Origin of the sequence: Robbsia andropogonis, from assembly GCF_000970345.1 — a bacterium.
Classification (GTDB): domain Bacteria; phylum Pseudomonadota; class Gammaproteobacteria; order Burkholderiales; family Burkholderiaceae; genus Robbsia; species Robbsia andropogonis.
Genome location: NZ_LAQU01000001.1, coordinates 402,428 through 458,709, shown reverse-complemented (window position 1 = coordinate 458,709; position 56,282 = coordinate 402,428). Strand labels below are relative to the sequence as shown.

Here is a 56,282-nt window from a genome sequence, read left to right as displayed (position 1 = left end):
CGCGTTGGCATGGCGTGCGGCGTTGGTCGTGAATTTGCTCATCTCCGGTGTGACGGCCATGGCTGCCCCGAAGTTCGCAAGCTTGTATGCGCATCGAGACCTCGACGGGTTGCGCAAGAGCGCCGCGCAAGCTATTGGTCTGGTGTTGTGCATGGCGGTCCCATTGACCGCCTGCATGTTGATCTTCCCGGAACGTCTGCTCGCATTATTCGGCGCCGGCTTCGGTGACGGTGCAACCTCGTTGCGCATTCTCGCCCTGGGGCAACTCGCCGCCGCATGCTTTACCGCGATGCCGGAGCTTCTCGGTATGACGGTGCATGAACGGGTGTTGTATCGGATCAATATCTGCTCGGTTATTGTTTTGATTGTCGGACTTGCCGCGTTGGCGCCATGGAGCGGCAGCGCGGGTGCCGCGGCCGCAACAACGTTGTCGATTGGCGTGAATGGTGCGATGGCGGCATGGGCTGCTCATCGCTTGCTGGGCGTGTCGCCGCTGGTGGCTTTGTGGCGCAAGCTTTTACGTCAATCCGCATGATCATGCAGGCTATCTGGACAGGCCGCCTGCAGGGGGATGCACGACGTCCGGGTTGCGACCACGCATACGCCCCGTCATGCGGGTCCAGTCTTTCCAGCTTCTTCCTGTAAAGCCGTTTGCAGAGAAGTCCAGGAGAGGCCGAGTTCTTCTTCGGCGCGTTGTACATCCAGGCGAATGTCCTGCTGCCACAATCTGGCCAATGAGGGTGGCAGCGCTGGTGGCAAGTGATGGATGCCCGCCTTGCGCCCGGCGATCTCGGCGAGCTTCAATGCCGGCGCCAACAGTTTTGTCTCGAACTTCATCCGCCGTGCGCCAATCCGTCGTATCGGTGTTGCACCCAGTGCTCGTCCATAAGTGACGAAGTACTCGTTCCAACGCGGCGCGTTCGCCATTGCCAGGTTGTACGCACGGCCCGGGGCCCGGGGGGAGCGCAGCGCCAGCAAGGCGGCTTGCACGACATCATCCACATGCACGAGATTGCTGTTGCCGTCTCCGGCCGCGCCAAGGTCGCCAATGCGCCGCGCGCGTAATAGATCGGCGATACGCTTCGACCACTGCGGGCTGCCGCGACCATAGATGCAGCCCGGACGCAGAAACGTGACCGAAGGCAGTACACCGAGCAGCCGTTCCGCCTCCACCTTGGCCAGCCCATAGGCACTGCTGGCGGCCAGGGGGGCATCTTCGTCGATTCGGCCTTCCGCGTTGCCATACACCGCCATCGAGCTGAAATAGACAACGGGTATCGGCTGGGCTCGCGTGGGAAGGTGCGTGTCGAGCGCCGTGCGCAACGCGCGTGCGTTGGCGACGATCGCGTCCGGCGCGCCAGCGAGGCAGTTGATCACCCCATCCACTTTGGCAATGGCGGCACCTAGCGACACGGCGTCGGTGCCGTCCACCTGTTCGACGCCATCACCGGCGCGGCGTGATGCCGCGACGGGCTCTGCCCAATCGGTTGCCGCGAGTGCCGTGACAACCTGCTTGCCAACGAAGCCTGTGGCGCCTAGAACGAGGATACGAGTCTTCATTGCGCGGGTTCGAAGTGCGTGTGGTCCAGGGAGGATGAAGTGCTCGTCGATATCGGCGTCGCCTCCACGGTGGAGGTGTCGGCAAGATGGTCCGCGAGACGCAACGCCAGCGCGACAATGCTCAACGTGGGGTTGGCCTGTCCGGAGGTCGGGAAAACGGCGGCCCCGGCAATATAGACATTGTCCACTTCATGCAGACGGCAGTTCGTATCGACAACACTGCTGATGGGGTCCGTGCCCATTCGCGCCGTGCCGATATGATGGCCGCCGTATGCGCCATAGCGCGTCATTTCCGCTTCTACCTGTTCCGAATCGTAAGAAAACGTCCCTACGCCACTGCGCGTGATTTCACTGGCCAGCGCATCGAGTGCGCGGCTGATGGTTGCCACATCTTGCGCGGTGTAGCGCCAGTCGATATGTATGCGACGCATGCCGATGGCATCGCGCTCGTCGCTCAATGTAATGCGGCTGTCCGGATTCGGTTCCTGCTCACCATGGAAATCCAGGCTGAAGCGGAGATTATCGGGCCGAACGATCACCGAAGGGAACTTACGTTCCGCGAATGTCCGGTGCGTCAACCAGTTCGCGAGGAAACGGGCGGTGGCTGGTGCACCCGTAATCACATTTTTAAGATGTGCGAACATGGAGCCATCGCGCCCTTCCGGTGCCTCGCCGTATAAACGCTTCGCGTATTCGTAAGGCACGATCGGGCGTGCAAGATACAACGCTGACAGGATGCCGTTGCCGTGTCCCGCATCGGGAATCCGCGGGTGATGCAATCGTGCGACAAAATTGCCGGCGCGCAATGCGTGCTGCGCATGTTCCCGCAGTGCCAACCGTCGTCGACAGTAGATGCCTTCTGCCGACATGTCGTAGTCGTGCCATACCGATGATGCGGACGATAGGTCGATTGTGCCGATCGTGCCAGCGAGATGACTCATGTAATAGCGGCCGACCACGTCGTAGGCGTTCCCCAGCCCGCGGCCGCTTGGTCCTGGGCTGCTCAGAAGCAGGCGCGGTACCTCCAGTCCGCCGGCGGCAAGTACATACTTGCGGGCGGAGACAGTGAAACTCGTTCCGCTTACCGTGCGGATTTCAGCATTTCCAACATGGCGTGACGTATCGTCCTGCATCGGCAGTTGATACAGATTGGCGTGTTGCAGCACGCGCACGTTGCTTTTGGCCAGACGGGTGCGATAACGCGTGCCGAAATTGGTCGGGCAACTGAAACGTTCTATCGTATTGGTCTGAAAAACGTCACTGACGAAACCGCCAATCATCGGTTGAAGCGGTTTGTCAAAAGCCGTCTCTGCGGTGTAGGCAAAGTCGCCTGCTTCGCAAATCGCATTTGCCATTGGGTAATACGGTAGAAGATCTGCCAGCGTTATTGGCCAGCCACTGTGTGCGATATATTCCCGCGCCTCGAAATCGATCGGATCCAGCGGCATGCAACGCCCGCCCCAGAGTGTCGTCGATCCACCGAACGTGCGAACGCGATAACTGTCGGCGGGTGGGTGCAGTCGGGTATCCGCGACGCTGCCCTCATAAAGCGCCTGATTCACCGGCTCTTGCGTGTCGCCACCGCTTTCCAACAAGGTGATGTCGAGCCCGGTGTCTTTCAACGCGAGCGCAAGCGCAATGCCGGCGGCACCTGCGCCGACGATGCATATATCGGTTTGAAGCAACGTGCCGCTGGGCATCTCACGAGCATCGAGAATCATCGTATGTGACCGGCAGCCACGCTGCTAGGAAAGGAAAGAAAGAGGTCGCTGCGATGTTAGCTGATCTGTAAGCGAACGGCGCGGCATTGCAACATCTGTTCGATTTTGACATGTGGACGCGCACTTTTAACGCTTTCTCATATCGCTATCTTTAAAAAAACATTATGATCAAACGACTGTACTGATGAAATGTAATCGTCAGTCAAGCGCATCCTGGCCTGTCGCCAGGAGTCAAAATAACAACACGTTCGACACGTGACGAGACACGCATTCGCCGATGCTTCGGGCGGATGCATGTGGCGCGCATCTTGCCGAGACGTCGGGGCTACTAAAAGAAAATGAGCAGCGTGTCTTGCTTGTCCACGGACTCGGACCCGAACGCCGAAATGACCGCCGAGCCAACGGTCACGCTTTTTGGGCTGGATATCACCGCCGTTTCGTTCGTCACCGCGTTGGATGTGCTTGCCGATGCTGCCATGCAGCGCGATGGCCGCGCACGAGTAGCCGTCACGCCCAACGTCGATCATTTGGTTCGGCTTGATGCACAGCCTGCATTCCAAAGCCTTTATCGCACCGCGGACTATGTATTCGCGGACGGGATGCCCGTCGTGTGGGCGAGCCGCGTCTTTGGCACGCCGTTGCCCGAGCGCGTGACAGGGGCAGATCTGGCGCCGGCATTATGTGAGCGCGCGCGTGAAGCGGGACTGCGTGTCATGGTGATTGGTGGTTTACCCGGTCATGAAGCCACTTTGATCGAAGGGATTGCCGCTCATTATCCAGGCTTGGATTTCGAAGTCATCACACCGTCCATGTCCTTCGATCCGCTTGGTGCGGAAGGTGAAGCGGCGGCGGCCCGTGTGCGCGAAGTCGCTCCGGATATCGTGTTCGTCTGTTTGGGCATGCCAAAGCAAGAGCGTTGGGCGTTTCATTTTGCGAATTCACTCCCGGGTGGTCTGATCCTGTGCGCCGGCGCCGCAATGGAATTTGCCGCAGGCCTGCGGCAGCGCGCGCCAAAGTGGATGCAAAGATCCGGGCTGGAGTGGAGTTGGCGGTTGATGCAAGATCCAGCGCGACTCTGGCGGCGGTATTTGCTCGAGGACACGCGTTTCCTTGCAATCTGCTGGCGTTACTGGCGTGACTCGCGTCCTGCATAAGCTGGTGGCGCGCACTGAACGTGAGCGACTTGCGCGGTGCATATGGCGGAAAGCTATTGTGATCCGCCTTCCGCTTTTTTATCCATGTGGGTAGCGCTAGGACAGAAAGAAAAAAGCCGGGCGCAGGCATCGGGCTTTGAAGCCGAGAATGCAAACTCGACGTTATTATTTCAGCGTATTTTAAATTGCGTTGCGTCCCAGGATAATTGACGGAATCGTCTTTAAGAGGATCTGCAGGTCGAGCCATAACGACCAGTTCTTGATGTAGTAGTGGTCATACTCGACACGGCGTTGCATCTTGTCCGGCGTGTCGGTCAGGCCGCGCAATCCATTGATCTGTGCCCACCCGGTAATGCCTGGCTTGACACTATGCCGGAGCATATATCCTGGAATCATGCGGCGATACACTTCGTTATGTTCCGCGGCGTGCGGACGTGGTCCAACCAGACTCATGCCACCAGCCAATACGTCAAAGAACTGCGGAAGTTCATCAAGCGACGTGCGGCGTAGAAAACCGCCCACCGGTGTAATGCGGCGGTCGCCGGCAAAGGCTTGTTGCAAACCAATCTCCGACTTTTCCTCCTGCGCTGGCATGGCCACGTACATTGAGCGAAACTTATGCACGTAGATGGTTTCACCGCGTTCGCCGTAACGGACCTGACGGAATAATATCGGCCCTGGTGAATCGAGGCGAACGGCGATGGCACAGGCCAGCATGACCGGCGACAACAATATCAACATCAGGCCGGCGCCAGCAATATCGACAACCCGTTTTGCCATCCGCGACAGGCCCAGGATGGGTACGTCGTGTACGGCAAGCAACGGTATGCCCGCGAGATCAGCGCTGTTGATCGCACGGTTTTCCATCACACGCAACTCCGGCACGAGATAGATAGAGGCCGTCGAATCGTATAGCTGGTCCAAAAGATCATTGCGGATGTCACTCGTGCGTACCGGACTCATGCCAATGAATACGATCTCGAAATCGTTGGCATGGATGCGGGTGCCAGCCTCTTCATACTTGCCGAGATACGGTGGCAATGGTTCGCCGGGATCGGCATCGACCGGTTCGTCGTTGTAATAGCCAATGACCTTGATGCCTAAGATAGGGGAACGAGCCAAGCGCAGGTTGAGCGTGCGCGCCTCGCTGCCAAGACCAAAGAACACGGCTTGCCGCTGGCTTCCGGGGGCATTATTAATACTATGGGCCGCGGCGCGCAACACGGCGAGGCCGGCGAGTTGAAGGGGCAGTGCGAGAGCGGTCCACTGGGCCAGCAGGATACGCATATCGCCATTGCCGCGGTGTGTGATGAACAGTAGAACAACCAGGATCATCACCAGCCTGCACCAGTGCAGTGCGCCTCGCCCCAGCATCCATCGCATATTTCGGGCGCTTGCGACTAAATGAAAGCGCGCGAAAATGACAAACGCTGCTACGGCCAGTGAACCCGTCAATGCACGCGCGTACGGCGTATCGTCAACCTCGCCGCCCAAAGACTCGATTGCGATAAACGCACCTGTATTAATCGCGGCGCTGACAAAGCCGACCAGCGCCATAAACAGGCGGTGATGGTGGATCGACTGTGGGTGCATGAAAGGTTCCGCTGGTAAGTTAGGACAACAAACTCTACGGCAATCATAAAATCGCGAAATCTACGACATGGGCCAGGTTCCGCTCAAGGCAATAAGAGAACCCGCCACGGTTGTCACAAGGACGCAGGCAGCAGTGGACGAGTCGTTGGCAAATCGCGCTGTGCAACAATGACGCCGCGCACATCGACCGGCCCCATATCGCACACTATTTTAAGAATCGGGCGCGATATATGGCGGGCGCAGGCACATAATGCCGTTCCCCAACGGCCTGACGGCGACGCTGTTCATTCGGTGACGTGAGCGGCTTAGCGCCGCATCAATCATGCATTGAAACAACTGCCATCCCTTAATTCAAACGTATGTTACCACCACAGTATTTGGTAAAGCGTGTTTGTTCTAAATTTAACGATCATCATGCAACACTTGAAACTTATTTCTTTTTTGGCCAAATTGAAATGTTTTGTAATGTGCTGTCTTGGAACTTTTTCTTAATAAAGTTCACAACGCGCGTTCTAAATTACGCTTGTCGACAACATGAAGGGAGGCAGCAAGAATACTGATGGTGATGTCCATGCATCACGTCTCGATGACGCGTCTTTATTGCCAGGATGCTGGCAAAAATGATCGATAGCGACCCGCAAGCCGCCGGGCGAGACCGAGGGCAGTGCGGCGATACACGGATTGACAAAACGATTTCTATCAAGCCTTGCGGCTTTAATTTTGTACGATATGGTACATTACGCCCACGCAACGGCACCGACGGATGTGTCGGATGTGTCGGATGTGGTGTTGCCCGTATTGTGATGAAGAAACCGGTATCGATCCGGCCCGGCATTGCCTTCCCGTCGTAAACCACGCTTAAGATCACCGTATTAAAAACGTCGTCAATCGCGTCGGCTGCGGGCCGCTTGCACGAAGCGCGTGCATCTATCGGCATCGTGGTGCTGATCTCGTTCAGAAATTGATAGCGAAAGCCGGCTTTCCGTCCGAGTGCCACATATTGCTATTGTTGAGACGAAAATGGAAAAAGATCGTTGTGCATGTTAGTGACGCATTCATTCGCATTGCTACTTAATAGCGATTATTTAATTTGCAGCACTGTCCGGTCGATGATCTGTCGGGCGACGATCCTGCATTTATGTTCATACGGGCGCTATCGATATACTGCGCTATGTCCGCGGTGCATGTCAGTCACCTAAGCGCTGCGATGATATCAACGCCTGGGGATGACCGAATGGAACGCTTCAGCTGAAACGGTGATTGGCGCCGTGCATATCTGGTAATAGCGCGAGGAGCTGATCACGGTTTCGCGCTACCATGCCATGCGTGCCCGCCTTTTCGGGTGCGTGAGCTTGTTGTTTTTATCCGATACATTTCATGACTGCAGTCTCGAACCGGCAGCGCGCCACGCGCCGCACAAACTCGCCTCGACCGATTCTTGCACTATCCGCACTGTCGGCAATCATGGTGTTGGTCATCTCGACGGCGCATGCACAAGCTTCGGTCTCGTTGTATGGCGTGATCGACACCAGCATCGAAGTCACGAACCCGGGGTCGTCCTGGACGCCACGAATGGATTCGGGTGCCTACCGTGGATCACGTTTTGGTATTCGCGGTGTGGAAGATATCGGTGGTGGCAACCGCATCCTGTTCACCTTGGAAAACGGCTTCGGTTCGACGGACGGCACATTCGCCACCGCGGGAACGATGTTCAATCGCCAGGCCTGGATTGGTGCAAGCGGTGGCTGGGGGCAGGTCCGCATGGGCCGTCAATACTCGCCGATTTATATCCCGTTCAAAGGACAGTTGGATGCGTTCGGTGCGGGTACGATCGCGTCCGGCTTGAACAACTTGTCGAAAATCACGCCGTATTCGAATAATGCGTTTACTTATATCTCGCCAGATGTGTATGGCTTTACCGGAACGATCATGCTCGCTTTGCGAGATGCCGATTCAGCTAATGGTCTGGGCGGCAATTACGAAACGGTCACGTACAAGCGTGGTGCATTGAAGCTGCTGTATGCACATCAGCAGACCACTGGAATAAGCGGCTTGCGGTCTAACCTGGGCGGCGTGTCCTACGTTATCGGCAATACCACCGCGTTTCTGTCATTCTTCAATGGCGATGGTGGCACACCGCGCTATCACCACGAAGGCGTGTCCGTGTCGGCGCGCTACGCGTTTTCACATCACTGGCGCGCGTCGCTCGGCTATGCCTATATGCGAGATCAATCCGGACAAGGCAATAACGCGGATCAATTCAGTCTGGCCAGCGAATATGATCTTTCCAAGCATGTGACGTGCTACGCAAGCGCCGGCTGGCTGCGTAATCGCGGCAACGCAACCTTGACACTCCGTGGCGTCAATGTGACGGGCTTAACGCCCGCCTATGCAGGTGCGGCGGTGCGTGGCGTGCAAATCGGGATGATTGATCGGTTTTAAATTGCCGTCCAGATGATCCAGTTGGACACGGACGGATCGCAAGCCCAGGCGACGAGCAGTGTCCGAATGAGGATCTTTCCGTCATGTCTGGTGCAGTCGCGCGACCCGTGAGGGCACTTCACGTAGCCCTGTGGTGCCACTTCCCGGTGTACTGTCGGCTTCGTGATATTCGGCATCCTCGTTGACGGACCAGACATCATAGAGCGGCTCTTCCGCGATGATATTTTTTACCGCGAGCATTGCTGTCATCATCGCGTGATCCTGGTTGTTGTACTTATGCATGCCATTGCGTCCGACAAGATGCAAATTGGGGTAGTGTGCATCGATATCGGACCGGATCGCATCGACGATGTCGCGATATCGGTCGTCGTAGACCGGATAGGCTTTTGGTTGCCGGACGACGCGCGCGCCCTTTACCTGATCGCGGCTGACGAGGCCGATCTTTTCGACCTCCGTAATAGCAAAATTCACCAGTGTCTCATCGCTGCTTTTCCAAAGCGCGTCGTCGTCGAAGCAGAAATACTCCAGCCCCAGACATCCTGCTTGCTCGGCATTCGGCACCATGTCCGGCGACCAGGAAGCAAAGTTCTGGATGCGGCCGACCTTGACGGACGGGTCGTGTATATAAATCCAGTTGTCCGCGAACGATGCCGGACGATCGACCATCAGCGCGACAGTAATGAAGTCGCGGTATTGCAGGTCGCGTGCGCGCGGTGCCGAACGCGGGACAGGGCGCATCATGCCCAACGTTTCTCGCATGGGTGCTGTACAGACAACGTGGCGGGCGGTAAAGCAGGTAACCGAACCATCGGAGGACGTCGATTCGATGGTCCAGCGTGCTGTCGCCTTATCGTAGTTAATGGCACTTGCCGCGCGGTCCATCAACAACGTCCCACCTTGCTTTTGGAATTTTTTGGCCGCGGCCTCCCACAGCATGCCCGGACCGCGTCGCGGATAATGGAATGATTCGATCAAGCTCTTGACGGTTTTGCCAGGCGCACTAGACGCCGGCCGAATTCCGACAGATTGCTTGATTGCCCGGATGATCGCGGTTGACAGGCTCAGGCCTTTGATCCGTTGCGCGGCCCAATCGGCGGAGATGTCGTCGCAGGACATCCCCCATACCTTTTCCGTGTATGTCTTGAAAAAAATCGAGAACAGCCGTTCGCCGAACTGGTTCGCCACCCATTGGTGAAAGGTTGTGGGATGTTTATGCGGCTGGATGCGAGCACGTAGATAGGACAAGACGCAGTGAACGCTTTCAACGATCCCGAGATTTTTCAGAGCCTCCACGCCGTCGAGCGGATAGCGGAAATATTTGCCCTGGTAATAAATACGGGAACTGCGTGGGCGCTCGATGAAATCGTCCGGCAGCAGTTCGCGCCATAACGCAACAACCTCGGCTGACTTCGAGAAAAAGCGATGGCCGCCGATATCGAAGTAATGACCTTCGAATGTTTCGGTACGGCTGATACCGCCAACATAGCGCTGATCTTTTTCAATCAGCGCCACCGACAATTCGGATTGCTTCGTGAGCAGGTAGCCGGCCGTCAACCCCGCCGGACCAGCGCCAATGATCAATACATCAACCGATTGCATTTTCTCCCCCACGCAGCTGGCGTTTATTTCGAGACATGCCGCGCGCATCGGCCGCGAGCGGTGAAGTTAATGTGCTGCGGATACGTTTGCAATCATAGAGCCAGTATCGTTTTGCGGGGGATGCCTCCCATTGTGCGTCGGTTCCGAGCGTCGTATCGTTTTCCGGTGACACGACAAAGTTCACCGCGTCGTGCCCCACGCCCACATCCGCGCAAACGCGGCGAATCCCTTCCGGATCCAGCGGCGTGTAGAGGGCCATGCGACGAAACAACAAGGTATTTTCGCCTGGTATCGTATGGGTATTGGCAGGCAAGGCAATCGTACCCGCGCGTCGCATTATTTCTTTTGCAGCCTGTGCGTCGCCGTCCGGACCACCGATGACGCTCGCCCGCCGTAGTGCCTCGAACGTCGTATCACGTTGGAACACCATTCCGCTTGCCTGCGCTGGCGAGAAATAGCTGGCGGTGCGCATCAGGAGCCAGGGGTAGACCAATTCGTGCCACGGGCCATCCCAATACACGAGACTGCCCGGCGCGATCTTGCCGGCAAAGGGTGCGCGTGCCGGATCGTCGAGGCGCGCCTCCATGATCTTTATCGTCGTAGCGCGCTGGTCGAAATTGGCGGCACCATATACCAGCAGGCCGAACAAGGCCACGTAGAAGGCCACCAGCGCTTTTTTGTCGCCAAGTAAGCAGCACGCGCACATTGCACCAACCGTCACCGCCATGAAACGGGAATGGATAATGATGTCAAGCAACGGGAACGCCATTGCTAGCAATGGTTCGTGCGCATCCGCCTGACTCATTCCGAATGCCATTTGGGCGATGGCCCAAGTGGCAAACGCTGGCAACGTCAGTGCAATGAGCCAGCCCTTATAGCGTGCGTCAATAACGTCGAGGCAGGCAAGTAGCTGGCTTGCCGTAGCGTGTGTCCGCAGTAACGGACGCGCGTTACAGAGTGCTGCGATTACCAGCGCGGCCACGCCTCCCCCCACTTCCAACGTCATCCAGCAAAGGGCGAGCCACCAAATCAGTGCGGGACGGGCGCACCAGTATTGCAAGAGCAGCGCTGGCAGCGCGAGCCATTGCATGACCGTCAACAACCAGAGGACGCGCCAGAACTGCAACGCGATCCACAGCGCGTCATGTCCGCCGATGTCCGCGAGCGTGGCACACACCATCCCGGAAATGCCGATCAATGCCAGCCCCCCCCATAAACGGCGTTGCGCCTGCGCTTCGTCGGCATGGAGAATCAGCGGGAGCGCGATAACCCAGCATGCCTTGCTCCATGCAAACAGCGACCACAATGAAGGGAACAGGTAGTCGATCTCGGTGCGTAATACCCCGCGCCAGATGCTGTCGAGCGGATGAATCGCAAACCAGGAAGGCGTACCGTATTGCAAAGCGCTGAAAAGCAGCAGCAAGACGGCAAAGATTCGCCACCAGGGCAGGCGCGACGTCGCGACCATCACAACGGCCGCAAAGCCCACAGCGCCGTTGAGCGGGTGCAAGGTCATGGCGGCAAGCGTAAGTGCGATCGCAATCCAGTGCTTGCGGTCGATCGCGAATGCAAGCGCCCATAGGCACAGGCCTTCAGCCGGCAGGCGTGCCGTCAGCCAAGGCTCGGCATAGAAAAACGCGAAATTGTTGCCATAGTCCGACGGCATGGCAACCACGAAGAGTACGGCGATCCAGTGCCATGGCGCGGGCAACACACGCCGTGCCACCTGCCCGACACCGGTCCACCATAGCAAGTGGGCCAGTACGAGCCCGGTCAGGTTGCCAGCTCGAATGCCGATCAGCGCGATCAGTTTCTCGTAAAGCTTGCCGTACAGCGTCCATTGATCCTGTGAGCCGAATGCAAAAAATAGATCATGGCGGAAGTTTTCGGGATGGGCATTATGCAGCGCCTGCACCGTGTACAAGATGGCGTCATGCCGAATCCCCTGGTACGGGCGCACCAACATGAAAAGCGTCGCAAATAACAGGCTCATCGATACCGCACCCAGAACGGGGTGGTTGAAGAACCGCTCGGACAGGCGTGCCATGGGTGGCGTTACGGTCTCTGCCTCGACAGGGGAAGGCGGCGCGCAAGAAACTGCGAGCAGCGGCACAAGCGGAGGGCGAGATTGTGTATCCACCATGGGGACGACTTGCGAGGCTCGCATGCCGGGTCGTTCGAGAACGTCGATGATAGTGCGGAAAGGACCGACGTCATATCTCAAATTGCCGTCGGGAAACCGTGCAATTCCACGGATTGGGAGTAATGGGAGGTGCCGGAGAACGGAATTGCAGGCCTGTTCTTCAAACAATAGTTAAAGATTGCAGTTGTAATATTTGGTCAGAATCGGTGACAATGCCGGTCGGCACGCTGAATTTTGGGATAGCCATAGGGCAAATCGATAATGATTCTCATTTATGCCTCCATTTCGATTCGGTGTTCCGCAGCGTGGCGGTCGCGTCATTTCAACAGACGAGTTCAATAAAATAACGAGGATGTCATGAAGCATTCAAGCGTGCTGCCAGCGCGTCTTTCCACGTTGTCCGCGGCGTTGCTGCTGGCATTTGCCGGAACGTCCGCGTATGCGCAATCGGCACAGCAAGGAGCGGAAAGCACCAATGCAAATGCCGGCACGAACAAAAAAAGCGTGAATGACGGCAGCGGGCAGGCAGGCGTTACCTTATCTGCCACGGCGGCATCAGGGGTGACGGCGGAACAGGCGCTTGCGCCCGTGTCGGTCTCGGGCTCCACGGAGAGCGTGCTGCAGACAAAGACGTTGCCATCCTATAAATTCACGGCGCCGCTACGGGATACGCCGCGTTCGGTCACCGTTATCACCGATGAGCTGCTCAAGGAAACAGGGGCGACGTCGTTCAGCGATGCATTGCGCACGGTGCCAGGGATCACGTTCCTCGGCGGCGATGCGGCGGCAAACCCGTCCGCGGACAGGCCGGTGATTCGCGGTTTCGAGTCGCGCAACAGCATTTTCGTCGATGGCATGCGCGATGACGGGGTGCAGAATCGCGAGACTTTTGACGTTGAAAATATCAGCGTGATCAAGGGGCCGGACTCGGTGTACGCCGGTCGTGGCGCAGTGGGCGGCAGTGTCGACATCACGACTAAGGTTGCAAAAGCCGACAACTTCGACAACGGCTCCGTTGGCGTCGGTACCGACGGCTACAAGCGGATGACGATCGACACCAACCATATGGTTGGTGACAACGCGGCATTCCGCTTGAACCTGATGGGACATGATGCAAACCAGGCCGGGCGAACGGATATTTACAGCAAACGGTGGGGCGTGGCGCCATCGGTTGTTTTCGGACTGCACAGTCCGACGACGGTGACGGTCAGTTACTACCATCTCAGTACGTACGACATGCCGGACTTCAGCGTGCCGTTCCGTAGTACGGGCGGTACGCCGATTAATGCGAGCCGGGGCCAGTTCTTTGGCTTGAATTCGAGAGATTACCGCCGCGGCACGACCGATACCGGTGAGATCCGCGTTGATCATACGTTCGACGACAACTGGAAACTGCGCAATACGACGGTCATCGGGCGCTCTACACTCGACTACATCGCCACTAACCCGCAACTGTCGTCGGCTACTGGAAACACGCTGTGGCTGGAGGCAAAGAGTGGCAAATACGCGCTGAACAATATCGCAAACCAGACCGAGCTCACCGGCACCTTCTCGCTGTTCGGTGTGCGCAATACTATTACCGGCGGCGTGGAATTCACGCATCAGAACAGCGTGTATGAAGGCTATCTGGTCAGCGACAGCGCTGGCGCAAATCTGCGCAACGCCACTAGCTGTACGGTGGCTGGAGATTGCGTCAGTTATCTGGGCGGTTGGGACCCGAATCGTGCCTGGACCGGTTCCATTCAGTTGAACGCCGATAGCTTCCCGGGCAAAGCGCTGCATACCCAGACGAACATCGCCTCGGCCTATCTTTTTGACACTGCTAAGTTGACCGACCGCTGGCAGGTCAACCTGGGGGCACGCTTTGACCGCTATAACGCGAATGTTACGCAGCAGAACGTCGCATCGCTGAACAGCACGTCCAACCTGTTCAGCTATCAGGGCGCGCTGGTTTTCAAGCCCGTGGAGACGATGAGCCTGTACACGTCCTATGGCACCTCGTCCAACCCACCGGGTTCGAACGCGGGTCTGGGGGGCGGTAACGACCAGTTGCTGACCACAAACCAGAACCTGTCGCCGGAACGCAGCCGCAACATTGAAGTAGGTGCGAAGTGGGACGTCTTGCGGCAACGCTTGTCACTGACCGGCGCGTTATTCCAGATGGACAAGACCAATGCGCGGGTCAGCGATGGTCTGGGCAATCTGATCAACGCCGGGCACCAACGTGTACGCGGTACCGAATTGGGCGTGGTGGGGAATGTTACTGAAAAATGGCTCGTGCAAGCAGGGTATTCGTACTTGAATGCGGTGACGGTGGATGCTGGCAAGGCGCAGTCCAGTGCGTCGGGGTTGCCGATGGTGATGGTGCCGCGGCACAACTTCACACTGTGGACGACTTACCAGGCAACGACGAAGTTAACGGTCGGCGGCGGTGCCACGTTCTCGTCGTTGACGTATGCCAGCGTGGCGCGCACCGGTTCCGCCCCTGCGGTTGAAAAATGGATACCGGGTTACGCGAAGTTCGATGCGATGTTGTCGTACAAGATCAACAAGTACACGGACGTGCAACTGAACGTCTTGAATATCTTCGATCGCAAGTACTTCAGCAGTGCCTACCCGATCTACGCGACCTGGGCCCCGGGCCGCAGCGCGATGGTGACGATGCACTTCTATCACTGATCGACGGGCACCAAACGAACGCCGTCAAGAGAGGGTGTTCTCCGCAAATCACCTTGCCGGACGCGTCCGGCATCGGCATTTTTTCCCTCTCAAAAAAGCATCGCGGACGAACTGCGGCGAATCGTTGTTTCCGCCCCACCAGAAGGGCAGGGTGATCCCTCTGGAAGCATATCCCACAGCCGAAAAACGGCACTCTGAATGATAGAATGCGCATGCTTTTCGCCGGGCCGCTCCCCACCTCTGTGACGACCAGCACTCCTTTTCGCTCTATCTTCCTCGGCATCTTTCATGGGCAGCGCACTGCTTTCCACCGTGGTCACGTCGACTAGCATTGTCGTCATCTGCCTGCTTTTCAGCGTTGCACTGTTGGTCGCATGGTGGCAGTTCGATATGCAACGCCATGCGGCGGCTTGGGCGCTGTCCTTTCTCGCGGCGTCGATTGGTCACGGTTTGCGCATCTCGACCATGCTTTTTCCGAACGATGCGGCGCCGCTGTCCATGTTGGCCTTCCATGCCTCGGTCGCCAGTTTTGCCCTTCTTGCCTTGGGATTTCGACAGCGGGCGGAACGCAGTCTCCGGGCGGTATGGGTCGCCTGGCTGGTGGCAACGCTGGTGTTGTCTGTTTCGTGGTCTGTTCGTGACGACGAATGGCGAACCTGGTCGCGTATCACTACGTCCTGCGCTGATTTCGTCATGCTCTCCATCATGGTTGTGACGCTGCGCCGCGCACGCGGTGCCGGGGCGTTTGCACGTTGGGCGTTAGGTGCCTATGCGCTGTACATGCTGACCGTCGGACTGGCGGCGTGGCTTGCGAGGGCAGGTGGGCCATGGTCGGATCGGATGTTCGTCGTTGTCATGTCAGTAGGTACGCCGGCAGGGATGATCGGAACCGGCGTGTTGACGATGCTGATCGTGGCCGCTGATCTCGCGCGGACGCTTCGTAACCAGGCCCGCACGGATCCGTTGACAGGCTTGTACAATCGCCGCGCCATCGACGAGGAAGCGGAGGCGCTGTTGTCTCGTGAATTCGCCGGACAACAGCAACATGCGGTGTCGATCGTCATTGCCGACCTGGATCATTTCAAAAGCATCAATGACCGCTTTGGTCATGCCGTGGGGGATAAGGTGCTTCGCCGATTTTCAACGCATTTGCGCAAGCACCTGGGCACCGCCGATCTTGCGGGTCGCATGGGGGGCGAGGAATTCGTCTTCCTGATGCCCGGCCTCACGGCGTCGGAAGCGGTGCAGCGGGTGGAACGTATCCGGCAAGGCGTGCCCGCCGCAATTGGTAGTATCGTCGGCAATGAACGGGTGACCGCCAGTTTCGGCATGGCGCGCGTACGCATCCACGAGCCTTTCGCGGATGCGCTGGCACGCGCTGACGAAGCGCTTTACGCGGCAAAGGCGGCAGGGCGGAACCGGCTGGTGAGCGAAGTGTCATCGGCGTCGGCGTTATCATCGGCATAAGAGTGCACCTCATGTCTCGTCGAGGGCACCCGGATTTTCACGCCCTGGGAGCATGTCATGGCAACAGCAATTCGAGTGGGCGTCGTCAGCTACGGCGCCGCGAGCAAGGTATTCCATATTCCCCTGATCCGCACGACACCCGGCTTGGTGTTGGCGGCAGTATCGAGCAGTGACGCGTCAAAGGTACGTGCGGATTATCCGTCGAGTGAGGTGCGTGTCTTCGAGGATCATCAACATCTGATTGCCAGCGACGACGTGGATCTCGTCGTGTTGCCGACACCCAATACGACGCATTACCCCTTGGCGCTTGCCGCGCTGCGAGCCGGCAAGCATGTGGTTGTCGACAAGCCGTTCACCACGAGTTTGCAGGAAGCGCAGGACCTGGCGCGGACCGCGCGTGAAATGGGACGGCTGTTGACGGTGTTTCATAACCGGCGTTGGGACGCGGACTTTCTCGCGGTACGGGCATTGCTCGATGCCGGCACCTTGGGGCGTGTCATCGATTTTCAATCGACGATGCATTATTTCCGGCCCACCGTGCGTGACCGGTGGCGCGAGCAGGCGGGCGCCGGCGGCGGATTATGGAACGACCTGGGCCCGCATATGGTCGACCAGGCATTGCTGCTGTTTGGCGCGCCCCTGGGCATTTATCTCGATAGTGCGGCGTTCCGCGAGGGCGCGCAGACCGATGACTACTTTCGTGCGACGTTGCGTTATGCGGATAAACGTGTCCTCTTGCAGGCCAATGCGAGTGCCGGATTGGCGGTCCCGCGCTTCCTCGTTCAGGGAAGCGCGGGCAGCTACTGCAAATTCGGTATCGACGGGCAAGAGGATGCGTTGAAGGCGGGACAATTGCCGGATGCCAAGACATCGTATTGGGGTGTTGATCGAGACGACGGTACCGTGCACGTGCACGCCGATGGCAGCAAGCGACCCTATCCAACACCGCCGGGCAACTACCCTGCTTTCTATATCGCGGTGCGCGATGCCCTGGTGCTGCATCGGCAAGTGGGAGACGGGGCGGCCGCCGCGTTAGTGGCATTAGCGCGTGCTGTTGACGGATCATCCGCCGCCAGCGGCGTGGCGAATGGATCCGCCGTGCCGGGCGCTCCCGTACCGTTTGCCGGTGTCGTGTCGTTGGACGAAGCGCTGCGGGTAATGGCGGTGCTGGATCTCGGACGTGAAAGCGTCTCACGACGTGCGGAGATGCTGTACGAGGCGCCGCACGCCTGAGGCTGGGGTCATTACATCGGCGGTGGCACGCCGTTTTTTTCAACCAGGATGCGTTGCGCGCTGTAGTGACCGTCACTGGCGGCCGTGGCGGTCACGACCACTTTTTTGCCGGGCTGCAGATCCTCGCGTGTCGCATTGATGAAACCGACAACCGGGACGTTTGCCGGGACCGTGATCGTATTTGTCCCGCCTTTGTAAGACAGTTCAAGCGTATTGCCATTCTTTGATTTCACGACCGAATCGACGTTCGCGTTGGTCATCGTGCTTTGCGGTCCGAGATCGTAAGGTCGATGGCCTTCGCCCGTGCCGCGCGCGGACTCGTCGAAGACATGCACTTCCGTCGCCGTCATCTTGCCGTCCACGCCTGTCATGGCCGCGGTCCCGATAAAGGAACCAGGTTTGATATCGGCCAGTGACATCTTCTTTACCGCGCCGATGCGAACGTCGGGCGGCACGTCGACCGTGACGGTGTCGCCGCTGTTGCGGTGCACGGTGATGCCATTGGGGGAAACGGCGGTGATGTCTCCACGCAGCCGCGCCGTCTTTGCGGGTGTCTGCGCGTAGGCGCTGAAGGTGGTCGTCAGGATGACCGCGCCGGTCAGGGCAGCATTAAGACCGCGCGTGAGCAGCGGCGCACGCGCAAATAACGCGCGCATATCGTGAGGGATTGGCAAGGACTGAGGCATGAAGGCTCCGATAGCGGATGATGCAAGTGACAGGCCCGCCCGGAATCGTATAGCCGGTGTCAGGCCTGCAGGCTTTCGTTCGAATAAGCGATGGCGCTGGCGTAAAGCGATGTGATGGTCGTATCCGGCAACAGCACACGAAGCGGATTGTCTTCGATGTCGCTGCCTGGAATCCCTTCCAGCGCCTCGGCCAGACGTAGCAGATCGCCAAGCTGGCCCTTGTCGTGCAGGATGGCTTCCTGCACTGGCCGGGCCAATGACAATTGTGCCATCAGTTGGGCGCAGGTCTGTCCGGTCACGATATGCATCAGCGAGAACAGACCTACCTGATAGGCATTGTCGGAAAACACGTCGTCGAACGGATCCAGTTCTTGCGCGGCCAATTCCATGAAGCGAGCGCGTGCGCTGACGGTCTGCACCAGCGGATTATCTTGCGGTGACATGTTGCTGGCTTCGCCATACAACAGAAGCTGCGCCCACCGTGCCAACCGCCGTGTTCCCACGCGCATGATTGCTTGCCGCACCGTGCCTGGGGTATGCCCGCGCGTGGCGGCGGAGCTGGCCAGTGTCATCAATTGCTTCAATAACAGCGGGCTCCGTTTGACTGCCGCCTCGAGTTCCGCCGCGCTTGGCTCGCCGGCAAGCGTGTTCAGCAGCCGCAACAACGCGGATTGCGAGGCCGATGCACATCGCTGTTTCAGCACTTGGGGGCGCGCGAAGAAATAGCCCTGGAACAGGTCTACGCCCAGTGCCAGCATTTCCTCGAATGACTCGCGGGTCTCCACTTTTTCGGCGAGTATCTTGCATCTTGCTCGCTTGGCTGCGGCGACCAGCCCCGGGAGCGCGGCCGGGCGGGTATGCAGCATGTCGATTTTCAACACATCGACAAACTGCAGTCCGTCCGCCGGCAGTTGCGATAGATCGGTGATGTCGTCGAGTGCGATCTGGAAGCCGGCGTGTCGCAACGTGCGCACGCGCTGTACTATTTCGGCATCGAAATGGACTGTTTCAAGTATCTCGAGGGTAAATCGTTGCGGGTCCAGCATTTGCAAGGCATCGTTTGTCAGCGATTCGCGACCGACATTGATGAAGCCGCGATGCTTTCCCATTACTTCATTGACGCCGAACTCACTGACGACATTGAGAATCACGCGTTGCGTCGCCACGGCGTCATCGACGATGACAGCATGATTGCCTTCTCCGCCACGGAACAGCAATTCGTATCCAGCGATGGCACCATCCCGACCAACGATCGGCTGGCGGCCGAGTAACGCCGAGGTTCTGGTGTCTTGCGGGAGGGTTACGGTGTCAGGGGACATGGTGAAACAAATAGGGAATCTTTTTTTACGATATGCGCCATTGCCACACCTGTTTCATCAGACGTATGGTCTAGTGAAGACCGTTAATCCCGATGTTCGGTTACAGCGTTACCCTTCTCGGGGGAATTGGCATGCCACCGCCATATAGTCCGTGGTCTCCACGGAAGTGGGCTGTGTTCAGGAAAGACCGTACATTACTCTTTCCGATGAATTTTTTCGTTGATCTTTCTGTTTGAACCTTGAAACAGGCAGTGATACTGCAGTCGCAGCGTAATCCATCTCCACATATTCGTACTTACCACTGCGTACGGAATATCCCGCTTCGAACTTGATGGTCAAGGTGGTCATTTTTCAAAAATAATTGCGTTGCATCGGTGACGTTTCGCATATCTCAGAAAAATCCATGCCTGTTTATAAGGGAAATGCGGGGAAATCCTAATCTATTTTCTTTTCAGATTGCTCGGAAAGATTTTTGGTGTGGCGACGTCACGTCGACAGGTTCCACACGGGAAATACTCTCACGAATCACGCGCCATGGCGTGTGATTTCGTTGCAAGTTTGTGAACACTGTTACTTACGCGCGTCAACGGTGCGAGGTAATAGAGCGTTAGAGTAAAGGCCAACAACATGAAGAGGAGGCGCACCACCATGCAGACAGCCCGCATCCGTAGACCTTTTGTTATCGCCGCCACGGCAGTCCTGATGACGTCTTCCCTGGCCGCTTGCATCGTCGCGCCGCCTCGGCCACCTGAACCCGCACCTCGGGTCGAGGTGGTCCCGGTCGCGCCGGCGCCGGCTTATCACTGGGTACGCGGACATTACCGTTGGGCCCGCGGTGAGTGGGTATGGGTCCCTGGTCACTGGCAGCCGAATTAAACCGCCGTCGGGTTATGTCGTATTGCGCTGGCCGCCATGGCCAGCGTTGCCTGAATAGCGACGTCAAGCGGAAGCGTTGGTGAGAGTTTCCTCTGGTATGCATATATTGTCATGGCAACGTGACGTGCGTCGTTTTCCATCGAGGCCCGTTCGAGATCGCGCGATGTCCGCCAGCACGGCCAGCCTGTAATAAATTGTGGCAAGGAATAACCGAATGCGGGCATGCCATTTGCGACGCGGTACGCAGCGTAACATCGTATGGAGGAACGCGTTGATGCGTAGACGCCCGCTGGAAATTCTCTCAGGTGCTTCACCCGCCTGTCGCAGACTGCGCAATGATCCAGTCTTGAAAAAACTGCACCGCTGTCGCTTCGCCGCGCTCTCCACGCGTTTTCGGACGGGTGAGCCAATAGCCGCCGGCATCGATTTCGGTATCGAATGGGCGAACCAGCGCGCCGGACTGCAACTCCCGCGCGAACATCGACGGCGGCGCCAGCGCCACGCCGGCCCCCTGCATCGCCGCTTCTACCATCAACCTTGAAGAGTCGAACATCGGTCCCGTGATGGTCCAGGTGCGAAGGCCGGCGGCCTCCAGCCATTGTGCCCATTCGTCGGTGCGATAGGAGCGCAACAGCGTCTGGTAGCGAAGGTTGTCCGGTCGAACCAGTCTCGACGCCAGTTCCGGCGTACACAATACGGTCAATGGCGCGTTGCACAGCAACACGTTATCGAACCCTGACCAGAGCCCGTCGCCGAACCGGATCGCGCAATCCAGGCCTTCCGCGGCCACGTCGACCTGGTTGTTGTGCGTCATCACGCGTAATTCGATGAATGGGTGCATGTCTCGGAATTGCTTCAGCCTCGGCATCAACCAACCCACCGCGAACGTACCCACTACCCCGACTGTGAGAACGTCATGTAGCGCGCCACCGCGTGCGTGCATGCCGTCGAACTGCTTCAGCACATTCTCGATGCGCATGAAGGCGTCGCTCAACACCAGCAATAAGGCGCGCCCTTCATCCGTTACCCCCAAGCCGCGCGGCAAACGCTTGAACAGCGAGACGCCCAGGCGCCCCTCCAAAGCCCGCACGTGCTGGCTCACCGCAGCTTGCGTAACGCTCAGCTCGGCCGCGGCGCGGGTGAAGCTCTCATGCCTCGCGGAGGACTCGAAGGCGCGCAAGGCATTCAATGGCAAGCGAGGGCGAATGGTCATCGAGATAAAAGTTTTTGTTGTGATTCGTCGTAGTTATCGTTGCTTGGCGTTGGCCCGTTGATTGATGATAATCGCTGGATGTGACAGATCGAATAGTACATGAATGGTGCTTTTATTTGCTTGTGCAAAGCAACGCGCCGGGTGCGATATTACGTCCAATGATGGTGGAGGCAAGGAGCATGACGAACAAAGGTTCACATGGGAGGCGGTTTTTAGTACGATATTTTCTTGTGTGTGGTGTGGTGTTCCATGGTGCGGTGTCGCCATGGCAGCAGGCAATGGCCGCGGTCGATGCGGCGGGAGATCCTGCTTACGCATCGGAGATGCCGGTGACGCCTTCGGTCATGGCCGATCGCCATCGTGCAGCTGACGCGACCGGTCGCACCGGCCCATCACCCGCATTGCGATCAACCGTGGATGAGGCGATTGCCTCGATTCGTCAGCAGTATCAGGTAGCCGGGGTAGTGGTGGGGGTGAGTATTGATGGTACGCATCAATTCTTCGACTATGGCGTGGCATCGCGGGATACGAAGCGTCCCGTAAGCCAGCGCACCTTGTTCGAGGTTGGTTCGGTCAGCAAGACGTTTGCCGCGGCCGTGGCTGAGCGTGCCCAGGCGCAGGGTGGTTTTCAGTGGAACGACCCGGTCAGTAAGGTGGTGCCAGCATTGCGTGGCAGCGCTTTCGATCGCATCAGAATGTGGCAATTGGGAACGCACACGACGGGATTGCCGTTGCAGGTGCCTGACGAAGTGACAAACGACGCACAGTTGATCGACTATCTGCAGCACTGGACGCCACCGCGGGGCCAGTCGGTTGGCGAAGTGTCGGACCTGCATCGGCTGTATTCAAATGTTGGCACTGGCTTGCTTGGGCGGTCGGCGGCCGACAGCATGGGGCGTGACTATGCGACGATTGTCGAGCACGACATGCTCCCAGCGTTGGGCATGCGCGGTACCTACCTGACGGTCCCCTCGGATCGAATGGCGGACTATGCGCAAGGCTATACAGGCGATGATCGACCAATCCGCGTGCAGCGGGGTGTGCTGGGAGACGAGGCTTATGGCGTGAAGTCGAGCGCGGAAGATCTCCTGCACTATCTCGATCTGCAGATTGCCGCGACGCAGGCCGTACGCGACACGAAACGCGGGCCGCACGTATCTGATACGATCACCGATCGACCCGCGACGAATGGGGCGTTACCCGAGACCATCGGCCGACGTGCCGCTTGGCTGGCGGCACTCGCGGGTACCCAACGGCCATGGGTGCGTGCGGGCGTCATTACACAGGACCTGATGTGGGAGCAGTATCCCTATCCCGTGACGGTGGCGACGCTGCAGGAAGGCTGCGGCGCGCCACTGGCCTCGGCGCTTCCGGCGAGGGTCTTGCCGCAGGCTACATCCGTTACTGTCAGTACGCGCGAGGCGTCGGCGGTCTGGATCAACAAGACGGGTTCCACGAATGGCTTTGGCGCCTATCTTGTTTTTATCCCGCAGCGCCGAATCGGTCTTGTGATGTTGTTCAACAAGAATGTGCCGATTGCGGCGCGCGTCGCCGCGGCGGCGAAAATCGTTTCAGCGATCGACTCGAACGGCGTTAAGTAATAATCGATGATGGCCGATGTCACCGCATCGGCGTCATTGTCATCGCAAGGGTTGTCGGCTTGTAAATGAAACAGATCGGATTCATCGCGCTTTTCGCGATCACCGCATTGGCCGAGCTTGTCGGTTGCTATCTTCCCTGGCTGGTTCTTAAACAGGGGCGCAGCACGGCATTGCTGGTGCCGGCCGCCGTCTCGCTGGTGGCCTTTGCCTGGCTGTTGACGCTCCATCCGAGCGCCTCTGGTCGCATCTATGCTGCGTATGGCGGGATGTATATCGCCATGGCATTGGTGTGGCTGCGGTACGTCGATGGCGTCGCGCTGACGCGTTTCGACCTGCTTGGCGCCGTGCTCAGCCTGGCTGGCATGGCGGTCATCGCGTTCCAGCCGGTCGCGCGATAACGGCCACTGTCCCGGCAGGCGACAGGTGCAACGACCTTGTCCCCGATTTATCGGCGCATCTTGCCTCGCCGCTGCCCGCATGGCCGGGGTGGCTGCGCTGACACGAAACAAGCGCCTTTTTCATACCGGTCGACCTACTCACTCGTTACGGGCCTGGACACTCACCTCGTCCAGCGCGGCGAGCACATCGTGGCAAGCCCCCATCGTGTGATAGTCGGTCTTGCCCGGCGGGCTTTTTTCGTCGCTGTATTTTGTGTTGTCACGTCGCAAGATGCGATACCACGCACCATAGGTGTGATCGATGAAATGCTCCCAGCAATACGCCCAGAGGCGGTCATAATCATCCCAATAACGCTGCTCGCCTGTGCGGCGTGCCAGACGTGCCGCTGCCGCGAATGCCTCGGCCTGGACCCAGAAGTATTTATCGTTGTCGCAGATCGTCCCATCAGGTGCCATGCCGAACAGGATGCCACCGTGTTGCGTATCCCAGCCGGGGACCATGGCAGCGTCATACAGTTCACGTGCCCGTGGCAGCATCCACATGGTTTGCGGTGTCAACTCGGGTATCGCATTAACGCGACGTTCCAGTTGTAACAATATCTTCGTCCATTCGACCTGATGCCCTAACTGGAAACCCCACGGACGGAAAAGGTTCGCCGGATCGTTCTTGTTGTATTCCCAGTCGACATGCCAGTCACTATCGAAATGTTCCCAGATCAGATCATTCGTTAACGCGGCTTGGCGAATGCAAATATTTTCCGCAAGTAACAGGGCGCGGATCAGATAGTGCCGTTCCTTCGTGGCATCGTAGGCGGCCATCAGCGCTTCGGTCATATGCATGTTCGCGTTCTGGCCGCGATAGGGCTGCAGATGCCAATCACCGTCGGCCTCGTCGGCATAGAGCTGGTGCGTGGAATCCCAGAAATGGGTATTGACCAGTGCGTACGTTTCAGCAATCAACGGCGTGGCTTCTTGAATGCCGGCGAGTGAAGCATGGGCGTATGCAAGCAAAACAAACGCATGCCCATATGCATGACGGGTCGCATCGACCTCCGTTTTCATCGGCTGCGCGCCGCTTGTTCCCGGGCGCCACTTCATCGTCCAATCATACCCGCCACGCACGGGGTCCCGGTGTACATCGCGGACGAAGCGCATTGCATGTAGTGCACGGGCCTGATCCGCTTTGTCGCCAAATGCGCGATATGCGGTCGCGTAATTGAAGACGAACCGGCAACTGCTCACGAGATGCCGTGTCTCCGCGTCGAAAACGGTCCGGTCGTCTCGAAACGCATGGTGGAAACCGCCGGAAGCGTCGTATCCGTGCGGTGCATAGAACCCTAACGTATCTCTGATGTGGGCACGTAGAAAGGGCGGGGCGCGAAAATCCGGCATGGTATGTCGTCTCCTGATTGGGCGGTGAGCCCATTGTTTTCCGAAACATTATTGCATGACCCGAAATTGGAGGGTGCTGACAACCAACATTGCCAGTTTCCAGGTGCACCATGCACAGTATTAATAGCACACCATCCGCCGTCCGGTGTTTGCAGTAACAACCCTGCAACATTGCAATGGCTGGGACTTCAATCGCCAAACATGCAATGCGTGGCGACGCAATATTATTGCGAGCAACTTTTTGCTATCGCGATTTCAATATATATATAAGGAATACGAAATGCATACTGATATGACGCCATGCCGTAAAGTTGATACGCCTTTTTCGAGAATGCTTCGTGATCCAGCGCATGGGTGCGGGGCGGCACGGACTGTCTTGGGTCCCGTGTGGCCGATGATGGTTTGCATTGTCTTTGGTCTGACGGCATGCGGTGAGAAGCAGGCAACCGGTCCCGCATCTTCCGCCAGTCCGGCATCGAATGCCAGTGCCGCCGACGGGAAAGGGTCGGCTGACCATAAGGCCTCTGCTCCCGCGAGCGGAGCAGACCCGCTCGGGATGCAGGCGATGGGCGATCGTGGCACCGAGGTACTCGACAAGGCGGCAAAAGGGGTCGCATCGCTGACGGACGGGGGGGCTGCCATGCTTGGCCGCATTGGTATCAAGCTGCGTGACGAAGATGCACGGGCCAGTGGTGGCAAATCGGGCGAGATGGCGCAACAACAAGGTGCCGCCACCGCATCGGATGCCGCTGCGCGCGCCCAGGATGCGGCCACCACCGCACGAGATGCGGCCACGCGTGCCGCTGCCGCGTCGTCTGCTGTCGGGGCGCACGTGGCCGGGGCCTCTTCAGATGCCGCGGCCCGCGTGACTGGCGGCGCGTCGGATGTTGCGGCGCATGTGGCCGGTGCGCCGCACGCGGCAACGCATATGAGCGGAGCGTCCTCGGATGCCACGGCGCGCGTTCCTGGTGTCGCGTCAGACACGCAGGCGCGTGTCACCCGCTCCCCGTCTGATGCGGCGGCGCATGCGGCCCAGGTCGCTAGCGGGCCTCGCGATTCGCGTGGCGAGGATCCGCGCGGGGAGCGTGCGCCAGACACGTCGTCGGCAACGCGCAATGGCGCGGAACAACGTACGCCGGAAACGATATCAATCCCGTTCCTGCATGGCAAAAGCACGCTATCACCGGAAACAGCACCGCTTATCGATGTCATTGTCAATGCATTGAAGAACAAGCAGGCGGCACATGCGGTGTTGTGCGGTCATGCGGACAATAGTGGCACGGCAGAGTATAACCGCGCCCTGACGTTGGAGCGGGCTCGGGCGGTTCGTGATCGGTTGGTGGCGCGCGGTATCGATCCCTCGAAGTTGAGCATTCGTAGCCGGTTTGATACGACGGAAGCCATCGGGCGCGATGCGTTCTCGGAGCGACGTGTTGACGTCATCCTGACGGTTCAAGACGCGTGACGGTGTGCGGAATTGCCACCTCAGGCATGCATCACTGCAATGACTGGCCCTTCATTTCTGGCACGAGAAACCAAGTTGCCAACATGTCGAGCACATAAATGGCGGCCAGCATGGCAATGGCCGTCTGAAAGGAGTAGGCGCTGGCAATGGCACCGATGACCAGCGGTCCAAAGCCGCCTACCGCACGTCCGGCATTCCACAGGACGTTTTGCGCAGTCGCGCGTGCGATTGTCGGATAGCCTTCCGACATCAGCGCGCCGTAGCCGCCAAGCATGCCATTTACAAAGGCGCCCATGACGATGCCGGCGCACAGGATGGCGCCGGGCGCACTCAGGGTCGCGTAGACGCAGACCATGATCGCCGCGCCTGCCTGGAACAGCAAAAAGCTCGGGCGGCGACCGATGCGATCGGCCAATTGTCCGAAGACCCAGATGCCGGCCATCATGCCAACGACGGTAGCCGAGGTCCACAATCCTGACTTCATCAGCGACAGGCCAAGCGTTTTCGACAAATAGCTGGGCAGCCAGATCGATATCCCGTAATAGCCGAAATTCTGGACCGAGCACAGTATCAGGCAACCGACGCTCAGTTTTGTGGTGCGGGCATCGGCGAATAACAGTCCGAAGGTCGCGCCCCATGCGAGTGGGGCACCGGGGCTTCGTCTGGCGTCGACAAATGCCTCCGGCTCGTGCAACGTTTTACGCATGAGCCATGCCGCTAATGCCGGCAGGACGCCGACGACGAACATGCCACGCCAGCCGATCAGCGGTAGCAGCAACGGGGTCAGCAGCGCCGCGGCGAGCACGCCCCCCTGCCAGCCCAGCCCGACGTAAGCCGATGCGCGGGCGCGCTTGCTGGCGGGCCAACATTCGGCGACCAGCGCCATTCCTATCCCGAATTCCCCTCCCAGGCCCAGTCCGGCGATGGTTCGGTAGACCAGCAACTCGCCGTAGCTGTGCGCAAACGCACACAAGCCTGTGAAGATCGCGAACAGGAAGATAGTCCATGTCAGCACGCGCGCCCGGCCGAAGCGGTCGCTCAGCGCGCCGAAAAGCATGCCGCCGATGACCGAACCGATCAGCGTCCAGGTTACGATCGCACCTGTTTGGCCTGCGGTCAGGTGCAAAGCCGAACCGATGGCGGGCAACATGAATCCCAAAATGAGAAGGTCGAAGCCATCCATCGCATAACCGGCGGCGGCGCCAAATAACGCGCGACGTGCGTAAGGAGTCACCTCGTCATGGGAAAGTGTTACAGAGGAGCGGATCATCAGGGCAAAAATCGACAGTAGGCTGAGACGAGCGGAAAGATACGCGTCTCATAATTTACTGTCGAGCCTGACATGCCGTACGTGGCGCACGGCACACGCACGGCAGTCGCGGGCGCTGCGCCCGCGTGAGATCACATCAACGCGTGGTCGATGCGATCGACATCGAGGAAATGGCTGTTCGTGTGATTGCGCGCGGCGGATGCAGCATGCGCGACAATATGCTTTTCATCGCATGCCAGGGGCACGGCGCCAGGCGTGGGTGTGCCAGGCATCACGTCCTCGATACGATCAGTATCCGTTGCCGCGGCAGCGGACATGGCATCTATCAGCGCCTGGTCGCCCAGGGTACTTCCATCGCGCATCGATGTTGCATCACGCAGCAATGATGTGGCGAATGCGTCGACCACCGTATCAGAGGCGGGAATGCCGGAATAGCGATCTGTGAATGTCTCGGCTTTCGCAGCCAGCAACAACAGCGCCGCGGACTCGCGTCCCGCGTCGCGCGCGCCAATCCGGCAGCGTGCCGCGAATTCATGGATATCGGTAAAACGGACCTTCGTGTATTGCAGCCACGCACTTGCCAATTGCAGGTTCATCTCGCATTCCACCACACGACTAAAAAAGTAGACTACCGCCAAGAAGATTGATTCGCAACAGAAAATCGTCCATGAGTGGCGTGTATTTACAACTGCTGCCGATCACCATCAAACGGTTTTCGCCACACCGTCCATCACTACGTGCACGCGTCGTATGTACCGTTGGATTTTAGGGGTTAACCCTTAAAATGTTGACATTGTGAACCACTACGCATCTTGGCCTGCTGAACTATTCAACTGATATCAAAACAGCGCAACGGCATGCAAAAACGGGACAATGCCTACCGATACCACATGCCCGATGCATCTCAAAAAAATATGCCGCCCGCACTTCAAAATGCCGGCGGCGTGGCGCGCGTCGATCTACCCCAGCCATTGCCGAATGAGTAGTTGCCTATTCAGCGCGGCGGCATTCCGCCCAGCGTGGATAGCATCAGCAAGTTTGCCAGATCAATCAGGTCGAACACTGGGCATCCGCATACCTTCTCGATACGATCCCGGTAAGGTCCCATATTCGTACATTCGAGCAGGATCGCGCCAATATGCGGCGCTTTTTCCATCAGTGCTTGCGCCCCCGCCACCACATCGCGGGCGACGTCGTCCATATTTCCCGTCGCTTGATTACCGATGATGACACGGGCGAATTCGCTATCCGGTGCAATGCCTTGCATGGGGGTGGTTGGATCGACGCCGACGGCGCGCAGATGATCCGCACTCAATGATGTGGCGGACGCTGTCAAGATGCCTACCGACACATGCGCGCCAAGCAGCGTTCGCAGCATCGGCACCAGCAGCAATGCCGACGTGCCCATGGGAATGCTTACCGCGTCCGCCAGCCGTTGTTGATGCAGCGCCAGGAATCCGCAGCTCGTAATGATCGCGCGGCATCCTGCGTCTTGAAGGGCGCGCGCGGCGCTGCAAAAATGATCGACGAGGCCGACGGCACGGTCATGAACAACCCGCGCGGGCGTGGCGTGTTCCACGCGCCGCAGTATCACGGGATAGCGATAACTTGCGGGATTGCCCACATCGCCCAGTGGGCGAGGGAACTGCGTGTCCAGCATCAGGATGCCAAGCGGCTTGGGCGACATGGTTCGAACAGGAGTGGAATAAGAACGCAGGATGATGGCACGCGCAGGCAGGCGCGTGGTGTACGGTGACGATGCTACCGGCTTTCCCTACAGTCCGCCAACATCCATTGGCTGCAGTATGCTGAAAAGTGCATTGATATTGCTGCGCCGTCCTGGCAAGCAGGTTTTCAAAGAAGGAGTGTCTTTGATGGGTTCAATCAATAACGTCACATCTCCGCGGCGCGACGCCGGCACGTCCGCTCCACCCGCGCCGGCAGCATTGGAACCGGCGCCACCCTGCACGCTCGTCATCTTTGGCGCTCACGGCGACCTGACGAAGCGGTTGTTGACGCCCGCGCTGTACAACCTGATTGGCAGCAATGCGCTGGACAAAGGGTTCAAGGTGATCGGCGTGGATCGCGTGCCTGGGAGCGATGCGTCATGGCGCGAAGAACTTGGCCAGACGATGCAAACCTTCACGAAAGACCCGAACGCCGAGTTCTACACGCCGCGGATCGATGCCGCGCTGTGGGGAGATCTGTCGAACCGCCTGCACTATCTGCAGGCCGATTTCACGGATCTGGACGCATTGCGGAAACTGGGTGAGCAGATAGACGGCAACGCTGTGTTCTACCTCGCCGTGGCCTCACGCTTTTTCTCGACGGTCGTGGAAAACCTTGGCAAGGTTGGACTGACCCGGGAAAGCGCGGGCGCGTTCCGTCGCGTTGTGATCGAAAAGCCGTTTGGTTCGGACTTGGCCAGCGCCCGCGAGTTGAATACGAAGATCCTCGGCGTACTTGATGAGCATCAGGTTTATCGAATCGACCATTTTCTCGGTAAAGAGACGGTACAGAACATCCTCGCGCTCCGTTTTGCGAACGGTATGTTCGAGCCGCTGTGGCGTGGTCAGTATATTGATCATGTTCAGATCACCGCCGCGGAAACGGTGGGTGTGGAGGGGCGTGGTGCATTCTACGAACCCACCGGCGCGCTGCGCGACATGGTGCCGAACCATCTGTTCCAATTGTTGGCGATGGTAGCCATGGAGCCGCCGAATTCGTTCTCGGCGGAGACCGTGCGTAACGCAAAGGAGCAACTGTTCGAGGCGATTCGTCCGGTGACACCGGAAAATGCGGTGCGAGGACAGTATGCCTCTGGCACCGTCGATGGCCGTCCCGTGAAGGCTTATCGTGAAAGTCAGGGCGTCGCACCAGACAGCAATACCGAGACCTACGTTGCGTTGAAACTGGAGATCGATAACTGGCGTTGGTCCGGCGTGCCGTTTTACATGCGTACCGGGAAGTCGATGCTGGGTCGGCGCACGGAGGTCGTCGTGCGCTTCAAGTCCGCTCCCTACGCGATGTTCCAGGATGAGCCGGTAGAGGCGTTGACGCCGAATGACCTCGTCCTGAACATTCAGCCGGTGCAGGGGTTGACATTGAACATCAGTGCAAAGGTACCCGGCCAGAAAATGGATCTCGCGGGTGTGGAAATGAAGTTCCGCTACGAAGACGCATTCAGCGAAACACCAAACGTGGGCTACGAGACATTGCTATATGACTGCCTGTGCGGGGACGCCACGCTGTTCCAGCGCGCCGACAATATCGAGGCGGCATGGCGGGTCGTGGATCCGGCCATCAAAGCGTGGGCGACCGACAAGAGCGGTCCGCAATTGTACGCCGCCGGGTCCGAGGGGCCGAGTGCGTCTGACGAACTGCTTGCCCGCGATGGACGTCAATGGGCGTCATTGACGCGGCCGGCGAAGTGAGTGAAAAGGTCATGCACGGCATCGTCGTGCCTGGCCGGCAAGATGCACCTCATGGGCCCGCAGTGATCACCGTCATCGGGTCACTGCGAACGCGGGTGTCCGTGTCGATGTTCCCCGGCGCATGCCTGGTGGGTACGATGCGAAGGATGCTCCGCGAGCAGCTTGCGGGTGACGCCGTTGGTCCATCCAAACCCATCCTGCAATGGATATTCGCCCCCTCCGCCCCCTCCAACGACATCATGCGGATCACTAACGTTATCTGCATGCAGCGCGTACTTTTCCACCAATTTGCTTTCTCGTCGATAGAGTGCGCCCACCGTATCCAGCCAGCGATGGGCGATATCCTGCGCGAGTTCACGCTGGTTGTAGCGGCGTAATCCTTTTATCGCAAGCCATTGCAGCGGCGCCCAGCCGTTGGCACGATCCCATTGTTGCGGGCTGTCGCGCTCGGTGGTCATCAGTCCACCGGGCGCCAACAGCTTGACGGACATGGCTTGCGCTACTTGATGTGCTTGCTGCTGCGTCGCTAGGCCCACGTACAGCGGGGTAGCGGCGGCGGCCGTCAATTCTTCGCGCGGCTTCCCGAGTTTCCAGTCGTAGTCCACGTAAGCGCTCGTCAAGTCGCTCCACAGGTAACGGTCTACGGCAACGCGGCGTGCCTCCGCCAAACCACGAAAACGTTCCTGGCCTGCTTCGTCACCACTTGCCCCGCTAAGACGCGATATCTGTGTTTCCAGCTTGTATAGGAAACTGTTGAGGTCCACCGGCAGAATAGCGGTCGTGCGGATCGTCGAAAGATCGTCAGGGTCGGCCAGCCAACGCGAACTGAAATCCCAGCCGGACGCGGCGCCGGCGCGCAGGTCGCGAAACAATTCCGATTTGAACGTCTCTGGTGTCACGACGGCGCCACTTGCCTCGGTCCGCACCGTGCCGTGGGCGCTGATATCCTTGATCACACCGGCTAGGCGTCCTGCTTCGATATCCTCGAGAAACCCCTCATCCCGCGGCGTGTCGCGTTCATCCCAATATCGATTCAGCAATGCCCCGTCTTCCATTCGCACGACGTGGCGATAGGCATTGCCCGGTAGCGTGTCCTCGGCGCCTTCCATCCAGAAGGCGTGTTCGCGCAATAACTGGGGCAGGAAATGCACGGCGCGTTTCAGGCCGTGCTCCTCAAAAAGATCCACCATTAACGCGAACACCGGCGGTTGCGAACGGCTTAGGTAGTAGCTGCGGTTGCCATTGGGTATATGGCCATAGGCATCAATTAGGAAAGCGAAATTATCGGCCATGTTGCGTAACAATCCGTGCCGCCCGCTTTCCGCCATGCCAAGCATCGTGAAGTAAGAATCCCAATAGTACATTTCACCGAAACGACCACCTGGCACGACATAGTCGAAGGGCACCGGCAGCAACGAGCCATTCGCGGGGTGGGAGTCCGGGGTGCGGGTCAGGACATCCCACAGCGCATCGATATGCGCCCCGATGGGTTGAGCGGGGTCCGAGACGTAATGACTGTTGTGTACCGGTTCCGTGATGAAATGGTCGGCAACGAAAGCGCGCAGGTCGAAGCCCGGCAACGCGTGATTCTCCCGGTACCGTGCGACGATCGATTGCGGATCACGTAACGGCTGGCAATCGACGAACGTCTTGCTGTCGGGAAAGACGCGCGACTGCTGTATGGCGACAAACATTTCCTGGTAGCGATCGGCGGGCGTTCGTCCGTCCGCCGCCACGACATGTTCGACGCCGGGAGCTTTCCCTCCTTGCGCAAGTACTTTTGTGGAGCGATGCGTCATCTTCCTGCCTCCTTATTGCGTCTAAAGCACGTCGCTTCACTCTAGCAGAGATGCGCCGCCGCCGGGACCGCGTGCGGGGGTAGACCTTGCGGCCAGATGGATTTCATTGGTAAGCACAATGAAGGGTCACTGACAGTACGATGAAACATCACGCTGTTTCCACCGTGACGCAGGAAGCATCGGCTGGTGCGACCGTTGCGGCATTGTTCAGGCCGGCATGATCAACGCGTGATCTGCAATGCAATGGAAGAATGCACATCCACGTTGGCGCTTTCGAAAAATCGTTGGGTGAGGGCGCCCAGTGGCGTGTCAGGCGCATGGTCGTATGGCGCCGGTTGTTTTTTGGGTCAGCGTTGGCATGGACACTACGCCATGTATCGGCGGATACTGTCACTGCTCGACGCTTTTTTTCTTTTTTCAGCACGCTTTTCCTGTTCTTTATGCAAGCCTCTTCCCTGGTACGTATCCGTCCCTTCAAGCCTTCCGATGAACAGGCGGTCCTTCATGTCGTTTTGCGGATTCAACGCGAGGAGTTCGGCGTTCCGATCACGGTGGACGAGCAGCCCGACCTGCGCGCCATTCCAACGTTCTACCAGCAGGGATGCGGTAACTTCTGGGTGGCGGAGGTCGAAGACGACGTGCGTGGCGCGATGGTGGTCGGCACGATCGGCCTGAAGGACATTGGCGCGGGGCAGGCGGCGTTACGCAAGATGTTCGTTTCAGCGCCGTATCGTGGGCGCACGTTCGGTGTGGCCCATGCCCTGTTGGCGCATCTGCTGCAAAGCGCGCGTGAGCGGGGCGTGGCGGAAATATTTCTCGGCACCACCGCCATGTTTCTGGCCGCGCATCGTTTTTACGAGAAACACGGCTTTGTCCAGACGGACGCCGATGCGTTGCCAGACCGTTTTCCGCGGATGGCCGTGGATTCGCGTTTTTATCGTCTGCAACTGGATTGACCCCTGCTTGCCGCCAGGGTGCAGGGTGTGCCATTGAAAGCGGTACGCGATCCAACGGCGTCGAACGCTTCGGAATGGACTACGCGGCAGTGATCAATTCGCCCCCCGCCGTGCGGCGAGGGGGATCGTCATAACGGATCTAGCGTTTCGCCAGATCCAGTGCATTGGTCATATCGCCCATGGCGGGGAAACCATTCGCGCGCAGCGCATCGTCCCTTTCCTTCAGGCCATCGAGTACGTCGAGGCCGAACGTGCGGGTGATCAGACGCAGGATCGAGCCCGTGTCGTATTGCGTGTGATCGACAAAGCCGCGTTTTGCCAGCGGCGAGATCACCAAGGCCGGGATGCGCGTGCCAGGACCCCAGCGGTCCCCCTTCGGTGGGGCGACATGATCCCACCACCCGCCGTTTTCGTCGACGGTGATGACGATGACCATGTCCTTCCATTGCGGACTATTGCGCAGCACATTGACGATGTGCGAGATATGCCGGTCGCCGGACGACACGTCGGCATAGCCGGCGTGCAGGTTCAGATTGCCTTGCGGCTTGTAGAACGTCACGGCGGGTAACGTGCCTGCCTGCGCGTCAGCGAGGAAATGATTCGTCGACGTTGCATCGCCCAGCCCGCCATCACGCAGATGTTCGCGACGTGACGCGGTATTCGGGCCGAGGTTCTCGAAATAGTTCAACGGTTGGTGGTGCCATTGGAAATTCGGGATGACCGGCGTGCCGTTGGTGATGTTCTTGCCCTGCGCATCGATGGCTTGCTGAAAGGCGCCGGAATACCACGCCCATGACACGCCTTTCTTGTCGAGCTTGTCGCCAATGTGTTCATGATGCTGCGGCGGACACACCTTGGCATTGGCCGGATTGGTCATGTCCGCTATCCCGTTCGCGTCGAGCTTGACATCCGGCGGGGTGGGGATATAGGGCGGCAACATCGTGTTGACGCCATAGCTGAGTTTCGATCCGTCAGCCAGCGTTTCTTCCGGCGTCAGCGCGCTCGGACCAAATTTCGGGATGCCATTCATTGCGCTGGCGGGCGATTCAGGCAACGGCTTGAGATTCGGGTCGCGCGGATCACCGCTGACAGTGGTGGCAATCGTGGACTTGCCGATGCGCGACGCCGCATTCGGATAGCGTGGCGGCGTGGCGGCCACCAGATACTGGTGATTCAGAAAGGACCCGCCGAATGCGCCCTGGAAGAAGTTGTCGCACAGCACGAACTCGGTCGCCAGGTTCCACAACTGCAGGCTATAGCTGGTGTTGGTGTAATAGCCCATTGGAAAGCCGCCAGAATCGGCCCAGGCCACGAACATATTGTTCTTGCCGCCATTGATCTGCATCTGATTCTGGTAGAACACATGCCACAGGTCGTGCGTGACGATAGACAACGGCAGCGCTTCGCCTTGCGGTCCTTGTAGTGGGAATGGCGCATTGGGCAGGTCGGTTTGATATTGTTCGCCGGCCTTGTAGGTGATGCCGTCCGCGACCTGGTCTTTCGGCGCCCAGCCATCGGGGACGACGGGCAGCTTTGGCAGCACCGTCACGCCGTCGCGATCCAACTGCCGATATGCCGATGGTGGCACCGCCGACAATGGCGATTGCAGACCAGGAAAATCCGCGAACAGGTTGTTGAAGCTGCGATTTTCCGCGTAGATCACCACGACGTGCTTGACACGTTCACGCAGCAGCTTGTCGACCGTATGCGCCGGCAGCGGCGCGGACCGATGCGTGTCTCCATGCTGCGCGGCGACGGACTCCCCATTGGCCAGCACGCCGCCGAGCCCCATCGCTGTCAGACCACCCAAAAAACGCCGGCGCCCTTCTTTCTGGATGCTTCCTTCGGCGTTGCCTGTCGAGGCAGATGCGGTGTCCGCGGTGGTGGAGGACAGCGTAGGGTCTTGCGGGGTTTGCGACGGCGGCACAGGCTTCGACATGAGACGATTCCTTCTCGGATGGATTGAGGGGGCTTGGGGGGCGTGCTCAAGACTTCGCGAAGGCACGCGGAGCACCGGGACGCCCGATCGCGGGCGATACGACACGTCGATATGCTTACACAATCGCGCGTATCATCGGATCGTAATATGACAGTGTGATGACGTCATAAACCGGACACACGGGGTCGTCGGACGTTGCGCGCGCGTTCGGTGCTAGCCGATGCGCATTCAACGCGGCGGTGCCGGCGCGGTGGAGCCGCGTTCGAGCCATTCGGGTTCGATATCATGACCCGGCAAAACGTTGTCCTTGCTGTTGGCCGCGCTCCCCCCGCCGCCCGTCGCGGCGGCCTGCATCATGGCCAGCAAGCGCTCGGCTGCAAGACGGCCGATGCGGTGCGTGTCGACCCGCATCGTCGTCAGCGGGGGGTGTGCCTCTGCCGCAAGTGCGAGGTCATCGAAGCCGGTTACCGACAGGTCCTCGGGTACAACGAGGCCGTTCGCGGCCGCCTCGCGCAAGACTCCCAGCGCAAGCATGTCATTGCCGCAGACGATCGCGGTCGGACGGCGGACCGATGGCGCCGCTTTGTGGGCTCGGCGTGCCCCGGAGGTCGTGGCAGGCGAACGCGTGGACCGTTCGAGCAAGGGCTGATCGAGGCCCATGATCGCGCGCAGGCTGTCGCGGCCGAACGCGAGGGTGGCCGGGCCTTCCCGTCGATGTTCCGGCGCGATGAGCAGGCCATGCCGCTGCAAAGCGGCCTGTAATCCCCGCTGCCGGGCTTGTACCCGGTCGTTATCATCGGCGGGCTGGAACACCGTGCCAAAGGTCCGATGGCCTAATCCCACCAGCTTGTCGACAATCCGCTCATACGCGGCGGCATTGTCGAAGCCGACGCATACATGAGGGCTGTCGCGCCGATAAGCGTACGTGACGACATAGGGCACGCGATAGCGCCGCAGGGCCTCGAACACCTCGGGCGGATGGGCTTCACCAACCAGCGCCATCGCTTCCACGCCGCGTGCAAGCATCGCTTGGACCTGTGTCAGTGCCTGGGCGGGGTCGTAGTTCGAGCAGCCGAGGAAGAGCGTGATACCGTGCTCGGCGAACGCGGCTTGCATGCCGCTCACTTGCGAGGCGAACACGTGATCGTCCAGCGTCGGGATGATGATGCCGGCGATATGCGTGCGGGTGGAGGCCAGCGCACGTCCGGCCGCATGCGGAATCCAGTTCAACGCTTTGGCGGCAGCTTCGACACGTATGCGGACTGCCGCCGAGACTTTGCCTGGATCGTTATAGACGCGCGAGACCGTCGCCGTGGATACGCCGGCATGCCGTGCAACATCTTCCAGCACACTGCGCCCATTGCCTCGCCGCGTACGCGCGGTCTTGCCGGTTTTCGGCGTAGAGACGGGAGGCTGGTCGGCAGGGTCGGAAACGGGCATCGATGCGGCGATAGGTAAGGGGTCAAGCGCGCTTGGCAATGCGGGCGCGGAAATGTTCGGTTCCGTCGACAATCTTGTCGAGGATCGCATCCAACGCCCAGAATCGTTCGCGCACATCGAAGTCGATCACGCGGCACCGGATGGAGGAGAACGTGCCGATACGTTGATGGTACATCTTTGCGAGCGCCGGATAGCCGAGCGATTCCGAGACCGCGCATAGCACCAGGAACGTCGAGAGTTCATCGGCTAGCGCGGGGTCTTCGTCACCGTGGTTTCGAAGCCAGTTGTAGAGGTCCGGGTGGAAATTCGTGAACACGCCGTTGAAGCCGCCCGAGCCGGCGCGCATCGCATCCCGTGCGATCGCCGCGTTGGCGTTCAAGATCTGCAGCGTCGAGCCTTCCGCCAGTTTCACGCGGCGCTTCACGGTGTCCAGGTCGCAGCTCACATCCTTCAGCATGATGAAGCGGCCGGTGTCGATGCAGAAACGCAGTTCTTCATCCGTCAGCAGACGGCGGTAGGGGGCCGGGCATTCGTACAGGCCCAGCGGCATGTCGGCCGGCAACCGATCCAGCAGGTATTGCAGATTCGACAGAAATGCATCCGTACCTTTTTGTTCCGGATCGAGGCGGTTCGTCACGAGGACGATGCCGTCCGCTCCCGTCTTGGCCGCGACCAGCAGTTCCTCGACCTGTTTTTCCAGATCGTTGCTGATATGCCCGGATACCACCACCGGCACCCTGCCGGCAACCTTGTCAACGACATGCTTGCCCAGCGCGCCACGTTCTTCCAATGTCAGCTTCAGCATTTCGCTGGATTGACAGACCGCGAACAGCGCGTCGGAACCGTTCGCCAGGTACCACTCGACCAGGCGGTCCAGCCCCTGATAATCGATCGTGCCGTCTTCATGGAACGGCGTCAGCATCACGGGCACGATACCCTTGACGACAGTGGAAATTCCCGTGGATGCGGTGGAAGCAGAGGACATCGATAGCACCTTGTCTTGAACGTGAAACAAAAACGGTATGAGAAATGGGAGCGTTGCTGATCAGCCTTCGACGATCGGCTTGCGCACCAGGATCAGATAGCTCATGGCGCCAACGAAAGCGATACCGGCGGCGGTCAACAGCGCTGGAACGAACGACCAGTGTCCGGCGATGACGCCCGTCAGGATCGGGGCCAGCGCTCCGCCCAAAAAGCCGCCGAAGTTCTGCAATGACCCGAGCGATGCGATCCTGCTTGGCGGGGCCGCTGCCGTCGCCAGCGCCCACGAACTCGCCGACGCTGCGTTCGCGAGGAAAATCACGACGGAGATGCAGGCGAGCGCGACGGTATTGCTTTGCACCAGGGCCGCCGGGATCGTGAATGCCACCATGCCCAGCATGGCTAAGACCACCGCATTGCGGCGGGCGATGACCGGTTGTGCGGTCTTGCTGGTGACCAGATCGGAAAACCATCCCGCGCACAATGATCCCAGAAAGCCGCAAAAAAACGGCACCGACGCGGCAATACCCGTGCGGGCCAGGCTCATATGGCGCTCGGACGTCAGGTAGGCCGGCAACCAGGTCAGGTAGACCCAGTTCAAATAGACGGAGCCGAAATAGCCAATCAGCATTCCCCAGGTAGTGGCGTGACGGAACAGGCCGAGCCAGTCATCCAACGACATCGCCGGACGTGCCGTCGTGGCGGATTGATCCGCGTCCTGTTCGAGGTAGGCCAATTCGTCGGCGTTCATCCGGGACCTGTCCGGATTCCGGTAGATCGCCAGCCAGACAATGGCGGCGACGAGTCCCGCCGCACCGGTGATGATGAATGCCCAACGCCAGTGGAACGATGTCAGCAGAACCGACAGACATAACGGCGCCAGGGCCGAGCCCAGTGGCGAGGCCGAATTGAAGATACCGGTGGGTTTGCCGCGGGCGCGCAGCGGGAACCAGTCGCTGACCACGCGTGCGGCGGAAGGGAATTGCGGGGCTTCCCCGATCCCCAGGACGATACGCGCGACGATGAACCAGCCGAATGTGCCGACGATGCCGCCCGCCGCTTGTGCAAGCGACCAGACGATCAAGCCCAGGCCCAGCAATGTGCGCGCGCCGATGCGGTCGACAAGCCAACCTACCGGTAATTGGAAGATGGCATACGTCCACGAGAAAGCGGAAAGCAAAAAGCCCATCTGCGTCAACGACAGTCCCATGTCGTCGCGAATCAGCGAGTTCGCGACGGACAGCACGCCTCGATCGAGGTAATTGATGATGCCGCTGATCATCAGCAGTGTCAGCGCGATGACCTGCGTGCGGCGGATACGTGCCGGAGCCGGCAACCCACCATTCCGTGCGAACTGTGATGCATACGCGGACGGACTGACCTTTGTGACTTCCGGGGCGGTCGACGACGGTGTGGTGGCGCCATGGGCCAGGCTGGCCGCGCTCGGTTTTGATTGCATTGAACCCTCTCTGTATCAGTAATCCGTCGGGCGGCCTGTCCGCCTTCGCCTTACGCCATGAAATCGAATCAATCGAGACCGATCGTTGCAGGGCGCCGTCGCGTGAAGCCGCCGCGCCTCCGTGAGGCGCATCTTTGTCCCAAAAATCGTCACGGCACGCGGGTCAGTCCGCTTGGGCGAGCACTTCGGCGCGCGTGGGAATGGACGTCTGCGCGCCGTGACGCGTGACGCTGATTGCCGCCGCGCGTTGGCCGAACGCGATCGCGTCGACAATTTCCTGTCCTGCCGCAAGGGCCGCGGCAAAGCCGCCGGCGAAGGTGTCGCCCGCGGCAGTCGAGTCGACAGCCTTTACTTTGTGTGCCGGTACGTACCCGCGCAACGCATCGTCGGCGCGGCCGTTGCCGTCACCTGCACCCGGATGTCTTCTTGTTTGCCAGTAGACGCCATTTGCGCCCAACGTCACGATCACGCAGCGCGCGCCCTGTTCGAGCAACGCGGCGGCGGCGCGCTCGGCATCTTGCGTCGTACGTACCGGAACGCCGGACAGCAGTTCGGCCTCGGTCTCGTTGACCACCAGGTAGTCCACCTGCGCGAGCAGTGCTCCCGGCAGCGGCCGCGCTGGCGCCGGGTTCAGCAACACCGGTGTGTGCTGGCGGACCGCACTCGCAATGGCGTGCGTGACCGTATCGAGCGGCGTTTCCAACTGGCAGATCAGCATGTCCGCTGCCGCGATTGTTGCCGCCGCACGGTCGACATCGGCGCGCGTGAGCGCGTCGTTGGCGCCGCCGACGATGACGATGCTGTTGGCACCGTCCTCCGCGACGCTGATGACGGCGATCCCGCTGCTGCCGGGAACGGTGCGAACAAGGCGGGTATCGATGCCATCGGCTTGCAGGCCGTCGCGCAATGTCGTGCCGAATGCATCTTCACCCACGCAGCCGATCATCGCCACCGCCGCGCCAAGTCGCGCCGCGGCCACGGCCTGGTTCGCGCCCTTGCCGCCCGGAACGGTTTCGAAGCCGGTGCCGGCCAACGTTTCACCGGGTACGGGCAGCCGTGGGGCACGGACCACCAGATCCATGTTGGCGCTGCCTACCACGACGATCGACGGGTTCTTCGGGAAAACGGCGGGGGTGACCGGGCTCAAGACGCATGCTCCTTCGTCAAGACACCTTCTTGGTGTCGGTATGTTAGCGCTTACATCGTTGCTTGCATTTCTGCTCTGCAACAGTGTTAGCGCTTACATTTTCCGCTGAAAGCGATTGCAAACGCAAGTAGTGGAAGCGAGAAAGGGGTAAACCCTTGAGCGTTCAAGGTATGACGGTCTCCCGTCGATAGCGTTTCTCTGCGCGCCGCGCGGAAGGCGTGCGCGGCAATGCCATGTCGACGAAGACCTTTCTGCTATTTGCCGTGGCGTGGCAATCTGTCAAGCCTAGGGCAGTGTGATCGTGAGGCTGGCTTGCTGTGGGCCGACCTTGACCAAATCCGAATACGGCGCCAACGCCTGCAGTGTTGCATTTCGCAAATAGCTCTGCAGACCAAGCAATGCGACGATACCAATCAGCAGGAAAACCGCCGCGAAGCTCCATAGCGGCGCTTCCCGCTTCAGGGTGTGTTCGATTTGATCGGGCAACGCCCAGTGCGGCGCGAATGCCGCACGCTTGCCTTTCATGTTCGCAATCTCGTCACCAATCCGAGCGGTCAGGTACGCGAGCTTTTCCGGGCCTTCCAGCAGATACTTTCCTTGGAAGCCCAGCAAGAGGCACATATGGAACACTTCCAGGCTTTGCAGGCGCGCGATGCCTTGCGCGCGGCAGTCCTCCAGATAACGGAAGAAGTTCTCCCCCGCCAGTTGCTCGCCGAACAGGAGGAGTTGTAGCGGCCGTCGTTCCCATTCGTCGCGGATAGAGAAAGTGGATGCGAGCACTGACTCATCGATGGCCGCGCAGAAAGCGAACTTGGACATGAAGATATCCTCGGCCGCCACATTCATCTTCTTTGCGCCACGCTCGAAATCGTTGAGGAACTGCTGGATGCGATCCAGGAAGTTCGCGACGTTTTCTGGCTCCCGGCCGCGCTTGAGCAGGAAGAGCATGAAGAATCCGTCGTACAACAGATCCAGAAGTGACTTGACTTCATAGGCCGGCGGCGCGGCATTCGTCGGATGCACGGGGTTGGGGGCGTGGTCGCCAAACAGCGAAGGGGCTTGACTCATGATGTGACCGCGATTAATTCGATACGGAGGTTATTGATGCCCGCTGGCGCGTAGATCATCAGTGACTGCGCTTGCAGCATGCGCTCGAACAGCATGCCGCGCGTATCCAGCGAGAAATAGCAGACGCCCGGACGCACCGGGATGGCCGGTGGAACCTGCGGGGTATAGCTCAGGCGCAGACCCGGCATGGCGGACTGCACGAGCTTGTCGACGTCGTCCGGCGCGCCAAGCTTGAAACGTGCCGGTACCGCTTCGACCAATTCGACGTTCGGCATGTCCGCCGAGACCGCCAGAAAGAACGTGGTCTTCTCGTCGATCTTGCCGGAGTCGATGCGGCCCAGGTGAAACGACGGTCGAACCTGTTCCAGCGGAATGATGAAGTACCGCTCCGAGATAACGGTGTCGAGCAATTCACGCAGCATCGCGTCAAGTCGCGCGAAGCCTGTACCAGGCTCGTCATGCTTATACGGAGGTAGATCCGCCAGCGTATAGTTTTTCGAGAACGTCATCAGTTGACCGGTGACGCGCAATAATTCCTGGAAGAGCCGCTCCGGATGCATCGCCGGATGCTGATGCAGGTGCGCGAGCGTCGCGAACGCTGCGTTGGCGGTATGCAGCAGCCAGAACGAGGCGATGTCGCCCGAGCGAAATTCGATGATGTTCTTGCTCGGTTCGCGGTGAAAACCATACAGCGCATTAACCTTGGCCTGCAGCGCATCGATCAGGCGGCGCAAGCGATTCATCAACAACGGCGAGGCCTCGATGGTGAGACTGGGCGGCACGAAATTTTCGTCCAATTCCCAGCCTGATGTCGCGGTGCGCCGCACCCGTACCAAGGGCACCGCCAGGAACTGGTCGCGCGGCTCGTGTTGCGCCACCAGCCGCACGGCCTTTTTCAGGACGGTCACATCAGCCTCCACCGCATCGGTGTAGAGGTCCGCCGCCATCTGCGTTTCGGCCACGAAACGGGCAGTGAATCCTTGCTCGTCGGCATCGGCGCTATTACGACCGGCATCACGCGTCGGATGCATGGCGAGATAGAAGACGACCTCGTCCGTGCCTTCCGCCATCGTGTCGAGCGCGACTGACGGCGGTAGCGCGTCGGCCTGGGGCGCCGCATACAATTCGCCGTCGGGGAAGACCAGTGACAGTTGGGAGAGACGCAGCACATTGCTGCCCAGCGCATCCAGGTCGACGCGCAATGTCCGAACGCCCCAGTTGTAAGGCTGGAGCGCCTGGGTGGCCTCGAACAGCCGCGCTTCATGATACGCATCCTGTTTCTGGAAGTGCTGGGGGCGGAGGAACAATCCTTCACCCCATAAAACTTTGTCTGAATAACTCATTTGATTCCCCGCTACGCCACGTCAATGTTTTTACCCGTTTGCAATCCGGAGATTCTCGGTGGGGTAGTGAATGAGGCGGACATTTTTACGTGAATCCGCATCGTACATGATTAAAATCGGTCGATATTTCCGTTCATTACTATTCACTTTTCCTATTTGGAAATGAATGATTGCTATTGGCAATTCACCATGGAAAGCATATTAAGCGATTGCTGGGCTGCGCTATCCGATGCGACAATTGGTGTCCCCGCCGTGACAGTCATTGCACAGGCATGCATGCCAATCAAAATGCCGGATTTTTCAGATTTCTTTGGATCGAACACTAATCGCCACCGTTGTGTCGCCGGTTGGCGAAATAGTGCAACCACACCAAAAGCGCCGGCTTCGTACGGTACCTTCTCAGTTGATGTATAGCGCTGCCCCGGAATAAGGGTTACTTCACGCACTTGTATCAGGTCTTGACCGAGAACCTGCTTTTCTTTATCGGGATCGAGAAACGTATCGAATGGCGCTTGCTGGAAACTGGTAGGGTCTTTCAGCGCATATAACCGCACTACAAGCGCAACCCCACGCTTCGATGTGCCGGCATTCAGATTCGTACCGGCATCCAATGTCAATGTGATCTGCCGGGGCGGCTTCTGTGAGTCAGGTACCGGCGGCTTGCCGATGCCTACCGCCTGCAGGGCCGCCGATCCAGCCGTGCCAATTAAGCCAACGCCGGCCGCACAGCCGCCAAGCGCGATAGCACAGGCTACGCCAAGCGTTATGCGTAGCCACCGCTTTTCCCCCCAGTGCGCCATGTTTCGACGTACCGTTTTCTCTCTTGCCATCATTCTTTTCGCTTTTCTTTGCACGCTCATCGGTCACGGAGACCCGCGCGTGATGTCATAACCAGGTCGATCGGCGATATATCCGCTACGGTTCGGTATCGCGCCGTCCGCAACGCTACTTATTGCTGGCGACGTCCAACAACGATTGCTTGTGCCATATCCCGGAATTTATTCTTTCGATAACCTTTCAATGTAGAGTTGTCTAGTCACTTTCTTCTCGATTTTTCATGTTTCGACATCAAAGATTCATCGTCGGATAAAGAAGGCCTCAGGCGCCGTGCATTCGTTTTGCGTATGATGATGCTAGTCACTAAAAATACACCAAAAACAACGAAATGCGGTGGGGGATGAGTCTGTCCACCTCCTGTCGGCCCGTTGTCAGTCATCAGAATGGCCTGTACTATAACAGCCGTTATTTTACAAAGTGCGCTTTAAAACTGTCGAACGAATGTGTGCCAGACGGCTTTACTCAGTCTGATGGCTTTCGGGGTATGAAAAGACAGGGATATAGCGTGCAACGAGACAAGTTGTACGGGACAAACTTCTTTTTCGGCGGAACATGACCATCCAACGTTATATACAAAAAGCCGCATTTGCCATGGCCGTCTGTGCCGTGATGGCAGGTTGCGCATCGACCCAGAAGACGCAACCTCTGACGGGCGATGCCTATAACAAGAAGCTGAGTGACGCGGATGCGCTCTGGAAGTCCGGCGACACCGACAAGGCGATTCCGTTGTATCAGGAGTTGGCGAAGAACGACCCGACCCGTGAAGAGCCGTGGTCGCGCATCGCGCAGATCCAGTTCTCGCAAGCGCATTACGGTCAGGCGATCGTTGCGGCGCAGGAAGCGCTGCAACGGGACGACAGTGATCGACAGGCGCGCAGCGTCCTCGCGGTCAGCGGTTTGCGTGTTGCCACGCAGTCGCTAGAGGAATTGCGCAAGGACAGCGCGCTGGTCGGCGATGCCACCACCGACGCGCGCATTCTCGCGCAGCAATTGCGGGACACGCTTGGCGAAGCCACGCTGTTCCCGGATGAGGTCAAGGATGACAAGCCGAAGTCGAAGAAGGTCGTGCGCCGCCGTACCCCCGCGCGCAAGGCAACGACCCCGGCCGACAACGCCGCGCCCGCTGCCAATGCGGCAGGCGATTCGTCGGGCGGTGGATCCAGCAACCCGTTCGGCGCGCTGAAGTAAGGCATCACGTGCGGCACCCCGCGGTGAAGCGCCGGTCTGCGTGCGCTTCACTACGCCGTTCGGCGCGAACCCTTCGGGGCAACACGCAGACCAGGAGAACAGACGATGGCGAAGAAAGAAAGTGTGCAGAAGCGGCTGCAGAAAGTCCGTCCTCCGCGCGTGCAACTGTCATATGAAGTCGAGCGCGGTGACGCGATCGAGATCAAGGAGCTACCGTTCGTCGTCGGCGTGGTGGCGGATTTGGCGGGGCAATCCGAAGTCGAGCAGCCGAAGCTGCGTGATCGGAAGTTCGTCAACATCGATCGCGACAACTTCGACGACGTCATGAAGGCGGTGGAACCGCGCGCGGCTTTCCAGGTCGAGAACCGCCTCAGCGACGCGGGAGGGAAGTTCGGCGTGGACTTGAAGTTCAAATCGATCGACGACTTTTCGCCGGATGCGGTCGTGCAGCAGATCGAGCCATTGCGCAAGTTGATCGAGGCACGATCGAAGCTTGCCGACCTGCGCAACAAGATGGCGGGCAACGACAAGTTGGAAGACCTGTTGAGCGACGTGTTGCACAACACCGAGCAATTGCAGGCGTTGGGTCGTCAACCATCGACTGATGTCACCGGCAGGAAGGGCGAGGACGACGCGTCCTGAGCCTCACGTTGCGGCTACGCGCGGTCACATGGCGCGTACTACCCCTCGACCGCATCACGTCGACGAACTTTAAAGCGATCAACAGAGCGATCCGATGAATCAACCTTCCGCAGCGGCCTTGCAGGCCGCAGACAACCAGACCGAGGCGGCCGAAAGTTCGCTGCTCGACCAGATCGTCGCGCAAAGCAAAGTCGCGAAATCGGATACCGAGCACGCGCGGGCGAAGGACCTGATCGGTGAACTCGTGAACCAGGTGCTGGACGGTACCGTGGTCGTGTCGGACAACCTGTCGGCAACGATCGACGCGCGGGTTGCCGAACTTGACAGCCTGATTTCCGCCCAGCTCAGTTCCGTGATGCATTCCCCCGAATTCCAGAAGCTCGAGAGCACCTGGCGCGGACTGCATTACCTGGTCCACGAGAGCAATACCGGATCGACAATCAAGATCAAGGCCTTGTCCGCGACCAAGCGCGAACTGGTCCGCGATTTCAAGGCCGCGATCGAGTTTGACCAGAGTGCCTTGTTCAAGAAAGTCTACGAAGAGGAGTTCGGCACGTTCGGGGGCGCCCCGTTCGGCGCGCTGATCGGGGATTTCGAGATTTCGCGCCAGCCGGAGGACATGTTCTTCATCGACCAGATGTCGCATATCGCTGCCGCGGCGCATGCACCGTTCATCGGATCGGCGGCGCCGGAATTACTGGGTCTGGAGACGTTCTCCGATTTGGGAAAGCCGCGCGATCTCGGCAAGGTATTCGATACCGTCGAATACACGAAGTGGAAGTCGTTCCGGGATTCCGAAGACTCGCGCTATGTTGGCCTGACGCTGCCACGCTTTCTCGGGCGCCTGCCGTTCAATCCAAAGGATGGGGACGTTGCGGAGACATTCAACTTTGTCGAGGAAGTGGACGGCACCGACCATAGCCGTTACCTCTGGTGCAATGCGGCATGGGCGTTTGGCGCGCGTCTGACGTCGGCATTCGACGACTTTGGCTGGTGCGCCGCCATCCGCGGTGTAGAGGGAGGCGGGCTGGTGGAGGATTTGCCAACCCACACATTCAAGACCGACGATGGTGAAGTGGCGCTGAAGTGCCCGACCGAGATCGCGATCACGGACCGGCGAGAAAAGGAACTCAGCGACCTGGGTTTCATCCCCCTCGTGCATTGCAAGAACACGGACTATGCCGCATTTTTCGCGGCCCAGTCCGTGCAGAAAGCAAAAAAATACAACACGGACAGTGCGAATGCCAACGCGGTGCTTTCCGCGCAGTTGCAATACATCTTCTCCGTATCGCGGATCGCGCATTACCTGAAGGCGATGATGCGGGACAAGATCGGCAGCTTTGCATCCGCACAGAATGTAGAACAATTTCTGAACCGCTGGATTTCGCAATACGTGCTGCTCGACGACAACGCGTCGCAAGAGCAGAAGGCGCAATTCCCGCTGCGTGAAGCGTCGATCCAGGTTTCGGAAATTCCCGGCAAGCCCGGTTCATACCGGTCGGTTGCGTTCCTGCGCCCGCACTTCCAGCTTGACGAGTTGTCGATCTCGTTGCGGCTGGTTGCTGACCTGCCGAAGCCGTCGAATGGCTAGCGATGGTGATCTTTTACATTTTTAAACTATCCGAGGACGATCACAGATGAAGGACATTTACCTGAAATTCGGCAGCCCGGCGCTCAAGGGTGAGTCGCAAGACAAGGACCATGCAAACTGGATCGAGATCAGCTCGTGGAGCCAATCGATCACGCAACCGCGTTCGGCCGTTGCGTCGACGGCGGGCGGTCATACGTCCGAGCGTTGCGAGCACGGCGATATGGTCTTTACGAAGGATATCGACGTTGTCAGCCCGTTGATGTACCAACACGCTTCGGGCGGCACGACGTTCGACGAAGTCACGGTCGACTTCATGCGGGCGGACGGTGACGGCGCACGCGTCAAGTACCTGGAAGTGAAGCTGAAATATGTGATCATCTCGAGCATCGCGTCTTCTGTTCAAAGTGCGTCGTCGTCAACGGCGACCACCAGCGCCAGCACTGCCGATACGACGCTGCCGAGCGAAACCTTCACACTGAAGTACGCCGCGGCACAATGGAAGTACACGCAGCAGAAGATTGGCGGTAGCCAGGGCGGTAACGCGCAGGGTGCGTGGAGCTTGACGAAGAACGACAAGACCTACGCAGCGTAAGCGAGCGGGAGTGGCATGAAGCGTTTCGAACCCAGTCTGCTCGACAAGCTGTTCGATGATGACGTACGGCGCAGTGCCGCGTCATCGGCCTTACGAACACTTTCTGTCGAGGAATTGAAAGCCACGGTAGCACGCGATGTGGAGGCGTTGCTTAACACGCGTACGCCGTTGTCCGAGGCGGATCTCGAAACGCTTCCCGAATGCAAGCAGTCGGTCTTGACCTATGGCTTGCAGGATTTTTCGGGTCTGAGCCTTGCGAGCTATTACGATCGCACGTTCATCTGCGACGCGATCCAGCAGGCGATTGCATGGCACGAACCGCGTTTGCAAGAAGTCAAAGTATCGTTGGAACTTAAGGAACAGGCCACCAGCGCGCTGTATTTTGCCATTCAGGCGTTGCTGGTGGTACATCCGGCCGAAGAGCCGGTCAGCTTCGACGCCATGCTGCACCCGTCCACGCTGCGTTATTCGGTTAGCCGCGCACGCGGTGCCGATGGCCGACAACGGTAAAAGTATCGGCAGGCGGACGCGCGGCGATGCACAACCACACATGGGACGCAGATAAGGGGCCTCATGGAAGATCTGCTTCCGTATTACGAGCGGGAACTCTCGTATCTACGACGCTATTCGCGGGACTTCGCACAACGTTATCCGAAGATCGCGGCACGGCTCGCGATGTCCGGCGAGCACAGCGAGGACCCGCACGTCGAGCGAATGATCCAATCGTTCGCGCTGCTGGGCGCACGGATCAACAAGAAGCTCGACGACGACTATCCCGAATTCACCGAAGCGCTGCTTGAGGTGATGCATCCGCATTACCTGCGGCCGTTTCCGTCGTGCTCGATCGCACAATTGGACGCGGGAGAGGCGTTGCTGCAATTGACCGCGCCGGTCACGATCCCGCGTGGCACGTCGTTGCAGACGCGCCCGGTGCGCAGCGCGCCCTGCACGTTCCGTACCGCGTACGATGTCACGCTCGCGCCGGTGACGATTAGCAATGTCCGGTATTCGCCGATTGCCAGCGCCCCGTCCGCGGTCGTGCTGCCGGCCAATGCCACCGGCCTGATATCGATCACGCTACGATCCACGTCCGTCCCGTTCCGCCTTGGGGATATGCCGTTGCCGAGATTGCGTGCCCATATCCAGGGTGAGCAATCGCTGGTGTCGGCATTGGCCGATGCGATGTTGCTGAACGTGACGGCCGCGTATGTCGAGGCCGATGGCAATTTTCGCTGGAAGAAGCTGCCCCGGACGCCATTGTCTCAGGTCGGGCACGGCGAAGATGAATCACTGATTGAGACACCGCCGCGTTCGCATCCTGCCTATCGGCTGTTGACCGAGTACTTCGCGTTCCCGGAGAAATTCGACTATATCGATATCGACATGCGTGCGCTGACGCAAACGGGCGGGCGGGCGCAGCAACTGACCCTGCATCTGGTATTGAAGGACCTGCGCGGGGATTCTCACGCCGCGCGGTTGTTGGAGTCCGTGACGCGCGACCATCTGCAACTGTTCTGCACGCCGGTGGTCAACTTGTTTCCCTTGCATGGTGAACCGATCCGGATCAATCACACGGCGCTGAGTTATCCCGTGGTGCCCGATTCGCGGCGTGCAGCAGGCACCGATGTGTATTCGATCGACACGGTCAACCTGGTGCGCCAGACCGCGAACGGCGAATCGATCGTCGAATACCGGCCGTTTTATTCGTTGCGTCACGGCGAGTCGAACGATCAATCTGGCCATTATTGGTTCGCCCGTCGGGATGACTGGGTGGCGAGCAAGAACCCGGGCTATGAAACCGAAATCTCGATCGTTGATATCGACTTCGATCCCGCCGTGCCGGCGACCGATACCTTGAGCCTGGAGTTGACCTGCACGAATCGCGACTTGCCCTCGATGCTCGCGTTCGGCTTGAGCGAGGGGGATCTGTTCCTGGAAGGAACATCGATCATCCAGCGTATCGTCATGCTGCGACGGGCCACGCCGAGCCGGCGTTTCGAGCGGGGCCGCGCCGCACACTGGCGTCTGATTTCACACCTGGCGATGAACCAGGTGTCGTTGACGCAGACCGGCCCAGGCCCACTGCGCGAGATGCTGCGCCTATACGACTTGCCGCGTACTGCCGTATCGGCACGACATATCGATGGCATTGCCGATGTGACGCAACAGGCAGTCGTGCATTGGATGCCCGGTAAGCCCTTTGCCACGTTCGTTCGCGGAATCGAGATCACGTTGACGATCGACGAGGATTTTTTCGTCGGTGCGAGTCTGCATACTTTTGTCGGCGTCATGGACGCGTTTTTCGCGACCTATGTGCACTTGAACAGCTTCACCTTGCTGGTGGTGAAATCGAAACGGACCGGCGAGGAGATTGCGCGATGTCAGCCCCGAAGCGGCGAATCAGTCCTGGTGTAGTCGAGCAACTGCTCGAAGCACCGCATCGCTTTGGGTTTTTCCAGGCGGTGCGTGTGCTCGAGCGTTGGTTCCTGCGCCGGGCAGAGCAGGACCTTATCGCCGGCCGTACGGCCCGCGCCGCCGCCAGCCCTTCATTGCGTGATCATCCCGATGGCGTCGCGGTCCGTGGCGGCGCATTGCAAGCAGACATCCCGCCCTCCGGCGCTGCCATGGTGAACGTGCACGATGACCGGAAGGAGCATGAAAATCGTGAGATGCGGCGCCGTGCGCTGACAGCACAGATGTCGTTTCGCACAACGTTGTCGCTCAGGTTCCCGCCTAGTGAGATCGAGCAGCTTCAGGCCTACGACATCGATGGCAACCTGTTGCATGACCCCGCGTCTCAACGCGCGGCGATCGCCACCGGCCGCCTTGATCATGTCGCGCTGACACCGGCCTTCTTTGGCTTGCTTGGTGTACAAGGCGCGTTGCCGCTGCACTATACCGAACAGATCGCCGAACGCGAGACGCTGGGGCGTGACCGCGCCGCACGTGAATACCTGAACATCTTCTCGAACCGCGCGACCGCGCTGTTCTACGGGGCATGGAAGAAGTACCGCCTGGCGCTGCACTACGAAGTGGATCGCGATGAGCGGTACAAGCCTTATCTGCTGGCCCTGGGTGGCGTGGCGCCGCGCATGCAGCGCACACTGCGCGACACGGTTGCGGCAGAAGATCCGTTGACCCCTCACTTCGATGAGGCCGTCGCGGGCTACGCCGCAGCGATACGGCAGCGGCCGATGTCGGCGGCCTATCTGCAGCGGGTGCTTGGCGATTACTTCGGCGTGGCGATCAACGTCGTGCAGTTCGTCGGCAAGTGGTATTCGGTGCCCCCTGAGCAATGGACGCGGCTCGGCATGCACAACGCAACCCTGGGCGCTACGGCCTTGTCAGGTGAACGTGTATGGCAGCGTGATATGTGCGCGCGGCTCGTGATTGGACCGATGACTTTGGCGCAATACCGAACATTCCTTCGTGGCCGGCCCAGTGCGCTGGCATTGACGCGACTGCTGCAACTGACGGTGGGCGTGCTGTTCGAGTTCGAAGTGCAGTTGGTGCTGCACAAGGACGCGGTACGGCCGGGTTGCCTGGGGAGCGCGGGTAGCTTGGGGCAAGATGCTTTCATGATGTCGCGTCCGGCCCGGGACCATCGTCATGATGCGCGATATGCGCTCCAGGTCATTGACCACGCGTGATTTTTTTTTGACGATATTAAGAAGAAGCAGGCTCACGACTATGCGCACACCGTTGAAGGTCTTGATCGGAAAACTCGATGCCACTACTCGCGCGGCGGCCGAGAAAGCCGCCAGTGAGTGTCTGGCGCGCGGACACTTCGAGGTGGATCTCGAACATTTGTTTATCGCATTGCTCGACGATCCGCGCTCCGATGTCAGCGTCATCATGAAAGCATGCGGCGTCGCGCCGGACGCGCTGCGAGCCGACTTCGAGCGTAGCCTTGAGGAACTGCGCACCGGCAATACACGCACGCCGGTTTTCTCCGAGCAGTTGCCCAGGCTGTTCGAACAAGGCTGGCTGATTGCCTCGCTTGATGGTCATAGCGCGCGCATCCGGTCCGGCCACTTGCTGTTGGCGTTACTGACCGCCACGGATCTGCTTCAGATCGCGCAGCGTATGTCGCCGCGTTTCGGCAAGGTGCGATTGGAGGATTTGAAGCATCGCTTCGATGACATCACGGCTGGCTCGTCGGAAGTGCCTGTCAATGCGGCAGAGCAAGAGACGGAAGGTGAGGCCGGCCCGGTGGCGAGCGCATCGCCTGGCGCACCCGGGGCGGCAAAGTCGAAGACACCGGCGTTGGATACCTATACCAACGACCTTACCGCGCAAGCGCGGGCCGGTAAGATCGATCCGGTGATTGGTCGCGATGCCGAGATCCGGCAGGTCATCGACATCTTGATGCGGCGGCGGCAGAACAATCCGATTCTGACTGGCGAAGCGGGCGTGGGGAAAACCGCGGTGGTCGAGGGACTGGCATTGCGTATCGTGAGCGAGGACGTGCCGCAACCACTGAAGGGCGTAGCGCTACGCGTGCTGGATATGGGGCTGCTGCAGGCCGGTGCCAGCGTGAAGGGCGAGTTTGAAAATCGTTTGAAGCAGGTTATCGACGAAATCAAGAAGAGCCTGCAACCGATCATCTTGTTCATCGACGAGGCGCATACGATCATCGGGGCCGGCGGTCAGGCGGGGCAGAACGATGCCGCCAACTTGCTGAAGCCGGCGCTTGCGCGAGGGGAGCTACGCACGGTGGCGGCCACCACCTGGAGCGAGTACAAGAAGTATTTCGAGAAAGATGCGGCGCTGGCGCGGCGTTTTCAGGTGGTGAAGGTCGAGGAGCCGGACGAAACCCTGGCCGCGGCAATGCTGCGCGGCATGGCGCCATTGATGGAAAAGCATTTCAACGTTCGCGTGCTGGATGAAGCCATCGTCGAAGCGGTGCGCCTGTCGCATCGCTATATCACGTCGCGACAGTTGCCGGACAAGGCGGTGAGCGTGCTGGATACCGCGTGCGCCAAAGTCGCACTCGCGCAGAACGCGACGCCGGCACCCATCGAGGACACGCGCAAACGTATCGAGCGAACCGACACCGCGATTGCCGTGCTGGAACGTGAGCAGCGCGACGAACCGGTGAATGTCGAGCGGGACGGACGGCTGACGACGTTGCGCGCGCAACGCGATGAGGATGCTGCGGCATTGGACGTCCTGGACGCACAATATGCGCAGGAGAAGGCACTCGTTGCCCGCGTCGCCGCCTTGCGCCAGGCGCTGGCCGAGGCGCAGGAGCCGGCGGCATTGCAAGCGGAGCTGGCGAGGGTGATCACAGAGCTTGAACAGGCGCAGCAACATCAGCCGATGCTGCCGTTGCAGGTGGATGCGCATGTGGTGGCCGGTATCGTTGCGGCCTGGACGGGCATTCCGTTGGGCCGCATGGTGCGCGATGAGATTGATACGATCTTGCAACTGCAGGACCTGCTGGGCGCTCGCGTGATCGGACAGGACCACGCGCTTGGTGCGGTGGCTCAGCGCGTGAAAACGGCCAGTGCGAGTCTGGAAGACCCGAACAAGCCACGGGGCGTCTTCCTTTTCGTCGGACCGTCGGGCGTGGGCAAGACGGAGACCGCGCTGGCGTTGGCCGACATCCTCTATGGCGGCGAGCGCAAGATGATTACGATCAATATGAGTGAGTATCAGGAGGCGCATAGCGTGTCCGGCCTGAAGGGATCGCCGCCCGGTTATGTCGGTTATGGTGAGGGAGGCGTACTGACCGAGGCTGTGCGACGCAATCCGTATTCAGTCGTGCTGCTCGATGAAATCGAGAAAGCGCATCCGGACGTGCTGGAAATGTTCTTCCAGGTTTTCGACAAAGGTTTCATGGACGATGCGGAAGGACGTGAAATCGACTTCCGCAATACGATCATCATCCTGACATCGAACGTGGGCTCATCGACGGTGATGCAACAGTGCCTGAACCAGCCGCCGGAAGCGCTACCTGATCCGGACGAATTGGCCGAGGCTTTACGCGGTGCGCTCCACAAGGCGTTCAAACCGGCTTTCCTGGGGCGAATGAAGGTGATTCCGTATTATCCGATTTCGGATACGGTGCTTGGCGAGATCATCGAATTGAAGCTGGCCCGCATCCAGGCGCGTGTGCAAGCGAACCACCATGCGGTGTTCGAATGGGACGAAGCGCTCGTCGACGCGGTGTTGGCGCGGTGTACGGAAGTGGACTCGGGTGCGCGGAACGTCGATCACATCTTGAACGGCACCCTGTTGCCTGAGATCGCGCAGCAGGTGCTGGAGCGCGTCGCGGATGGCACGCCGATCCGCCGGATCGCCGTGAGCGCGGGCGAAGGCGATGTCTTTGCCTACACCGTCGAGTAAGCCGAACGAAGAGAACGCGTTGAGTGAGCCGAACCAAGTGGAAATGATACCGCTCGAAGCCGTCCAGGCCTTGCTGCAACCCATTGCCGAGGGCATGCCCGCAGGAGAGGACCTGCTGTTTTCCAACGATTTCGACGTGATACAGGAGGCGCGCCGTTTCGAAGACCCGTCACTGGATCAGGGTGAATGGGTGACCGATGTCAAGGAGGCCAACTGGGATCTCGTCATCGCGCGTGGCACCGCCTTGCTGTCCACGCAGACGAAGGACCTGCGTCTCGCGGTCTGGCTGACGGAGGCATGGGGCATCAAGGAAGGTCTACCGGGCCTGACGAAAGGATATGCGCTGCTCAACGGCCTTTGCACGGAATTCTGGGACACGTTTTATCCGTTGCCGGAGGACGGGGATCAGGATTACCGGCTGGGCAATGTCGGCTGGCTGTCTGGCCGGACCGCTGAGTTGCTGCGGGGCGTACCGTTGACGCAGGGTGGTGGCGGATATGGCGCATTGGATTGGGAGGTGGCGGCCAATCTGATCCAGGCAGTGAAGCGGGACCCGGACAACGCCGACGACATCCTGCGCGGCAAGATTACGATCGACATATTCGACGCCGCGCGCCGGACGACGAAGCCGTCGTTCTACACGCAAGTGTTACGTGAGCTGGCGGCGTTCGAGCAGGCGTTCAAGGCGCTGGAGGCGACGCTGGATGCAAAGGCGGGCGACGATGCACCCAGTTTCCGGCAGGTAAAAGAGGCGTATGACACGGTGCGCCGTCTGGCCGAGCGTTTCGCGAAGGATGCGGGCATTGACCCCCGCTGGTGCCTTGGAAGGCGCGACAGCGGCGGCCGGTACGGCGCATCAGCCACCACAAACGGGCATGCCGCCACCAACGGGCGGCGCTTATGAACGGATCGAGCCACAGTTCGACCAATCGGAGGCGGACATCATGGGGCAACTCAGTGTTGTGTCGGGCGGCAGCGCCGGGAACGGTATGTCGAATGGCGGTACGTCCAGCGGCATGGCCGGGCCGATCGCCACGCGTGCGCAGGCGATTACCCGTTTGCGCGAGGTGGCGGCGTTTTTCCGGCGCACGGAGCCGCATAGTCCGGCGGCGTATATGGCGGAAAAGGCCGCGATATGGGCCGACATGCCGTTGCATGAATGGCTCAATGCCGTGGTGAAGGACGGCGCGTCGTTGGAACAACTGAATGACTTGCTAGGGGTGAAGCGCATCGACGAGTGAAGGCACCGCGCGCATCGTTCGGCGGCCGGACATGCTAAACGCGCATTCCCTCCCGTTGTCTCAATGCGCTGCATCCGCATGCTGGCGTGGGTGGTAGAGAGGTGATCGCCGTATGCTTCAAGACCGTACGTCTTCACCCCAGAAGTCCCGGATGGCGGCAATTCCATGAGCGCCGGCGGCAAGCGCCTCGTCGAGCGACGCGATACGCATGCCGCCCAGCGCGTACACCGGAATGGACGTCAGCGCCGCGATTTCCCGGAAGCGGGGCCAGCCCAATGGTTCCGCATCGACATGTGTTTTTGTGGCCAAGACCGGTGAAATGGTTAGCAGGTCGGCGCCGAGCGTGTTCGCATGTATTACTTGATGCGTGTCATGGCACGCCGCTGAAACAAGAAAATCGGATGGCAGCGGTCTGCTCGCGCAATGCATCAAGCGCGCGCTCGTCAGATGTACCCCGTCGGCG

At 59.4% G+C, this 56,282-nt stretch carries 42 protein-coding genes and 1 pseudogene (1 of these 43 cut by a window edge); 21 read left to right on the top strand and 22 right to left on the bottom strand.

Annotated features, from left to right (window positions below; translation table 11 throughout):
- Positions 1-535, top strand: a 535-nt coding sequence (locus tag WM40_RS01990) for a lipopolysaccharide biosynthesis protein (protein ID WP_046152043.1), incomplete at its 5' end; no start/stop codon positions are given.
- A 74-nt stretch (positions 536-609) separates the two neighbouring features.
- Here the strand turns inward: WM40_RS01990 and WM40_RS01985 are convergent.
- Both WM40_RS01985 and WM40_RS01980 read right to left on the bottom strand, forming a co-directional pair.
- A complete protein-coding gene (locus WM40_RS01985) occupies positions 610-1,560 on the bottom strand; it encodes an NAD-dependent epimerase/dehydratase family protein (RefSeq protein ID WP_024904669.1) in 951 nt (316 codons plus the stop codon).
- Complete coding sequence (locus WM40_RS01980; RefSeq protein WP_046151949.1) at positions 1,557-3,281, bottom strand: FAD-dependent oxidoreductase; 1,725 nt, start codon at positions 3,279-3,281, stop codon at positions 1,557-1,559. Before WM40_RS01980 ends, WM40_RS01985 begins: the two co-directional genes overlap by 4 nt.
- 338 nt (positions 3,282-3,619) lie before the next feature.
- Between WM40_RS01980 and WM40_RS01975 the strand changes: the two genes are divergently transcribed.
- Entirely contained in the window at positions 3,620-4,435 is an 816-nt protein-coding gene (locus WM40_RS01975) for a WecB/TagA/CpsF family glycosyltransferase (RefSeq protein ID WP_024904667.1), read from the top strand.
- A gap of 180 nt (positions 4,436-4,615) precedes the next feature.
- Here WM40_RS01975 and WM40_RS01970 read toward each other — a convergent pair whose 3' ends face one another.
- Positions 4,616-6,028, bottom strand: coding sequence for an undecaprenyl-phosphate glucose phosphotransferase (locus tag WM40_RS01970; RefSeq protein ID WP_236693339.1), 1,413 nt, complete (start codon positions 6,026-6,028; stop codon positions 4,616-4,618).
- Between the two features lie 1,464 nt (positions 6,029-7,492).
- On the opposite strand from WM40_RS01970, the gene WM40_RS01960 reads away from it, so the two are divergent.
- A complete protein-coding gene (locus WM40_RS01960) occupies positions 7,493-8,470 on the top strand; it encodes a porin (RefSeq protein WP_046152042.1) in 978 nt (325 codons plus the stop codon).
- Positions 8,471-8,551: 81 nt separating this feature from the next.
- On the opposite strand, the gene WM40_RS01955 is transcribed toward WM40_RS01960, so the two are convergent.
- Both WM40_RS01955 and WM40_RS01950 read right to left on the bottom strand, forming a co-directional pair.
- Positions 8,552-10,069 carry an NAD(P)/FAD-dependent oxidoreductase gene (locus tag WM40_RS01955; RefSeq protein WP_024904663.1) on the bottom strand — a complete coding sequence of 506 codons (1,518 nt, stop codon included), beginning with the start codon at positions 10,067-10,069 and terminating at the stop codon, positions 8,552-8,554.
- The gene (locus WM40_RS01950; RefSeq protein WP_157685124.1) at positions 10,056-12,236 is read right to left on the bottom strand and encodes a hypothetical protein; all 2,181 of its coding nucleotides are present in this window, start codon (positions 12,234-12,236) and stop codon (positions 10,056-10,058) included. Before WM40_RS01950 ends, WM40_RS01955 begins: the two co-directional genes overlap by 14 nt.
- Before the next feature lie 333 nt (positions 12,237-12,569).
- On the opposite strand from WM40_RS01950, the gene WM40_RS01945 reads away from it, so the two are divergent.
- The 3 genes from WM40_RS01945 to WM40_RS01935 all read left to right on the top strand — a co-directional run bounded on the left by WM40_RS01945 (position 12,570) and on the right by WM40_RS01935 (position 17,591).
- The gene (locus tag WM40_RS01945) at positions 12,570-14,891 is read left to right on the top strand and encodes a TonB-dependent receptor (RefSeq protein ID WP_082102376.1); all 2,322 of its coding nucleotides are present in this window, start codon (positions 12,570-12,572) and stop codon (positions 14,889-14,891) included.
- A 288-nt stretch (positions 14,892-15,179) separates the two neighbouring features.
- The gene (locus WM40_RS01940) at positions 15,180-16,358 is read left to right on the top strand and encodes a GGDEF domain-containing protein (RefSeq protein WP_201779108.1); all 1,179 of its coding nucleotides are present in this window, start codon (positions 15,180-15,182) and stop codon (positions 16,356-16,358) included.
- Between the two features lie 57 nt (positions 16,359-16,415).
- The gene (locus WM40_RS01935; protein ID WP_046151947.1) at positions 16,416-17,591 is read left to right on the top strand and encodes an oxidoreductase; all 1,176 of its coding nucleotides are present in this window, start codon (positions 16,416-16,418) and stop codon (positions 17,589-17,591) included.
- Positions 17,592-17,602: 11 nt separating this feature from the next.
- Here the strand turns inward: WM40_RS01935 and WM40_RS01930 are convergent, their stop codons facing one another.
- Positions 17,603-18,247 carry a hypothetical protein gene (locus WM40_RS01930; protein WP_024904658.1) on the bottom strand — a complete coding sequence of 215 codons (645 nt, stop codon included), beginning with the start codon at positions 18,245-18,247 and terminating at the stop codon, positions 17,603-17,605.
- Positions 18,248-18,336: 89 nt separating this feature from the next.
- Positions 18,337-19,596 carry an EAL and HDOD domain-containing protein gene (locus WM40_RS01925; protein ID WP_024904657.1) on the bottom strand — a complete coding sequence of 420 codons (1,260 nt, stop codon included), beginning with the start codon at positions 19,594-19,596 and terminating at the stop codon, positions 18,337-18,339.
- 648 nt (positions 19,597-20,244) lie between these two features.
- Between WM40_RS01925 and WM40_RS28500 the strand changes: the two genes are divergently transcribed.
- Positions 20,245-20,472, top strand: coding sequence for a YXWGXW repeat-containing protein (locus WM40_RS28500; RefSeq protein WP_081765068.1), 228 nt, complete (start codon positions 20,245-20,247; stop codon positions 20,470-20,472).
- A 310-nt stretch (positions 20,473-20,782) separates the two neighbouring features.
- On the opposite strand, the gene WM40_RS01920 is transcribed toward WM40_RS28500, so the two are convergent.
- Positions 20,783-21,685: a LysR family transcriptional regulator gene (locus WM40_RS01920; protein WP_024904654.1), complete on the bottom strand. Its 903-nt coding sequence runs from the start codon at positions 21,683-21,685 to the stop codon at positions 20,783-20,785.
- Positions 21,686-21,864: 179 nt separating this feature from the next.
- Between WM40_RS01920 and WM40_RS01915 the strand changes: the two genes are divergently transcribed.
- A complete protein-coding gene (locus WM40_RS01915) occupies positions 21,865-23,286 on the top strand; it encodes a serine hydrolase (RefSeq protein WP_157685123.1) in 1,422 nt (473 codons plus the stop codon).
- 65 nt (positions 23,287-23,351) lie between these two features.
- Complete coding sequence (locus WM40_RS01910; protein ID WP_024904652.1) at positions 23,352-23,684, top strand: YnfA family protein; 333 nt, start codon at positions 23,352-23,354, stop codon at positions 23,682-23,684.
- Positions 23,685-23,822: 138 nt separating this feature from the next.
- Here WM40_RS01910 and WM40_RS01905 read toward each other — a convergent pair whose 3' ends face one another.
- The gene (locus WM40_RS01905) at positions 23,823-25,076 is read right to left on the bottom strand and encodes an AGE family epimerase/isomerase (protein WP_046151946.1); all 1,254 of its coding nucleotides are present in this window, start codon (positions 25,074-25,076) and stop codon (positions 23,823-23,825) included.
- A 394-nt stretch (positions 25,077-25,470) separates the two neighbouring features.
- Between WM40_RS01905 and WM40_RS01900 the strand changes: the two genes are divergently transcribed.
- A complete protein-coding gene (locus WM40_RS01900) occupies positions 25,471-26,541 on the top strand; it encodes an OmpA family protein (RefSeq protein WP_046151945.1) in 1,071 nt (356 codons plus the stop codon).
- Between the two features lie 31 nt (positions 26,542-26,572).
- Here WM40_RS01900 and WM40_RS01895 read toward each other — a convergent pair whose 3' ends face one another.
- The 3 genes from WM40_RS01895 to WM40_RS01885 form a co-directional block, all read right to left on the bottom strand.
- Entirely contained in the window at positions 26,573-27,811 is a 1,239-nt protein-coding gene (locus WM40_RS01895) for an MFS transporter (protein WP_046151944.1), read from the bottom strand.
- 131 nt (positions 27,812-27,942) lie between these two features.
- Positions 27,943-28,407: a hypothetical protein gene (locus WM40_RS27595; RefSeq protein ID WP_157685667.1), complete on the bottom strand. Its 465-nt coding sequence runs from the start codon at positions 28,405-28,407 to the stop codon at positions 27,943-27,945.
- A 398-nt stretch (positions 28,408-28,805) separates the two neighbouring features.
- Positions 28,806-29,498 carry an aspartate/glutamate racemase family protein gene (locus tag WM40_RS01885; RefSeq protein WP_024904647.1) on the bottom strand — a complete coding sequence of 231 codons (693 nt, stop codon included), beginning with the start codon at positions 29,496-29,498 and terminating at the stop codon, positions 28,806-28,808.
- 187 nt (positions 29,499-29,685) lie between these two features.
- On the opposite strand from WM40_RS01885, the gene zwf reads away from it, so the two are divergent.
- Positions 29,686-31,245 carry a glucose-6-phosphate dehydrogenase gene (gene zwf / locus WM40_RS01880; protein ID WP_024904646.1) on the top strand — a complete coding sequence of 520 codons (1,560 nt, stop codon included), beginning with the start codon at positions 29,686-29,688 and terminating at the stop codon, positions 31,243-31,245.
- 80 nt (positions 31,246-31,325) lie between these two features.
- Here zwf and treF read toward each other — a convergent pair whose 3' ends face one another.
- A complete protein-coding gene (gene treF, locus WM40_RS01875) occupies positions 31,326-33,044 on the bottom strand; it encodes an alpha,alpha-trehalase TreF (protein WP_052738120.1) in 1,719 nt (572 codons plus the stop codon).
- Positions 33,045-33,484: 440 nt separating this feature from the next.
- On the opposite strand from treF, the gene WM40_RS01870 reads away from it, so the two are divergent.
- On the top strand, positions 33,485-34,000 hold the full coding sequence (locus tag WM40_RS01870) for a GNAT family N-acetyltransferase (protein WP_046152036.1): 516 nt from the start codon (positions 33,485-33,487) through the stop codon (positions 33,998-34,000).
- Positions 34,001-34,139: 139 nt separating this feature from the next.
- On the opposite strand, the gene acpA is transcribed toward WM40_RS01870, so the two are convergent.
- The 8 genes from acpA to tssJ all read right to left on the bottom strand — a co-directional run bounded on the left by acpA (position 34,140) and on the right by tssJ (position 44,177).
- Complete coding sequence (gene acpA / locus WM40_RS01865; protein WP_024905568.1) at positions 34,140-35,939, bottom strand: acid phosphatase; 1,800 nt, start codon at positions 35,937-35,939, stop codon at positions 34,140-34,142.
- A 228-nt stretch (positions 35,940-36,167) separates the two neighbouring features.
- The gene (locus WM40_RS01860) at positions 36,168-37,379 is read right to left on the bottom strand and encodes a LacI family DNA-binding transcriptional regulator (RefSeq protein WP_036012840.1); all 1,212 of its coding nucleotides are present in this window, start codon (positions 37,377-37,379) and stop codon (positions 36,168-36,170) included.
- Between the two features lie 22 nt (positions 37,380-37,401).
- Positions 37,402-38,364 (bottom strand): dihydrodipicolinate synthase family protein, encoded by a 963-nt coding sequence (locus WM40_RS01855; protein ID WP_082102373.1) that lies wholly within the window; start codon positions 38,362-38,364, stop codon positions 37,402-37,404.
- A gap of 60 nt (positions 38,365-38,424) precedes the next feature.
- Entirely contained in the window at positions 38,425-39,819 is a 1,395-nt protein-coding gene (locus WM40_RS01850; protein ID WP_082102372.1) for an MFS transporter, read from the bottom strand.
- A 163-nt stretch (positions 39,820-39,982) separates the two neighbouring features.
- Positions 39,983-40,966: a ribokinase gene (gene rbsK / locus WM40_RS01845; protein ID WP_269083073.1), complete on the bottom strand. Its 984-nt coding sequence runs from the start codon at positions 40,964-40,966 to the stop codon at positions 39,983-39,985.
- 285 nt (positions 40,967-41,251) lie between these two features.
- A complete protein-coding gene (locus WM40_RS01840) occupies positions 41,252-42,034 on the bottom strand; it encodes a DotU family type IV/VI secretion system protein (RefSeq protein ID WP_024905565.1) in 783 nt (260 codons plus the stop codon).
- Complete coding sequence (gene tssK / locus WM40_RS01835) at positions 42,031-43,377, bottom strand: type VI secretion system baseplate subunit TssK (RefSeq protein WP_024905564.1); 1,347 nt, start codon at positions 43,375-43,377, stop codon at positions 42,031-42,033. The genes WM40_RS01840 and tssK overlap by 4 nt, the downstream gene beginning before the upstream one ends.
- A 173-nt stretch (positions 43,378-43,550) precedes the next feature.
- Complete coding sequence (gene tssJ, locus WM40_RS01830; protein WP_024905563.1) at positions 43,551-44,177, bottom strand: type VI secretion system lipoprotein TssJ; 627 nt, start codon at positions 44,175-44,177, stop codon at positions 43,551-43,553.
- A gap of 589 nt (positions 44,178-44,766) precedes the next feature.
- Between tssJ and WM40_RS01825 the strand changes: the two genes are divergently transcribed.
- From WM40_RS01825 to tssA, 9 genes and pseudogenes are all read left to right on the top strand, one after another.
- Positions 44,767-45,402 (top strand): tetratricopeptide repeat protein, encoded by a 636-nt coding sequence (locus WM40_RS01825; protein WP_024905562.1) that lies wholly within the window; start codon positions 44,767-44,769, stop codon positions 45,400-45,402.
- Positions 45,403-45,507: 105 nt separating this feature from the next.
- Complete coding sequence (tssB, locus tag WM40_RS01820; protein ID WP_024905561.1) at positions 45,508-46,044, top strand: type VI secretion system contractile sheath small subunit; 537 nt, start codon at positions 45,508-45,510, stop codon at positions 46,042-46,044.
- 94 nt (positions 46,045-46,138) lie between these two features.
- Entirely contained in the window at positions 46,139-47,635 is a 1,497-nt protein-coding gene (gene tssC / locus WM40_RS01815; RefSeq protein WP_024905560.1) for a type VI secretion system contractile sheath large subunit, read from the top strand.
- A 46-nt stretch (positions 47,636-47,681) separates the two neighbouring features.
- A complete protein-coding gene (locus tag WM40_RS01810; protein ID WP_024905559.1) occupies positions 47,682-48,227 on the top strand; it encodes an Hcp family type VI secretion system effector in 546 nt (181 codons plus the stop codon).
- Between the two features lie 15 nt (positions 48,228-48,242).
- On the top strand, positions 48,243-48,737 hold the full coding sequence (gene tssE, locus WM40_RS01805) for a type VI secretion system baseplate subunit TssE (RefSeq protein ID WP_046151942.1): 495 nt from the start codon (positions 48,243-48,245) through the stop codon (positions 48,735-48,737).
- A gap of 63 nt (positions 48,738-48,800) precedes the next feature.
- Positions 48,801-50,642, top strand: coding sequence for a type VI secretion system baseplate subunit TssF (gene tssF, locus WM40_RS01800; protein WP_024905557.1), 1,842 nt, complete (start codon positions 48,801-48,803; stop codon positions 50,640-50,642).
- Entirely contained in the window at positions 50,606-51,877 is a 1,272-nt protein-coding gene (tssG, locus tag WM40_RS01795) for a type VI secretion system baseplate subunit TssG (protein WP_046151941.1), read from the top strand. The genes tssF and tssG overlap by 37 nt, the downstream gene beginning before the upstream one ends.
- A gap of 40 nt (positions 51,878-51,917) precedes the next feature.
- Positions 51,918-54,578 carry a type VI secretion system ATPase TssH gene (gene tssH / locus WM40_RS01790; RefSeq protein ID WP_024905555.1) on the top strand — a complete coding sequence of 887 codons (2,661 nt, stop codon included), beginning with the start codon at positions 51,918-51,920 and terminating at the stop codon, positions 54,576-54,578.
- Between the two features lie 46 nt (positions 54,579-54,624).
- Positions 54,625-55,819 (top strand): annotated as a pseudogene (tssA, locus tag WM40_RS27590) (type VI secretion system protein TssA).
- A 117-nt stretch (positions 55,820-55,936) separates the two neighbouring features.
- On the opposite strand, the gene WM40_RS01775 reads toward tssA, so the two are convergent.
- Positions 55,937-56,282, bottom strand: partial view of a thiamine phosphate synthase gene (locus WM40_RS01775; protein WP_024905553.1) — the 3' portion only. 251 nt of this gene lie beyond the right edge of the window; only the last 346 of its 597 coding nucleotides appear in the window; its start codon lies beyond the right edge, outside the window; the stop codon is at positions 55,937-55,939.

Bases quoted from the DNA above. Each gene is read 5' to 3' on its own strand.
- WM40_RS01840 (WP_024905565.1), bottom strand. From the start codon at position 42,034: ATGAGTCAAGCCCCTTCGCTGTTTGGCGACCACGCCCCCAACCCCGTG.
- WM40_RS01855 (WP_082102373.1), bottom strand. From the start codon at position 38,364: ATGTCCTCTGCTTCCACCGCATCCACGGGAATTTCCACTGTCGTCAAG.
- WM40_RS01945 (WP_082102376.1), top strand. From the start codon at position 12,570: ATGAAGCATTCAAGCGTGCTGCCAGCGCGTCTTTCCACGTTGTCCGCG.
- zwf (WP_024904646.1), top strand. From the start codon at position 29,686: ATGGGTTCAATCAATAACGTCACATCTCCGCGGCGCGACGCCGGCACG.
- acpA (WP_024905568.1), bottom strand. From the start codon at position 35,939: ATGTCGAAGCCTGTGCCGCCGTCGCAAACCCCGCAAGACCCTACGCTG.
- WM40_RS01910 (WP_024904652.1), top strand. From the start codon at position 23,352: ATGAAACAGATCGGATTCATCGCGCTTTTCGCGATCACCGCATTGGCC.
- tssE (WP_046151942.1), top strand. From the start codon at position 48,243: ATGAAGCGTTTCGAACCCAGTCTGCTCGACAAGCTGTTCGATGATGAC.
- WM40_RS01975 (WP_024904667.1), top strand. From the start codon at position 3,620: ATGAGCAGCGTGTCTTGCTTGTCCACGGACTCGGACCCGAACGCCGAA.
- tssH (WP_024905555.1), top strand. From the start codon at position 51,918: ATGCGCACACCGTTGAAGGTCTTGATCGGAAAACTCGATGCCACTACT.
- WM40_RS27595 (WP_157685667.1), bottom strand. From the start codon at position 28,407: ATGAACCTGCAATTGGCAAGTGCGTGGCTGCAATACACGAAGGTCCGT.
- WM40_RS01850 (WP_082102372.1), bottom strand. From the start codon at position 39,819: ATGCAATCAAAACCGAGCGCGGCCAGCCTGGCCCATGGCGCCACCACA.
- tssC (WP_024905560.1), top strand. From the start codon at position 46,139: ATGAATCAACCTTCCGCAGCGGCCTTGCAGGCCGCAGACAACCAGACC.
- WM40_RS01980 (WP_046151949.1), bottom strand. From the start codon at position 3,281: ATGATTCTCGATGCTCGTGAGATGCCCAGCGGCACGTTGCTTCAAACC.
- WM40_RS01825 (WP_024905562.1), top strand. From the start codon at position 44,767: ATGACCATCCAACGTTATATACAAAAAGCCGCATTTGCCATGGCCGTC.
- WM40_RS01900 (WP_046151945.1), top strand. From the start codon at position 25,471: ATGATGGTTTGCATTGTCTTTGGTCTGACGGCATGCGGTGAGAAGCAG.
- WM40_RS01925 (WP_024904657.1), bottom strand. From the start codon at position 19,596: ATGTCCCCTGACACCGTAACCCTCCCGCAAGACACCAGAACCTCGGCG.
- tssJ (WP_024905563.1), bottom strand. From the start codon at position 44,177: ATGGCGCACTGGGGGGAAAAGCGGTGGCTACGCATAACGCTTGGCGTA.
- WM40_RS01810 (WP_024905559.1), top strand. From the start codon at position 47,682: ATGAAGGACATTTACCTGAAATTCGGCAGCCCGGCGCTCAAGGGTGAG.
- WM40_RS01985 (WP_024904669.1), bottom strand. From the start codon at position 1,560: ATGAAGACTCGTATCCTCGTTCTAGGCGCCACAGGCTTCGTTGGCAAG.
- WM40_RS01885 (WP_024904647.1), bottom strand. From the start codon at position 29,498: ATGTCGCCCAAGCCGCTTGGCATCCTGATGCTGGACACGCAGTTCCCT.
- WM40_RS01950 (WP_157685124.1), bottom strand. From the start codon at position 12,236: ATGCGAGCCTCGCAAGTCGTCCCCATGGTGGATACACAATCTCGCCCT.
- tssF (WP_024905557.1), top strand. From the start codon at position 48,801: ATGGAAGATCTGCTTCCGTATTACGAGCGGGAACTCTCGTATCTACGA.
- WM40_RS01895 (WP_046151944.1), bottom strand. From the start codon at position 27,811: ATGATCCGCTCCTCTGTAACACTTTCCCATGACGAGGTGACTCCTTAC.
- WM40_RS01970 (WP_236693339.1), bottom strand. From the start codon at position 6,028: ATGCACCCACAGTCGATCCACCATCACCGCCTGTTTATGGCGCTGGTC.
- tssG (WP_046151941.1), top strand. From the start codon at position 50,606: ATGTCAGCCCCGAAGCGGCGAATCAGTCCTGGTGTAGTCGAGCAACTG.
- WM40_RS01905 (WP_046151946.1), bottom strand. From the start codon at position 25,076: ATGCCGGATTTTCGCGCCCCGCCCTTTCTACGTGCCCACATCAGAGAT.
- WM40_RS01940 (WP_201779108.1), top strand. From the start codon at position 15,180: ATGGGCAGCGCACTGCTTTCCACCGTGGTCACGTCGACTAGCATTGTC.
- WM40_RS01920 (WP_024904654.1), bottom strand. From the start codon at position 21,685: ATGACCATTCGCCCTCGCTTGCCATTGAATGCCTTGCGCGCCTTCGAG.
- WM40_RS01960 (WP_046152042.1), top strand. From the start codon at position 7,493: ATGGTGTTGGTCATCTCGACGGCGCATGCACAAGCTTCGGTCTCGTTG.
- WM40_RS01915 (WP_157685123.1), top strand. From the start codon at position 21,865: ATGACGAACAAAGGTTCACATGGGAGGCGGTTTTTAGTACGATATTTT.
- WM40_RS01955 (WP_024904663.1), bottom strand. From the start codon at position 10,069: ATGCAATCGGTTGATGTATTGATCATTGGCGCTGGTCCGGCGGGGTTG.
- tssK (WP_024905564.1), bottom strand. From the start codon at position 43,377: ATGAGTTATTCAGACAAAGTTTTATGGGGTGAAGGATTGTTCCTCCGC.
- WM40_RS01935 (WP_046151947.1), top strand. From the start codon at position 16,416: ATGGCAACAGCAATTCGAGTGGGCGTCGTCAGCTACGGCGCCGCGAGC.
- WM40_RS01870 (WP_046152036.1), top strand. From the start codon at position 33,485: ATGCAAGCCTCTTCCCTGGTACGTATCCGTCCCTTCAAGCCTTCCGAT.
- WM40_RS01860 (WP_036012840.1), bottom strand. From the start codon at position 37,379: ATGCCCGTTTCCGACCCTGCCGACCAGCCTCCCGTCTCTACGCCGAAA.
- WM40_RS01930 (WP_024904658.1), bottom strand. From the start codon at position 18,247: ATGCGCGCGTTATTTGCGCGTGCGCCGCTGCTCACGCGCGGTCTTAAT.
- tssB (WP_024905561.1), top strand. From the start codon at position 45,508: ATGGCGAAGAAAGAAAGTGTGCAGAAGCGGCTGCAGAAAGTCCGTCCT.
- WM40_RS28500 (WP_081765068.1), top strand. From the start codon at position 20,245: ATGCAGACAGCCCGCATCCGTAGACCTTTTGTTATCGCCGCCACGGCA.
- treF (WP_052738120.1), bottom strand. From the start codon at position 33,044: ATGACGCATCGCTCCACAAAAGTACTTGCGCAAGGAGGGAAAGCTCCC.